General features: G+C 68.3%; 57 protein-coding genes, 1 tRNA gene and 1 pseudogene (1 of these 59 running past the window's edge). 17 read left to right on the top strand and 42 right to left on the bottom strand.

The window, feature by feature from the left end; all coding sequences use genetic code 11:
* A protein-coding gene (locus ACWCO2_RS10200) for a 3-hydroxybutyrate dehydrogenase (protein ID WP_450127395.1) crosses the window boundary here: on the bottom strand, positions 1-539 show its 5' portion. The gene continues 226 nt to the left of window position 1, outside the view; the window shows 539 of its 765 coding nt (coding positions 1-539); it begins with the start codon at positions 537-539; the stop codon falls past the left edge of the window.
* 220 nt (positions 540-759) lie between these two features.
* Between ACWCO2_RS10200 and ACWCO2_RS10195 the strand changes: the two genes are divergently transcribed.
* Positions 760-1,206 carry a GNAT family N-acetyltransferase gene (locus ACWCO2_RS10195; protein WP_450127430.1) on the top strand — a complete coding sequence of 149 codons (447 nt, stop codon included), beginning with the start codon at positions 760-762 and terminating at the stop codon, positions 1,204-1,206.
* A 50-nt stretch (positions 1,207-1,256) separates the two neighbouring features.
* The gene (locus ACWCO2_RS10190) at positions 1,257-1,772 is read left to right on the top strand and encodes a GNAT family N-acetyltransferase (protein ID WP_450127394.1); all 516 of its coding nucleotides are present in this window, start codon (positions 1,257-1,259) and stop codon (positions 1,770-1,772) included.
* On the opposite strand, the gene ACWCO2_RS10185 is transcribed toward ACWCO2_RS10190, so the two are convergent.
* From ACWCO2_RS10185 to ACWCO2_RS10140, 10 genes are all read right to left on the bottom strand, one after another.
* Positions 1,762-2,511 (bottom strand): alpha/beta hydrolase, encoded by a 750-nt coding sequence (locus ACWCO2_RS10185; protein ID WP_450127393.1) that lies wholly within the window; start codon positions 2,509-2,511, stop codon positions 1,762-1,764. The genes ACWCO2_RS10190 and ACWCO2_RS10185 overlap by 11 nt on opposite strands.
* A 62-nt stretch (positions 2,512-2,573) precedes the next feature.
* A complete protein-coding gene (locus ACWCO2_RS10180) occupies positions 2,574-2,882 on the bottom strand; it encodes a hypothetical protein (protein WP_450127392.1) in 309 nt (102 codons plus the stop codon).
* A gap of 21 nt (positions 2,883-2,903) precedes the next feature.
* The gene (locus ACWCO2_RS10175; RefSeq protein ID WP_450127391.1) at positions 2,904-3,875 is read right to left on the bottom strand and encodes a DUF3558 family protein; all 972 of its coding nucleotides are present in this window, start codon (positions 3,873-3,875) and stop codon (positions 2,904-2,906) included.
* Positions 3,876-3,907: 32 nt separating this feature from the next.
* On the bottom strand, positions 3,908-4,582 hold the full coding sequence (gene dhaM / locus ACWCO2_RS10170) for a dihydroxyacetone kinase phosphoryl donor subunit DhaM (RefSeq protein WP_450127390.1): 675 nt from the start codon (positions 4,580-4,582) through the stop codon (positions 3,908-3,910).
* On the bottom strand, positions 4,579-5,217 hold the full coding sequence (gene dhaL / locus ACWCO2_RS10165) for a dihydroxyacetone kinase subunit DhaL (RefSeq protein WP_450127389.1): 639 nt from the start codon (positions 5,215-5,217) through the stop codon (positions 4,579-4,581). The genes dhaM and dhaL overlap by 4 nt, the downstream gene beginning before the upstream one ends.
* Positions 5,218-5,230: 13 nt before the next feature.
* Positions 5,231-6,226, bottom strand: coding sequence for a dihydroxyacetone kinase subunit DhaK (gene dhaK / locus ACWCO2_RS10160; protein ID WP_450127388.1), 996 nt, complete (start codon positions 6,224-6,226; stop codon positions 5,231-5,233).
* A 174-nt stretch (positions 6,227-6,400) separates the two neighbouring features.
* Complete coding sequence (locus tag ACWCO2_RS10155) at positions 6,401-7,915, bottom strand: aldehyde dehydrogenase family protein (RefSeq protein WP_450127387.1); 1,515 nt, start codon at positions 7,913-7,915, stop codon at positions 6,401-6,403.
* A gap of 72 nt (positions 7,916-7,987) precedes the next feature.
* Positions 7,988-8,974 carry a hypothetical protein gene (locus ACWCO2_RS10150; RefSeq protein ID WP_450127386.1) on the bottom strand — a complete coding sequence of 329 codons (987 nt, stop codon included), beginning with the start codon at positions 8,972-8,974 and terminating at the stop codon, positions 7,988-7,990.
* A 119-nt stretch (positions 8,975-9,093) separates the two neighbouring features.
* On the bottom strand, positions 9,094-9,345 hold the full coding sequence (locus ACWCO2_RS10145) for a hypothetical protein (RefSeq protein ID WP_450127385.1): 252 nt from the start codon (positions 9,343-9,345) through the stop codon (positions 9,094-9,096).
* 16 nt (positions 9,346-9,361) lie between these two features.
* Positions 9,362-11,053, bottom strand: coding sequence for a sodium:solute symporter family protein (locus ACWCO2_RS10140; RefSeq protein ID WP_450127384.1), 1,692 nt, complete (start codon positions 11,051-11,053; stop codon positions 9,362-9,364).
* A 244-nt stretch (positions 11,054-11,297) separates the two neighbouring features.
* On the opposite strand from ACWCO2_RS10140, the gene ACWCO2_RS10135 reads away from it, so the two are divergent.
* On the top strand, positions 11,298-11,486 hold the full coding sequence (locus tag ACWCO2_RS10135) for a hypothetical protein (RefSeq protein ID WP_450127383.1): 189 nt from the start codon (positions 11,298-11,300) through the stop codon (positions 11,484-11,486).
* 84 nt (positions 11,487-11,570) lie between these two features.
* On the opposite strand, the gene nucS is transcribed toward ACWCO2_RS10135, so the two are convergent.
* Positions 11,571-12,230, bottom strand: coding sequence for an endonuclease NucS (gene nucS, locus ACWCO2_RS10130; protein WP_270950724.1), 660 nt, complete (start codon positions 12,228-12,230; stop codon positions 11,571-11,573).
* A 110-nt stretch (positions 12,231-12,340) separates the two neighbouring features.
* On the opposite strand from nucS, the gene ACWCO2_RS10125 reads away from it, so the two are divergent.
* Entirely contained in the window at positions 12,341-13,741 is a 1,401-nt protein-coding gene (locus tag ACWCO2_RS10125) for an amino acid permease (RefSeq protein WP_450127382.1), read from the top strand.
* 50 nt (positions 13,742-13,791) lie between these two features.
* Here the strand turns inward: ACWCO2_RS10125 and ACWCO2_RS10120 are convergent, their stop codons facing one another.
* The gene (locus ACWCO2_RS10120) at positions 13,792-15,393 is read right to left on the bottom strand and encodes a glycoside hydrolase family 13 protein (RefSeq protein ID WP_450127381.1); all 1,602 of its coding nucleotides are present in this window, start codon (positions 15,391-15,393) and stop codon (positions 13,792-13,794) included.
* 388 nt (positions 15,394-15,781) lie between these two features.
* Between ACWCO2_RS10120 and ACWCO2_RS10115 the strand changes: the two genes are divergently transcribed.
* Both ACWCO2_RS10115 and ACWCO2_RS10110 read left to right on the top strand, forming a co-directional pair.
* Entirely contained in the window at positions 15,782-16,360 is a 579-nt protein-coding gene (locus tag ACWCO2_RS10115; RefSeq protein ID WP_450127380.1) for an HNH endonuclease signature motif containing protein, read from the top strand.
* Between the two features lie 47 nt (positions 16,361-16,407).
* Entirely contained in the window at positions 16,408-16,947 is a 540-nt protein-coding gene (locus ACWCO2_RS10110) for an NUDIX domain-containing protein (RefSeq protein ID WP_450127379.1), read from the top strand.
* A gap of 10 nt (positions 16,948-16,957) precedes the next feature.
* On the opposite strand, the gene murA is transcribed toward ACWCO2_RS10110, so the two are convergent.
* A complete protein-coding gene (murA, locus tag ACWCO2_RS10105; RefSeq protein ID WP_450127378.1) occupies positions 16,958-18,214 on the bottom strand; it encodes a UDP-N-acetylglucosamine 1-carboxyvinyltransferase in 1,257 nt (418 codons plus the stop codon).
* Positions 18,215-18,316: 102 nt separating this feature from the next.
* On the opposite strand from murA, the gene ACWCO2_RS10100 reads away from it, so the two are divergent.
* Positions 18,317-18,889 carry a cob(I)yrinic acid a,c-diamide adenosyltransferase gene (locus ACWCO2_RS10100; RefSeq protein WP_270950719.1) on the top strand — a complete coding sequence of 191 codons (573 nt, stop codon included), beginning with the start codon at positions 18,317-18,319 and terminating at the stop codon, positions 18,887-18,889.
* Here ACWCO2_RS10100 and ACWCO2_RS10095 read toward each other — a convergent pair whose 3' ends face one another.
* From ACWCO2_RS10095 to ACWCO2_RS10035, 13 genes are all read right to left on the bottom strand, one after another.
* The gene (locus tag ACWCO2_RS10095; protein ID WP_450127377.1) at positions 18,890-19,015 is read right to left on the bottom strand and encodes a hypothetical protein; all 126 of its coding nucleotides are present in this window, start codon (positions 19,013-19,015) and stop codon (positions 18,890-18,892) included. It lies immediately after the preceding gene.
* 198 nt (positions 19,016-19,213) lie between these two features.
* On the bottom strand, positions 19,214-19,651 hold the full coding sequence (locus ACWCO2_RS10090; RefSeq protein WP_450127376.1) for a DUF2550 domain-containing protein: 438 nt from the start codon (positions 19,649-19,651) through the stop codon (positions 19,214-19,216).
* A gap of 12 nt (positions 19,652-19,663) precedes the next feature.
* Positions 19,664-20,029, bottom strand: coding sequence for a F0F1 ATP synthase subunit epsilon (locus ACWCO2_RS10085; protein ID WP_450127375.1), 366 nt, complete (start codon positions 20,027-20,029; stop codon positions 19,664-19,666).
* A 161-nt stretch (positions 20,030-20,190) separates the two neighbouring features.
* Positions 20,191-21,621, bottom strand: a complete 1,431-nt coding sequence (gene atpD, locus ACWCO2_RS10080; RefSeq protein WP_450127374.1) for a F0F1 ATP synthase subunit beta — start codon at positions 21,619-21,621, stop codon at positions 20,191-20,193.
* Position 21,622: 1 nt separating this feature from the next.
* Entirely contained in the window at positions 21,623-22,558 is a 936-nt protein-coding gene (locus ACWCO2_RS10075) for a F0F1 ATP synthase subunit gamma (protein ID WP_450127373.1), read from the bottom strand.
* 4 nt (positions 22,559-22,562) lie between these two features.
* Positions 22,563-24,209 carry a F0F1 ATP synthase subunit alpha gene (gene atpA, locus ACWCO2_RS10070; protein ID WP_450127372.1) on the bottom strand — a complete coding sequence of 549 codons (1,647 nt, stop codon included), beginning with the start codon at positions 24,207-24,209 and terminating at the stop codon, positions 22,563-22,565.
* Positions 24,210-24,280: 71 nt separating this feature from the next.
* Complete coding sequence (locus tag ACWCO2_RS10065) at positions 24,281-25,111, bottom strand: F0F1 ATP synthase subunit delta (protein WP_351045694.1); 831 nt, start codon at positions 25,109-25,111, stop codon at positions 24,281-24,283.
* Positions 25,112-25,132: 21 nt separating this feature from the next.
* Complete coding sequence (locus tag ACWCO2_RS10060) at positions 25,133-25,690, bottom strand: F0F1 ATP synthase subunit B (protein ID WP_450127371.1); 558 nt, start codon at positions 25,688-25,690, stop codon at positions 25,133-25,135.
* A gap of 32 nt (positions 25,691-25,722) precedes the next feature.
* The gene (locus ACWCO2_RS10055) at positions 25,723-25,980 is read right to left on the bottom strand and encodes an ATP synthase subunit c family protein (RefSeq protein WP_150067739.1); all 258 of its coding nucleotides are present in this window, start codon (positions 25,978-25,980) and stop codon (positions 25,723-25,725) included.
* 94 nt (positions 25,981-26,074) lie between these two features.
* Positions 26,075-26,854 carry a F0F1 ATP synthase subunit A gene (gene atpB, locus ACWCO2_RS10050; protein ID WP_450127370.1) on the bottom strand — a complete coding sequence of 260 codons (780 nt, stop codon included), beginning with the start codon at positions 26,852-26,854 and terminating at the stop codon, positions 26,075-26,077.
* A 243-nt stretch (positions 26,855-27,097) separates the two neighbouring features.
* Positions 27,098-27,544, bottom strand: a complete 447-nt coding sequence (locus ACWCO2_RS10045) for a hypothetical protein (protein WP_450127369.1) — start codon at positions 27,542-27,544, stop codon at positions 27,098-27,100.
* Complete coding sequence (locus ACWCO2_RS10040; RefSeq protein ID WP_450127368.1) at positions 27,544-28,710, bottom strand: glycosyltransferase family 4 protein; 1,167 nt, start codon at positions 28,708-28,710, stop codon at positions 27,544-27,546. Before ACWCO2_RS10040 ends, ACWCO2_RS10045 begins: the two co-directional genes overlap by 1 nt.
* A gap of 153 nt (positions 28,711-28,863) precedes the next feature.
* Positions 28,864-29,514, bottom strand: coding sequence for an L-threonylcarbamoyladenylate synthase (locus ACWCO2_RS10035; protein WP_450127367.1), 651 nt, complete (start codon positions 29,512-29,514; stop codon positions 28,864-28,866).
* A gap of 197 nt (positions 29,515-29,711) precedes the next feature.
* Between ACWCO2_RS10035 and ACWCO2_RS10030 the strand changes: the two genes are divergently transcribed.
* Positions 29,712-30,581 (top strand): alpha/beta fold hydrolase, encoded by an 870-nt coding sequence (locus ACWCO2_RS10030; protein ID WP_450127366.1) that lies wholly within the window; start codon positions 29,712-29,714, stop codon positions 30,579-30,581.
* A gap of 6 nt (positions 30,582-30,587) precedes the next feature.
* Here the strand turns inward: ACWCO2_RS10030 and prmC are convergent, their stop codons facing one another.
* The 3 genes from prmC to rpmE all read right to left on the bottom strand — a co-directional run bounded on the left by prmC (position 30,588) and on the right by rpmE (position 32,863).
* Positions 30,588-31,460, bottom strand: coding sequence for a peptide chain release factor N(5)-glutamine methyltransferase (gene prmC / locus ACWCO2_RS10025; RefSeq protein ID WP_450127365.1), 873 nt, complete (start codon positions 31,458-31,460; stop codon positions 30,588-30,590).
* 9 nt (positions 31,461-31,469) lie between these two features.
* Positions 31,470-32,537 carry a peptide chain release factor 1 gene (gene prfA, locus ACWCO2_RS10020; RefSeq protein WP_450127364.1) on the bottom strand — a complete coding sequence of 356 codons (1,068 nt, stop codon included), beginning with the start codon at positions 32,535-32,537 and terminating at the stop codon, positions 31,470-31,472.
* A 113-nt stretch (positions 32,538-32,650) separates the two neighbouring features.
* Positions 32,651-32,863 (bottom strand): 50S ribosomal protein L31, encoded by a 213-nt coding sequence (rpmE, locus tag ACWCO2_RS10015; RefSeq protein WP_450127363.1) that lies wholly within the window; start codon positions 32,861-32,863, stop codon positions 32,651-32,653.
* Positions 32,864-33,133: 270 nt separating this feature from the next.
* On the opposite strand from rpmE, the gene ACWCO2_RS10010 reads away from it, so the two are divergent.
* Positions 33,134-33,535, top strand: a complete 402-nt coding sequence (locus tag ACWCO2_RS10010; protein WP_450127362.1) for a hypothetical protein — start codon at positions 33,134-33,136, stop codon at positions 33,533-33,535.
* A 56-nt stretch (positions 33,536-33,591) separates the two neighbouring features.
* Here the strand turns inward: ACWCO2_RS10010 and rho are convergent, their stop codons facing one another.
* The 6 genes from rho to argS all read right to left on the bottom strand — a co-directional run bounded on the left by rho (position 33,592) and on the right by argS (position 42,672).
* The gene (gene rho, locus ACWCO2_RS10005) at positions 33,592-35,499 is read right to left on the bottom strand and encodes a transcription termination factor Rho (RefSeq protein WP_450127361.1); all 1,908 of its coding nucleotides are present in this window, start codon (positions 35,497-35,499) and stop codon (positions 33,592-33,594) included.
* A gap of 733 nt (positions 35,500-36,232) precedes the next feature.
* Positions 36,233-37,147: a homoserine kinase gene (thrB, locus tag ACWCO2_RS10000; RefSeq protein ID WP_450127360.1), complete on the bottom strand. Its 915-nt coding sequence runs from the start codon at positions 37,145-37,147 to the stop codon at positions 36,233-36,235.
* Entirely contained in the window at positions 37,144-38,223 is a 1,080-nt protein-coding gene (thrC, locus tag ACWCO2_RS09995) for a threonine synthase (RefSeq protein WP_450127359.1), read from the bottom strand. Before thrC ends, thrB begins: the two co-directional genes overlap by 4 nt.
* Positions 38,220-39,524 carry a homoserine dehydrogenase gene (locus ACWCO2_RS09990; RefSeq protein WP_450127358.1) on the bottom strand — a complete coding sequence of 435 codons (1,305 nt, stop codon included), beginning with the start codon at positions 39,522-39,524 and terminating at the stop codon, positions 38,220-38,222. Before ACWCO2_RS09990 ends, thrC begins: the two co-directional genes overlap by 4 nt.
* On the bottom strand, positions 39,525-40,943 hold the full coding sequence (gene lysA / locus ACWCO2_RS09985) for a diaminopimelate decarboxylase (RefSeq protein WP_450127357.1): 1,419 nt from the start codon (positions 40,941-40,943) through the stop codon (positions 39,525-39,527). It abuts the gene before it with no gap.
* A gap of 67 nt (positions 40,944-41,010) precedes the next feature.
* Complete coding sequence (gene argS / locus ACWCO2_RS09980; protein ID WP_450127356.1) at positions 41,011-42,672, bottom strand: arginine--tRNA ligase; 1,662 nt, start codon at positions 42,670-42,672, stop codon at positions 41,011-41,013.
* Positions 42,673-42,884: 212 nt separating this feature from the next.
* Between argS and ACWCO2_RS09975 the strand changes: the two genes are divergently transcribed.
* Together ACWCO2_RS09975 and ACWCO2_RS09970 are read left to right on the top strand one after the other, a co-directional pair.
* Positions 42,885-43,676 (top strand): DUF3105 domain-containing protein, encoded by a 792-nt coding sequence (locus ACWCO2_RS09975; protein ID WP_450127355.1) that lies wholly within the window; start codon positions 42,885-42,887, stop codon positions 43,674-43,676.
* 3 nt (positions 43,677-43,679) lie between these two features.
* Entirely contained in the window at positions 43,680-44,333 is a 654-nt protein-coding gene (locus ACWCO2_RS09970; protein WP_450127354.1) for a DUF305 domain-containing protein, read from the top strand.
* Between the two features lie 35 nt (positions 44,334-44,368).
* On the opposite strand, the gene ACWCO2_RS09965 is transcribed toward ACWCO2_RS09970, so the two are convergent.
* A complete protein-coding gene (locus tag ACWCO2_RS09965) occupies positions 44,369-45,286 on the bottom strand; it encodes a cation diffusion facilitator family transporter (RefSeq protein ID WP_450127353.1) in 918 nt (305 codons plus the stop codon).
* A 170-nt stretch (positions 45,287-45,456) separates the two neighbouring features.
* Here ACWCO2_RS09965 and ACWCO2_RS09960 point away from each other — a divergent pair.
* Positions 45,457-45,529, top strand: a tRNA-Arg gene (locus ACWCO2_RS09960).
* A gap of 33 nt (positions 45,530-45,562) precedes the next feature.
* Here the strand turns inward: ACWCO2_RS09960 and ACWCO2_RS09955 are convergent.
* The 3 genes from ACWCO2_RS09955 to ACWCO2_RS09945 are packed head-to-tail and all read right to left on the bottom strand — an operon-like array spanning position 45,563 to position 48,634.
* Positions 45,563-46,687 (bottom strand): tyrosine-type recombinase/integrase, encoded by a 1,125-nt coding sequence (locus ACWCO2_RS09955; RefSeq protein ID WP_450127352.1) that lies wholly within the window; start codon positions 46,685-46,687, stop codon positions 45,563-45,565.
* Positions 46,680-48,212 (bottom strand): replication initiator, encoded by a 1,533-nt coding sequence (locus ACWCO2_RS09950; protein ID WP_450127351.1) that lies wholly within the window; start codon positions 48,210-48,212, stop codon positions 46,680-46,682. The genes ACWCO2_RS09955 and ACWCO2_RS09950 overlap by 8 nt, the downstream gene beginning before the upstream one ends.
* Positions 48,209-48,634, bottom strand: a complete 426-nt coding sequence (locus tag ACWCO2_RS09945; RefSeq protein WP_450127350.1) for a hypothetical protein — start codon at positions 48,632-48,634, stop codon at positions 48,209-48,211. Before ACWCO2_RS09945 ends, ACWCO2_RS09950 begins: the two co-directional genes overlap by 4 nt.
* Positions 48,635-48,779: 145 nt before the next feature.
* Here ACWCO2_RS09945 and ACWCO2_RS09940 point away from each other — a divergent pair, with 145 nt between their 5' ends.
* The 5 genes and pseudogenes from ACWCO2_RS09940 (at position 48,780) to ACWCO2_RS09920 (ending at position 54,061) form a co-directional block, all read left to right on the top strand.
* The gene (locus ACWCO2_RS09940; RefSeq protein ID WP_450127349.1) at positions 48,780-49,565 is read left to right on the top strand and encodes a GntR family transcriptional regulator; all 786 of its coding nucleotides are present in this window, start codon (positions 48,780-48,782) and stop codon (positions 49,563-49,565) included.
* Positions 49,565-50,119: a GNAT family N-acetyltransferase gene (locus tag ACWCO2_RS09935; RefSeq protein WP_450127348.1), complete on the top strand. Its 555-nt coding sequence runs from the start codon at positions 49,565-49,567 to the stop codon at positions 50,117-50,119. The genes ACWCO2_RS09940 and ACWCO2_RS09935 overlap by 1 nt, the downstream gene beginning before the upstream one ends.
* A 1,427-nt stretch (positions 50,120-51,546) precedes the next feature.
* Positions 51,547-52,560: a DUF2278 family protein gene (locus ACWCO2_RS09930; RefSeq protein WP_450127347.1), complete on the top strand. Its 1,014-nt coding sequence runs from the start codon at positions 51,547-51,549 to the stop codon at positions 52,558-52,560.
* A gap of 108 nt (positions 52,561-52,668) precedes the next feature.
* Positions 52,669-52,776, top strand: a pseudogene (locus ACWCO2_RS09925) (IS3 family transposase); the annotation flags it as partial.
* A 115-nt stretch (positions 52,777-52,891) separates the two neighbouring features.
* Entirely contained in the window at positions 52,892-54,061 is a 1,170-nt protein-coding gene (locus ACWCO2_RS09920) for an endonuclease/exonuclease/phosphatase family protein (RefSeq protein ID WP_450127346.1), read from the top strand.
* 229 nt (positions 54,062-54,290) lie between these two features.
* On the opposite strand, the gene ACWCO2_RS09915 is transcribed toward ACWCO2_RS09920, so the two are convergent.
* On the bottom strand, positions 54,291-55,859 hold the full coding sequence (locus ACWCO2_RS09915; protein WP_450127345.1) for a solute symporter family protein: 1,569 nt from the start codon (positions 55,857-55,859) through the stop codon (positions 54,291-54,293).
* Positions 55,856-56,257, bottom strand: a complete 402-nt coding sequence (locus tag ACWCO2_RS09910; protein WP_450127344.1) for a DUF485 domain-containing protein — start codon at positions 56,255-56,257, stop codon at positions 55,856-55,858. Before ACWCO2_RS09910 ends, ACWCO2_RS09915 begins: the two co-directional genes overlap by 4 nt.
* Positions 56,258-56,669 lie beyond the last annotated feature (412 nt).

Below are 56,669 nucleotides of genomic sequence, written 5' to 3'. Positions count from 1 at the left end.
CCGGGGTTGACGCAGTTGCTCGTCACGCCATGCTCCGCACCTTCCAGTGCGACCACTTTGGACAGGCCTTCGAGCGCGTGCTTCGCGGTCACGTAACCGGCTTTGAACGGACTGGCGCGCAGCCCGTGCACGCTGGAGACGTGCACGACGCGCCCCCAACCCCGGCCGTACATGTGCGGCAAAGCGTTGCGCACCAACTGGAACGGGGCGGTCACCATCACCTGCTGCATGCGGGTGAAGGTGTCCAGCGGGAACTCCGGCAGCGCGGCGACGTGCTGAAAACCGGCGTTGTTGACCAGGACGTCGACCTCCGCGGGCAGCGCGTCCACCGCCGCCGGATCGACGAGGTCCGCCACGTGCGCCCGGCCACCGACCTCCTCGGCGACCTGCTCGGCGGAGGCCCGATCGAGGTCGACGACGTGCACCTCCGCACCGTCCGCCGCGAGCGCCCGGGCGCACGCCCGCCCGATCCCGCTGCCTGCACCGGTCACCAGGGCCACCCGCCCGCCCAGCGCCCCGACGTGCGCGTTGTCACTCATGCCGTAGGACGTTAAGCCGCATCCCACCGCTGGGATATGTGTTCCTCCCCCACAAGATCGCGCAGAACTGTGGCTCCACTCGCCACTCCCCGTCGTCCGCGCCGAAAATCAGCTGCTCTACGACGGGTAGGGCGGTTACCGTTCGCGACGTGGCCGAGCCAGAAGAGATCCGCACCCGGCGGCTAGTACTGCGCCGCCCCGAGCCCGCCGACGCCGAGGCATTCATCGCCCTGCACGGCACCCCGAGGCCTACCCCCACGACAGCAGGCTGCGACGATCCCCGGAGCAGGCACGCCAGCAGCTCGCCTGGTTCCGCGAGAAGTGGGACGAGAACGGCATCGGCAACTGGACGATCCGGCTCGCCACGTCCAGCGAGGTGATCGGCTTCGGCGGGATCCAGCTCTCGTCAGAAGACGGCGACCAGGTGTTCAACCTCTACTACCGGCTCTTCCCGGCCGCGTGGGGCCACGGCTACGCACCGGAGATGGCCGAGGCCGCGCTGAGCTGGGCGCGACGCCACCGATCGGACCTGCCAGTGGTGATCGTGACGGATGCCGACAACACGGCCTCGATCCGCGTCGCCGAGAAGCTCGGCTTCACGCTGCACCAACGGCGCGAACGCGACGGCCGCCCCGAGGTCGTGTTCCAACTGACGCACCCGCGCTGAGCCCGAAAACCAGCTGCTCGACAGCAGGTTGGGCGGCTACCGTTCGCAGCGTGGTCGAGCCCGAGGAAATCCGCACCCGGCGGCTGGTGCTGAGCCGCGTCCAGCCCGCCGACGCCGAAGCCTTCATCGCGGTGCACACCGCTCCGGAGGCCTACCCCTACGACGACTGGTCGCGCCGATCACCCGAGCAGGCCCGCGAACTGTTCGACCGCTTCCAGCAGAACTGGACCTCGGACGGCATCGGGTACTGGACGGTCCGCCGCACCGGATCCAGCGAGGTGCTCGGCTTCGGCGGTGTCCGGCACTCGTTGGAGGGCGACAAGCCGGTGCTGAACCTCGCCTACCGGTTCTGGCCGAGCGCGTGGGGTCACGGTTACGCGCCGGAGATGGCCGAGGCAGCAGTGTGCTGGGCGCACCAGCACCGCCCCGGCCGGCCTGTGGTGATCGTGACCGACACCGACAACGCCCCGTCGATCCGCGTCGCCGAGAAGCTCGGCTTCGCGCTGCACCAACGGCGCGAACGCGACGGCCGGCCGGAGGTGGTGTTCCGGCTGGTCAGGAGTTGACGATGGTGACCTGGCGGGTTTCCGACGGGCCGTCCCAGGTGCGCGGGAGCGGGGTCGGGACGTCCGGGGCGATCGTCCGCACGATGGCGTCCAGCGCTTCTTCCGCCTTGCCGACCCAGAGGTGCTTGGTGTCCGGGAAGCCGGTCACCTCGGCCTGCGGGATCGAGGCGAAGCGCTTGGTCGCTTCTTCGGGGCGCAGGTAGTCGTCGAACTCCGGGATCAGCGCGTGCACCGGCTTGCCCGATTCCGCCCAGGCGCTCAGGTTCTCCTCCGTGCTCCAGCGCAGCGGCGGGGAGATCAGCACCGCGCCCTCCACCAGCGGGTCCAGGCCGTGCACCAGGGTCAGGTCGGTGCCGAACGACCAGCCGACCAGCCACACGTTCGGCAGGTCGTGGAAATCGGCGAACTCCAGGGCCGCCGCCACGTCGAACCGCTCGGAGTTGCCGCTGTCGAAGCTGCCCTGGCTGCGCCCCGCTTCGCTGGCGGTGCCGCGCGTGTTGAACCGCAGCACCGCGAAGTCGGCGAGCGCGGGCAGGCGGAACGCCGCCTTGCGGAAGATGTGCGAGTCCATCATCCCGCCGTGGGTGGGCAGCGGGTGCAGGCAGATCATCGTGGCGCGCGGCTGCCCGGACTCCGGCAGCGCGAGCTCGCCGATCAGTTCCAGCCCGTCGGCGGTGTGCAGGGTGATCTGCTCCCGACGGGCGGGCAGCACGGTGTTGGCGCGGATCTCGGTGCTCATCGCCCCCGATCCTCGCACGAACGGGTGGCGGGCATGGTGTGACGTGCTACGACCCGCGTCCTCTAAGACCAACGCCGGGTCGGGCCGCGGCGGGTGCGCGCGTTCCAGCAGCCGTTGTGCCAGTGGCGTCGTTCCTCGACGCCGCCGTTCGCTGCGCTCGGCCACGCCACGACGTGTGCGACGCGTGGCTGGATCTCGTGGTCGCAGCCGGGGCACCGGTAGACCTTGGTGGCCTGCGCTGCGGGGACGGTGCGCACCATCCACTCGCCGTCGGGGCCGTGCTCGACGCGGGACGCGCCGAAAGCAGTGCCCATCGCGCGGTGGCTGGTGTCAGCTGTCGGGCGGCGCTGCTGGCGATTGCGTCGAGGCACCTGACAACGGTAACCGTCCGGCTACGGGGCGGGCGGTGGCAGGTGCGGCCAAGCCTTCCCCGCCAGACCGCGGGCGTACTCGCAGGCGTCGATGCCGGTCATGCCGGGCACGGCCACCACCAGCTGCGCGACCTCGACCTGCCCGTCGGGGCCGAACGGCAGGTTCCCGGTCTCGGCCGAGCACAGCGGCAGCTGCGGATCACCGCCGACGACGCTGACGACGGTGCGCCGCCCGGCGATCGTCTCCTCGGTGGCCGCACCGTGCAGCACCTTCGGCGGATCGCCGGCGGTGTTGCTGAGCTGCACGCGTGGCGAATCGGCGGACTGCTCGCCCCAGGAGCACTGGTGCCCGCTGGGGTTCGGTTGGCCTTGGGCCTCTTCCAGGCCCGGGATCTGCTGCACCTCGGCGGAGTCCAGCACCTGGCACGGATCGACCCGGGCCAGCGAGTTCGCCGGGAACTCCCGGTGTCCGACGCGGTGCTGCTCCAGCGCAGCGGCCGCGGTGTCCGCACCGGCCTCGGCGATGCCGCACAGCCCGGACGCCGGGTCGCCCACCAACAGGTCCGCGCTGACCCGCAGCGCCAGGTCGTCGGCGAACAGGATCTGCCTGCTGCAGTGGCCGGGCAGCGGCGCGTTCTGCACGATCCGCAGCGGACCGCGTGGCACGATCGGATCGCCCGGCTGGTCCGGCCCGCGGCCCAGCTCACCGACGGCGAGCTGGACCAGCGAACCGTTGGTCAGCTTCACGTGCAGCAGGCAGTAGTCCAGCGAAACCGTGCCCGCGTTCTCCGCCGAACCGAACTCCCGCAGCGCGGCGGGATCGGTCATCGTGCACGGGTCCACTGTGCGCAGATCACCGAGCATGGCCTGCGAGGTGCCGGAATCCTGCTGCGGCGCAGCGGGCGCCTGCGGCGATCCGCCCGGCGTGCATCCCGCCACCAACAACAGGAACAGCAGCAGCGGCAGGCCTCGGTGGCGGAGACACGGCGACATCAATCCACCCTAACCCGAGCGCCGAACCCGCTTTACTCGTCGAAGTTCCGCTTGGCCAGGTCGAGGATCCGCTCCACGGCTTGACCCGCGTCAGGACCGTTGGCGTGCAAGACGATTCGGTCGCCCTGACGAGCGCCCAAGCCCATCACGCCCAGGACGCTGGCCGCATCGGCTTCGTTGTCGCCGAGGGAGATCTTGACGCTGGCCTGCAGCCCCGCGAGGCTCCGCGCCAGCAGCGCCGCCGGACGCGCGTGCAGACCAACTTCGTTGGTCAGCTCCAGCTCCTCGCGGACTTCGTCCGCTGCGGGCGCCGCTCCCGGCTCCGCCAGATCGCCTGCGGCCGCCGCTTCCGCGGCGCGGCCTACGGCTGCCATCGGCTCGCCGCCCTGCGCGGCTACCGCCGCGGCGACTGCGCCTTCGACCAGTGGTGCGTCCACGACCAGCGCGGTGCTCGGGTCGCCGAGTGATTCCACCGCGAGTTCGGCGATCATCTGCGCGCTGCCCAGGTCGTAGAGCACCACCGCGCCCGCGCCGGTGTTGGCGTCGGACAGGGCCGCCGAGACCTTCTCAAAGTCCGTACCGATGTTGCCGTCCGGCAGTCCACCGGCGGCGATCACCCGGACGTCCGGCGCCATCTGCAGGGCGAGTTCCGCCACGCCTTCGGCCAGCCGGGTGCTGTGCGAGACGATGACCAGTCCGACGTTCATGAGCGAGCCCCCGCGGCTTCGGCGAATGCGGTCAACAGCAGTGCGGTCGAGCGCGCACCCGGGTCGACGTGCCCGGCGCTGCGCTCCCCGAGGTAGGACGCGCGGCCCTTGCGGGCCACCAGCGGTTCGGTGGCCTGCGCGCCCTGGTGAGCGGCATCAGCCGCCGCGGCCAACACCTTCGCCGGGCCTTCACCGGATTCCGCGGCGCTCTTGGCCGCTTCCACCGCCGGGATCAGCGCGTCGACCATCGTCTTGTCCTCGGCCACCGCCTTGCCGCGAGCGACCACGCCTTCCAGCCCCGCCTTGATCGCCTTCGCGACCGCCGCACCGTCCAGGTCGGTCTCATCGCCGACGGCGGCCGCAGCGCGCAGGAACGCCGTGCCGTACAGCGGGCCGGAAGCGCCGCCGACGGTGGAGATCAGGACGGTGGCGCACAACTTCAGCACCGCGCCGGGCGTTTCCGGCGCGGCGGTGTCCACCTTGGCCACGACCGCGCGGAAACCGCGGTCCATGTTCTCCCCGTGGTCGGCGTCGCCGATCGCGCGGTCCAGTTCGATCAGTTCATCCCGGTGCTCAGCGACCGTGGCCGCCCCTGCCCGCAGCACCGCGATCACGTCCTGTGCAGTGCAACCCATCCGGCGTTCTCCCTCACCAGTGCAGCGCGGCGGTGTGCACCGGCGCGTCCCAGAGCTCGGTGAGCTCATCGTCCAGCTTCAGCAGGGTCAAGCTCATGCCCTGCATCTCCAGGCTCGTGATGTACGGACCGACCAGGCGCCGGTGCACGCGGATGCCGCGCTCGGCCAGCAGCCGCTCGGCGATGCCGTGCGCCAGGTAGAGCTCCAGCAGCGGGGTGCCGCCCATCGAGTTGGTGAACAGCAGCACCTCGTCGCCGGACTCGAACGGCAGGTCCTCCAGGATCGGCTCCAGCAGCTGCCGCACGACGTCGTCCGCCGAGGTCAGCGGCACCCGAGCCCGGCCGGGCTCGCCGTGGATGCCGATGCCGATCTCCATCTCGTCGTCGGGGAGGTCGAAGCTGGGCTGCCCGGCGTGCGGCACGGTCGGCGCGGTCAGGGCCATGCCCATCGAGCGCACCTGCGCCACGACCCGCTTCGCCAGCTCCTCGCAGCGGTCCAGGTCAGCGCCCTGCTCAGCCGCCGCGCCGACGATCTTCTCCAGCAGCACCGTGCCGCCGACACCGCGTCGACCCGCAGTGTGGGTGGAGTCCTTCACCGCGACGTCGTCGTCCACGATCACGCTGCGCACGTCGACGCCGTCCAGCCCGGCCAGCTCGGCGGCGGTCTCGAAGTTGAGCACGTCACCGGTGTAGTTCTTGACCACCAGCAGCACGCCCGCGCCGCCGTTGGTCTCGTCGATCGCGGCCTGCACCGCGTCCGGGGTCGGCGAGGTGAACACCGCGCCCGGCACCGCCGCGGACAACATCCCGGCGCCCACGAAACCGCCGTGCAGCGGCTCGTGCCCGGAACCACCGCCGGACACCACCGCGACCTTGCCCGACACCGGCGCGTCCGCGCGCACCACCACCGCCGGATCGGTGCGGACCCGCAGCAGGTCCGGGTGCGCCGCGGCCATGCCCTGCAGCGACTGCGCGACCACCGCTGCCGGATCGTTGATGATCTTCTTCACCCGCTGGCCTCCTTGCCTGCGCCACTATCCGCATGCGCCGTGTGCTTCTCGCCCGGGCGTGCCCGCCCGCACCCCTGCGCCCGGCCGGGGGTGCGAGAGCTAGAGAACCTTCCTGCCCCCCCGCGCAAGCCTGACGGAAGAAGCAGCGCAAGCCCAGCGGAAACGGCGAGTCGATCAGCGCCCGCGAACCAACTTGATCAGCCGCACCAAGCGCCGGACGGTGCCCTTCGACCGACCGAAGTTCATCGGGTTCAGCGGGATCTTGTACCGGAGGCGGGTGACCGACTGCGGGCGGGTGAACTCGCGCAGGCCGTCGGCACCGTGGATCCGGCCGAACCCGGAGTCGCCGACCCCGCCGAACGGCAGCGAGGGCACGCTGGCGAAGGCGACGACCGAGTTCACCGAGACCATGCCACTGCGCAGCCGCCGCGCCAACTCCGCTCCCCGGGCACGGGAGAACACCGACGCGCCCAGGCCGTAGCGGGTGCTGTTGGTGCGGGTCACGGCCTCGTCGACGTCGCGAACCCGCTGGACGACGATGGTCGGTCCGAAGGTCTCCTCGTTGGCAGCGAGGGCGTCGTCCGGCACGTCGGTGAGCACCACCGGCTCCACGAACGGCGGGCGAACCGAGTGCTCGCCGCCGACCAGCGCCCGGCCGCCACGCTCCAGCGCGTCGTCGATGTGCCGGCGGATGATGTCCACCTGCGAAGGCATCGTGATCGGCCCGAAGTTCGCGCCCGGCTCACCGCCCGGTCGCAGCTTCTCGGCGCGCTCGGCGATCATGTCCGTGAAGCGGTCGGCGACCGCGTCCACCACGAAAACCCGCTCCACGCCGATGCAGGTCTGACCGGCGTTGGACATCGCGCCCCACACCGCGGCGTCAGCGGCCGCGGCCAGGTCCGCGTCGGCGTCCACGATCAGCGCGTCCTTGCCACCGCACTCGACCAGCACCGGGACCAGGTTCTCGGCGCAGGAAGCCATCACGCGCTTGCCGGTGGCGGTGGAACCGGTGAAGGCGACCTTGTTCACCCCGGACGCGCACAACGCCGCGCCGGTCTCGCCGAAACCCGTCACCAGCCGGAACACCGGGTGCTCCGGGACCGCCTCGGCGAAGCTGTCAGCCAGCCACTGCCCGACGCCGGGGGTGAGCTCGCTGGGCTTGAACACCACCGCGTTGCCCGCGGACAGCGCGTAGGCGATGGAGCCCATCGGCGTGAACGCCGGGTAGTTCCACGGCCCGATCACGCCGATCACGCCGAACGGCAGGTACTCGACGGTGGCGGTCTGGTTGGCCATCAGCACGCCCGAGGAGACCTTGCGGCGTTTCAACACCTTCTCGGCGTTGCTCGCCGCCCAGTGCAGGTGGTCGATCACCAGGACCAGTTCGATCCGGGCGTCGTCGAGCGGTTTGCCGGTCTCCGCGCAGATCACCCCGGCCAGCTCGTCCACCCGCTTGGCCAGCACCTTGCGCCACTTGTCGAGGTGCTGCTTGCGGCCGGAGAAACCGAGTTCGCCCCAGGCCTCCTGCGCCTCGCGGGCTGCCGCGACGCTGGCGTCGACCTCGGCCGCTGAATGGATCGGATGGCACCCCACGACCTCGCCGGTGCGGGGGTCGATCGATTCGAACGTCGGGGACTCCGCGCTGGTCGCGGACGGAATCTCGACGTCGCCTCGGGCGGTCTGGGTCATGGCCGGCCTCCCACCTTTACATCGGTCGTTGTCATCGTGAAGCCTACGGAATTCAGGAGCCGACCGGGACCGTCAAGCCCCGGGCAACTTCGACCGCACCTGTCGGGCCAGATCCCCCGCGCTGACGCAGGGATCCAGCGCAACCTTGTCCGGGTTCGAGATCTCGACCTGCACGAACTCGCTGCCGGCCGCGGCCTTGCGGTGCTCCCACTCGATCACGCAGGCCGGCGGGTCGACGCGGACCTCCACGGCAGTCGGGGCGCCCAGGTCCAGCGGCGGAGGCGGCGGCGTGCCCGGCGGCACGTTGTTCTCCCGCATGCTGCCGAGCCCGAAGTTCACCTGCGCCACGACGCTGTTGTCGCCGAACCACTTGCAGTCGTACAGACCGCGACTGCCGCTGTTGTCCGGGGTGGCGCCCGCCATGGCGCGGCGGAGCACCTCGGGGTCGGCGACCTCGCAAGGGTCGAAACCGGCCAGACCGCCCGAAGTCCGCGCGTTCACCGGCGGCTTGGTCCGCACCACGTCGATCACGTCGGTCAGCATCTGCACCGCCGACGAGCAGGGGTCGTTCTGCTCACTGGAGAGCTGGATCCCCACGCCGCGGGCGGTTTCGAACAGCTTCAGGTCGGCACCTGCGTAGGCCGCGCTGACGAAGCAGGTTCCCGTGCCATTGTCGCTCATCTCGGCGGGCAGCCCGCCGATCTGGTGCTTGCTCGGCTCCTGCACCGCGTAGTCGAAGTACAGCGTCGCGCCGAAGTTCCTGCCGTTGTGGTCTTTCATGTAGTTCGAGCAGGTCCCGAACCCGTTCGTGGTGAACTCCGGCGCGGGCGTGCCGTACTTCTCCAGACCAGCGGCCCGCAGCGTCTCGCACACGTCGATCCCGCGCAGCCGCTCCGGCGCGAACGCCGGATCCAGCATCTCCCCCGGTTTGTCCACCCGGAGATCGGGCACCTCGACGGTTCGCCGCTCGGAAACGGTCGGCTCGACCCCGGGGGCGGCGCAGCCGGCCACGGCCAGCGCGCTGAGCAGGGTGACGATCAGGGGCACGGGACGGAACACGCCGCTCACATTAGCGAGCGGCCCGCGCCTCCGAGACGGGAACCGGTTGTTCTGCCGCAACGACAACGGCGCCCGCACCGAGAAGTGCGGACGCCGTCGGCATGAGTTCGAAGACGGATTTACTGCTCGCCGGCCTCGTCCGGGACTGCGATCGGGCGCAGCCGCGCCCAGGCGATGAAGACCGCCGCGAAGACGAGCATGCCGACGCCCGCCCAGAGGTTGATGTTCACGCCCGCCGACTTGTCGATCTCGGAGTGCGGCTGCACCACACCGACGACGGTGATCACTGCGCCGTAGATGGCGAACAGCAGCGCGATGATGGTGCGGATGTCGAAGGCACCCGCGGAGTGGCCGGAACCTCGTCCTGGCATGGGAAGACCTCCTCGGTCAGGCGAAGATGATGTTGAGGGCGATGACCAGGATCAGCGCGATACCGGCCAGCAGACCCGGACGGCGGTACCACCCGGAGTCCTCGCCGCTGGTGGCCGCCTGGCGGCTCGACCGCGGCGTCAGCGAGTACACCAGCCCGGCCAGCTCGGCCTCCGGCTTCGGCTTGGTCACCAACGACACCACGACGCTGACGATGATGTCGACCACGAACGCCACACCGGCGCCCACGAAGCTAGCGCCCTGCCCCGGCAGGTCCAGCACGCCGGTCTGCGACATCGTGAACACCGCCACCGCGGACACCGTGCCCAGCACCAGACCGGCCCAACCGGCGTGCGGGGTCATCCGCTTCCAGAACATGCCCAGGATGAACGTGGCGAACAGCGGCGCGTTGAAGAACGAGAACAGCTGCTGCAGGTAGTCCATCAGGTTCGAGTAACCCGAGGCGATGAACGCCGTGCCCACTGCCGCCAGCGTCGCACCGACGGTCACCCAGCGGCCCATGTTCAGGTAGTAGTGGTCCGCCCGGTCCCGCACCACGTAGGTCTGCCAGATGTCATAGGTGAACACCGTGTTGAACGACGACAGGTTCGCCGCCATGCCCGCCATGAACGACGCCAGCAAACCGGCAAGCGCGATGCCCAGGATTCCGTTGGGCAGCAGATCCCGCATCAGCAGCAGGATCGCGTCGTTGTAGCTGAACGGAGCGCCTTCCGGAGCACCGGCCGCCTTGTAGGCGCCCAGTTCCGGGATCACGACTGCGGCGATCATGCCCGGAATGATCACGATGAACGGGATGAACATCTTCGGGAACGCACCGATGATCGGCGTGCGCTGCGCCGCCGACATGCTCTTCGAGGCCATCGCCCGCTGCACCTCGACGAAGTTCGTCGTCCAGTAGCCGAACGAGAGCACGAATCCCAGACCGAACACCAGCCCGACCACGCTCCACACCGGGTTGGAGAAGCCGGTCAGCTCGGTGCCCGGCCAGGCCGAGAGCTGTCCCGCACCGCCCGGACCAGCGCTGACCTTGTCGATCAGGCCCTGAACGCCGCCGACCTTGACCAGGCCCACGATCGTCAGCGGCAACAGCGCCGCCACGATCACGAAGAACTGCAGCACCTCGTTGTAGATCGCCGCCGACAAACCGCCGAGCGCCGTGTACGACAGCACGATCGCCGCCGCGATCAACACCGAAACCCACAACGGCCAACCCAACAACGCATTCACGATGCTGGCCAACAGGTACAGGTTCACACCGGCGATCAGAACCTGCGCGACCGCGAAAGAAATACCATTCACCAAATGCGCGGAACGACCAAAACGCCGCAGCATGAACTCGGGAACGCTGCGCACCTTCGAGCCGTAGTAGAACGGCATCATCACCACGCCCAAAAAGAGCATGGCGGGCACCGCACCGACCCAGAAATAATGCATAGTCGGCATTCCGTATTGAGCACCATTGGCCGACATGCCGATGATCTCAATAGCGCCCAGGTTCGCCGAGATGAACGCCAACCCGGTCACCCATGCCGGCAACGCCCGACCCGACAGGAAGAAATCCAGACTCGTCGATACCGCGCGCCGAGCCAAATACCCGATACCCAGCACGAACACGAAGTACAGCGCCAACAACAAGTAATCGACGGCATTCGCATCCAGCAACCGCCCCTGGGCTAGCAGCACCGGCACCCCACCTCCAGACCCAACAAAGTCCAACGACAACCACCACTCGGCAACCGCAGCCGGACAGTACCGCACAGTGCACCAGCTCACACCGACCCGATATCAATTCGTTGGATCCCGCAACTGAATCGATCACCGGCTCCGAGAAGCGGGGCCAAGCGAGTGATATGCGAAGCGCAACCAACCTGCGACGGATTGTGACCGGTACCGTCACATCAGGCACACGCGCAGCGGTCCAGGGGGAGGTGCCGTGAACGCCCGAATCGACTTGGCCATCATCGCCGGACTCGCCGAGGCCCCGATCGACTCCGCCGGAAAAGCCAGCGCCGGACAAGACCGATCAACGGCATTCCTGCGACACCTCGCCGACCTCATCGCGCCATGGTCCGCACTGCACCTGAACACCTGCCACCCCGGCGGCGAACCAGACGGCACCTGACCGCGGCACGACCAAGACCGCCGGACGGGAAAAGAAGAACCTCCCGGCACCGATGGCCAGGAGGTTTCCCGTCTCACTCGAAGATCAGAACAGCCGGTACTCGTCCGGCTCGATGCCGCGCAGCTTCTCGTAGTCCAGGACCACGCAGCGGATGCCGCGGTCCTCAGCCAACGTGCGGGCCTGCGGCTTGATCTGTTGCGCCGCGAAGATGCCGGTCACCGGGGACAGCAGCGGGTCGCGGTTGAGCAGCTCCAGGTAGCGGGTCAGCTGCTCGACGCCGTCGATCTCGCCGCGCCGCTTGATCTCCACCGCCACGCTCGCGCCGTTGGCGTCCCGGCACATCAGGTCCACCGGGCCGATCGCGGTCGGGTACTCGCGGCGCACCAGGGACCACCCCTCGCCCAGCGTCGTCACGTGCTCGGCCAGCAGCTCCTGGAGGTGCGCCTCGACGCCGTCCTTGACCAGGCCCGGCTCGACGCCCAGCTCGTGCTTGGAATCGTGCAGCACCTCTTCGACGGTGATCACCAGCTTCTCGCCGGCCTTGTTCTGCACCGTCCACACGCCCGGGTCCTCGATCAGCCAGCACGGCGGGCTCATCCAGTTCAACGGCTTGTAAGCCCGGTCGTCGGAGTGCACCGAAACCGAACCGTCGGACTTCACCAGCAGCAAGCGCTGCGCCATGGGCAGATGCGCGGTGAGTCGGCCGATGTAGTCCACCTGGCAGCGAGCAATGACGAGTCGCACCCGGCACAGCGTACGGGCGCCGATCGAGAAGCCGCGCACCCCCGTGTCCCCGGCGGGTTGAGCCAGGTCGGACCTCGATGTTCTCGCTGGGCGAGATAACGTTATCGCTCGTGTCATTCGCCCGAACCCTGATGCGCGTCAAACCCGCTGAGCAACTCGCCGACGAGGGCTCGCACACCCAGCTGCGCCGCACCCTCGGTCTGATTCCCCTGGTGGCGCTCTCGGTCGGCGCGACGCTCGGGACCGGGATCTTCGTGGTGCTGGCCGAAGCCGCCCCGGCCGCCGGGCCCGCGGTGGTCGTGTCCTTCGTGCTGGCCGGCTTGGCCGCGCTGTGCTCGGCCCTGGCCTACGCCGAACTCGCCGGCAGCGTCCCGGTGTCCGGTTCCGCCTACTCCTACACCTACGCCACGCTCGGCGAACTCGTCGCCTGGATCTGCGGGTGGTGCCTGCTGCTGGAGTACGGCGTGTCGGTCGCGGCGGTCGCCGTCGGCTGGGGCGGCTACCTGAACGAATTCCTGCAGGGCACCGTCGGCGTCACCATCCCGGACATGCTGTCCGCACCACCCGGCGAAGGCGGCATGATCAACATCCCTGCCGCGCTGATCGTGCTGCTGGCCATGTCCGTGCTGCTGCGCGGCGTGCGGGAGAGCGCGCGGGTCACCACCATCACCACGCTGCTCAAGATCGCGGTGCTGGTGTTCTTCGTCGCGGTGGCCATCACCGCGTTCAACTCGGACAACATGACGCCGTTCGCCCCGTCCGGCTTCACCGGCATCTCGGTGGGCGCCTCGGCCGTCTTCTTCTCCTTCATCGGTTTCGACGCGGCCTCCACCGCAGGTGAGGAAGCCCGCAACCCGAAGCGGGACCTGCCGCGCGCGATCATCCTGTCGCTGGCCATCGTCACCGCGATCTACGTGCTGGTCGCCTTCGCCGCGGTGGGCGCGGTCGGCGTCGACGTGCTGTCCAACTCCGACGCCTCGCTGGCCACCGCCCTGCGCATCGTGACCGGGCAGGACTGGGCGTCGGTGGTGCTCGCGTTCGGCGCGGTGGTCGCCATCGCCTCGGTGGTCCTGACCGTGCTGTACGGCCAGACCCGGATCCTGGTCTCGATGTCCCGAGACGGCCTTATGCCGGGCATGCTGTCGCGGGTCAACAAGCGCGCGGTGCCGGCGCGCAACACGCTCCTGGTCGGCGTCGTGGTGGCGCTGCTGGCCGCGGTCGTGCCGCTCAACCAGCTCGCCGAGGCGACCAGCATCGGCACCCTGGTCGCGTTCAGCCTGGTCAACATCGGTGTCCTGGTCCTGCGCCGGACCCGGCCGGAGCTGCCGCGCAGTTTCCGGACACCGCTGATGCCGTGGATCCCGCTGCTGGGCCTGGGGCTGTGCGTGTACCTGATCTTCGGCCTGGACAGCGTCACCTGGCTGACCTTCGGGGTGTGGACGGCGATCGGGCTGGCGGTGTACTTCGGGTACGGGCGTCGGAAGTCCAAGCTGAACGGCGCGAGCAGCTGAGAGCAGTGCACGGGGACCTTCTGACCTGGGTGGTCGGGAGGTCCCCGTTTCTATTCGCAGCGCAGCCAGACCGCGGTGTCAGCGGGGAGGCCGTCGTCGAGTGGGGAACTGGCCAGCAGGACCGAACCGGTCGGAAGCGGCGTGGCGGTGCTGCCGGTGTTCACCAGGACCAGGACCTCGCCTCGCCGGAAGGCCAGGACGTCACCGACGTTTCGGTCGTCATCCCAGCTGAACGACACGTCGCTGCTGAACTCCCGGCGTAGTCGCAGCGCTGAGCGGTAGAGCTCCAGCATCGAGTTGGGGTCTCCGCGTTGCGCTTCGACCGAGTAGTCGCCCCAGTCGCGGGGTTGCGGCAGCCACGGCCGGGGGCCGCCGAAGCCGAACGACGCTCCTCCCCTGGTCCAAGGCAGCGGAACTCGGCAGCCGTCGCGTCCCTTGTCCTTGCCACTGCGCTTCGGATCCTTCAGCGCTCGCTCCGGCAGGTCCGCGACCTCCGGCAGGCCCAGCTCCTCGCCCTGGTACAGGTAGGCGGATCCGGGTAGCGCCAGCACGAGCATGATCGCCGCTCTTGCCCGGCGAGTGCCGAGCTCCAGGTCAGCGGGTGGGTTGGTGCCGTTCGTCGTCAGCCACACGCGCGGGTCGACGTCGCGGGGTAGGCCGAGGACAGACACCTGGCGCACCACGTCGTGGTTGTTCAGAGCCCATGTCGCCGTCCGTCCCACCGAGTTCGCCGCCGCGATCGACTCCGTGACGACCCGGCGGTAGTCCGCGGCTCGCCAGCGCACTCGCAGGAACTCGAAGTTGAACGCCTGCTGGAGCTCGCCCGGGCGGATGTAGCGGACACGGCGGTCGCCTTGGACCCACGCCTCGGCCACTCCGATCAGCGGTGGGTCGAACTCGTGGAAGATCTGGTTCCACTCTCGGTAGATCTCGTGGACCTCGGGGCGGTCCAGGAACGGGTGGTCCGGGTTGGCCGCGAAGTCGTCGAGTCCCGCGCTGCCCTCGCCGCCCACCACGTCTCGGAGGGGTTCTCGCAGGTCCTTGACCAAGGCTGCGGCTACGTCGATGCGGAATCCGTCCACGCCTCGGTCGCCCCAGAAGCGGAGGGTGTCGGCGAACTCCTCGCGGACTCGGGGGTCGTGCCAGTTCAGGTCCGGTTGTTCCGGGGCGAACAAGTGCAGGTACCACTGGCCGTCGGGGGTCTGGGTCCAGGCCGGGCCGCCGAAGCGGGACTCCCAGTTGCTCGGTGGGGTTCTGCCGTCTTTGAAGACGTAGCGATTGCGCTCCGGGGACCCTGGGGCGGCTGCTAGTGCTTGGCGGAACCAATCGTGCTGGTTCGAGGTGTGGTTCGGGACCACGTCGAGGAGGACTCGGAGGCCTCTGGCGTGGGCTTCGCCGAGCATTCGGTCGAAGTCGGCGAGGGTGCCGAGGGTTGGGTCTACTTCGCGGTGGTTGGTTATGTCGTAGCCCGCGTCTATCCACGGGGATCGGTAGCACGGGGTTAGCCAGAGGGCGTCTACGCCCAGGTCGGTGAGGTGGTCCAGTTTGGACGCCAGGCCTGGGAGGTCACCTATTCCGTCTTCGTTGGCGTCGGCGAAGCTGCGTGGGAGGACCTGGTAGACGACCGCGTTTCGCCACCAGGGTGTTGGCACTGGGCTGACTCCTCGCCTTGGATTGCCTGTTCGGCCTGGGTTGGGGTTTTCGGCTTTGGGACGGCTGTTCGGCTGGGCTCGTGGTTGGGACTGTTGGAAGTTCCGTCGTCCTTGGCCATCCCCGCTTTGGCTGGATTTTTGGGGCTGCAGTCCGGATGTCAGACCCGGCCGGGCGGCCGCCCCTGCGGGGTTTCAGGCTTGACATCCGGCCCGCATCCCCAGGATGACTTCGGGTCGCGGGGATGGCTCGTTGTGGGATCGCTGCGCTTCGCTCGCGGGCCCCGCCCGCGAGGGGTCGTGGGGCACCTGCCGACCGTTTGACCATGCCTCATAACGGTTTTCGCGTTCACACCTGGAGTTTTCACCTGATCAAGCGACCGAAAAAAACATGTACGAACTCCTGTTCGATTCGGGAGAATCGAAGCATGACACCGCTGCCCTCAAGCGAGGCCTCGACCGGGCCGACGAAGACGGCATGCCCGGCGTCCTGGATGCCACCTCCCGGCCGATCACTGCCGAGAACATCCGTCGAATCGCCTGCGACTGCGAGGTGCTGCCGATGGTGCTCGACGGCGACGGGCTCTCGCTCGACGTGGGCCGGGCCAAGCGCACCGCGCCCACCCACATCCGCGCCGCGCTGCTCCAGCGCGACGGCGCCTGCGCCTTCCCCGGCTGCGATCGACCGCCCGGGGCGCCCGACGCGCACCACATCGTGCCCTGGATCGACGGCGGTCCGACCGACCTGTCGAACCTGGTCATGCTGTGCGGGCATCACCACCGCACGGTGCACGGCCAGCGGTGGGAGATCGCCGTGCACGACGGGCAACCCACCTTCACCCCACCATCCACAGTGGACTTTTCGCGAACACCGCGACCAGGTGGCCGGGCAACACCGGCCCAGCACCGCGCGCTCATCGAACGGCACCTGCCAAGACCGCGCGGCCCCGCGCACGCGCTTGCCAGCTGAGCAGGCGTGTCGTCCCAGCGCGCCTGCGTTTCCGGCACCATGACGACATGGAGCAGACGAGCAGTCGCGAGGTGTACGCGAATCCGTGGATGTCGGTGCGCGAGGACGGGGTGCGCCGGGGCGACGGTTCCGAAGGGATCTACGGGGTCGTCGACAAACCCGACTACGCGCTGGTGATCCCGCTCGACGGGGATCGGCTCCACCTCGTCGAGCAGTACCGCTACCCGCTAGGCCTGCGCCGCTGGGAATTCCCGCAGGGCACCGCACCCGACCGGCTCGACGTCGACACCGCCGAACTCGCCGCCCGGGAACTCCGGGAGGAAACCGGGCTGCGAGCAGCGAACATGGTCGACCTCGGCACCCTGGACGTCGCACCGGGCATGTCCAGCCAGCGCGGACGCGTGTACCTCGCGACCGATCTGACCACCGGTCAGCACGAACGGGAGCACGAGGAGCAGGACATGCGCACCGCGTGGTTCAGCCGCACCGAATTCGAGAAGATGATCGCCGCGAACGAGATCACCGACGCGCAGTCGATCGCCGCCTACACCCTGCTCCTGCTGCACGAACGCCGGAACCCCGCGTGACCGCACGAGATCAGTCGGTCACGCGCTCGATGTCCGCGCCCAGGCTGCGCAGGTTCTCCACGAAGTTCGGGTAACCGCGGTCGATGTGGAAGACGTCCCACACCTCGGTCACGCCGTCAGCGCACAGACCCGCCAGCACCAGGCCCACACCGGCGCGGATGTCCGTCGCCCACACCGGGGCGCTGGAAAGCCGGTCCAGCCCGCGCACGACCGCGTGGTGGCCGTCGGTGCGCCCGTCGGCGCCCATCCGCACCAGCTCCTCGATGAACCGGAACCGGGACTCGAACAGGTTCTCGGTGATCATCGAAGTGCCATCGGCCACCGCGGACAACGCCAGCGCCATCGGCTGCAGGTCCGTCGGGAAGCCCGGGTAGGGCAGGGTGACGAAGTCCACCGCGTGCGGGCGGTCGTGCATCACCACGCGGAAGCTCTCCTCGCCGGTGGTCACCTCCGCACCAGCGCTGCGCAGCTTCTCCAGCACCAGGTTCACGTACCCCGGGTCGACCCCGCGCACCGTGATGTCACCGCGAGTTGCCGCAGCGGCGAAAGCCCAGGTCGCACCAACGATCCGGTCGCCGATCACGCGGTGCTCGACCGCCTTGAGCGAGGTCACACCGTGCACCGTCAGCGTGGACGTGCCAGCGCCCTCGATCTTGGCGCCCATCTGCTGGAGCATCACGCACAGGTCGATGATCTCCGGCTCGCGGGCCGCGTTGTCGATCACCGTGGTGCCCTCGGCCAGCACCGCGGCCATCAGGATGTTCTCCGTCGCGCCCACGCTCGGGAAGTCCAGCCAGATCTGGGCGCCTCGCAGGTTCTCCGCCTCGGCGACCACCGCGCCGTGCTCGATGTGGCTGGTCGCTCCCAGCTGCCGCAAACCGTTCTGGTGCATGTCCAGCGGCCGGGAACCGATCGCGTCGCCACCCGGCAGCGTCACGACCGCGCGACGGCAGCGGGCCACCAGCGGCCCCAGCACGCACACCGAGGCGCGCAGCTTGCCCATCGACGGCGAGACCGCCTCGTGGCTAATCTCCGCCGGCGTCGTGATGTGCACCGTGCCGCCGTCGATCGACACCTCGCAGCCGAGGCTGCGCAGCACGTCGGCCATCAGCGGAACGTCGAGGATTTCCGGGCAGTTGACGATCGTCGTCGTGCCCTCCGCCAACAGCGCGGCCGCCATCAGCTTCAACACGCTGTTCTTCGCACCGACCACGTCGACCTCGCCGACGAGACGCGCTCCGCCGTGTACCCGGAAGTGCTCACTCACGAGCATCGAGGTTACGGCCCACCCACCACCGCCATCGGGGCGGGTACGCCGCGAGCCCGACAATCCGGGAACCTCCCCGGCCAACCCGCCTAGGATGTCGGCATGGCTGTCCACCTCACGAAGATCTACACGCGGGCCGGGGATTCCGGCACGACCCGGCTGTCGGACAACTCCAAGGTGCACAAGACCGATCCGCGGCTGGTCGCCTACGCCGACGTGGACGAGACCAACTCGGTGCTCGGTGTGGCACTGGCCACCGCTGACCTCGGCGAAGACGTCGTCGCGGTGCTGCGCGCGGTGCAGAATGACCTGTTCGACGTGGGCGCGGACCTGTCCACCCCGATCGCGGAGAACCCGAAGTACCCGCCGCTGCGGATCACCCAGAACTACGTCGACCGGCTCGAGGGCTGGTGCGACGAGTTCAACGAGCGGCTCGGCAAGCTGGACTCGTTCATCCTGCCCGGCGGCACTCCCGGCGGCGCACTGCTGCACCAGGCGCGCTGCGTGGCCCGTCGGGCCGAGCGCTCGGCGTGGGCGCTGCAGGAAGCCGACGAGGAGCGCACCTCGCCCCTGCCGGCGAAATACTTGAACCGGCTGTCGGACCTGCTGTTCATCCTGGCGCGCGTGGCCAACCCGGACGGCGACGTGCTCTGGAAGCCGGGCGGGAACGCCTAGCTACAGCTCCTTGGCGTAGCAGCGGGTCAGCGAATCCTCCCGGTACGCGCCGAACGGCTGGATCTCGTGGTATCCCGCGGAGTCGTAGAGGGTGCGCGCCTCGCAGAGCTCAGCTGCGGTGTCCAACCGGACCCGGTCGCAACCGAGCCGCCGGGCCTGCTGCTCCAGCTCGGCGACGTACCGCGGCGCTGCACGACGCGACCAGCGACGCCCAGCGCTTCCACGACGAGCACCGCAACCGGCACTGCCTCGGGTTGAAAAAGCAGGGCATGAAAAAGCGGGGCCCGGAAAGCGGACCCCGCTGAAAAGCTCTTCGATCGGCGCTCAGGACGCCCACGGGACCGAACGGCCGGGCGGCGCTGACTCGAGCCAGGACAGGAAGCCGGTCAGCGCATCGCGCCCCATCGCCAGCTCCAGATCCGGACCGGTCAGGTCCAGCACGGTCGAACCGGTGGGCATCGCGTACGCCTCCGCCATCGTCGGCTCGCGGCGCTGGGCGATCTCCACGTTGCGGCGGTTGATCACCCAGTTCGGCCCCGACCGCAGGCTCAGCACGCGGTACCAGGCGAACTCCTCGCCCCGGTAGTGCGCCACACCCAGGTGCCAGCCCCGACCAGCGCCGTCCTTGCTGACGCGCAGCGCCACGTCGATGCCCCCGGCGCGCAGTTCCCGCAGTCGCCGCCAGGCGAGCCCGGCAACGACCAGGACTGCCACCAGCAGCAGCCCTAACGCCACCACGAACCACACGACCGGGGAGCCCATGCCAGGCCCGGATCAGGCCGCGTGGCCGGCTGCTCGCAATCGGCTCGCCGCCCGTGCTCGGGCCTGTTCGTCCTCGCTCTTGACGTCCTGGCGGGCCTGCGCGACGTCGATCTCGTCGGCCAGCTCCGCGGACTCGGCCAGCACGCTCACACCGTTCGCGGTGACCGACAGGAACCCGCCGTGGACCGCAGCGGTCACGGTCTCCTTGTCGGCGGTGGTGATGCGCACCACACCGCCCTCGATCAGCTCACCGAGCAGCGGCTCGTGCCCCGGCAGGACACCGATCTCTCCCTCGGTGGTCTGCGCGACAACAGCGGTCGCTTCCCCGGACCACAGGCGGCGCTCGACGGCGACCAGTTGGACGGACATGTTGGCCACGCGCGTCTCCTTTGTCGGGTGTTTGCCCAGCAGTCTATCCGGTGCCACCAGGGCGATCGTGACTGGCCGGGCGGGAAGGCCTTGCTTGACGAACGGGGTCGAGGCCCGTCGGACCTCGACCCCGTTGCCGGTTCGTGCCGACCCCTACCGGGGTCGTTCGCTCACTTCTCGGTGAGCTTCTTGTAAGCCGCCTCGAGGTCGTCCAGACCACCGATGGACAGGAACGCCTGCTCCGGGTAGTGGTCGAAGTCGCCCTTGCACAGCTTGTCGAACGCCTCGATGGTCTCCTTCAGCGGAACGAAGGAGCCCTCCTGGCCGGTGAACTGCTTGGCCACGAAGAAGTTCTGCGACAGGTAGCGCTCGATGCGACGCGCCCGCTGCACCGTCACCTTGTCCTCTTCGGACAGCTCGTCCATACCGAGGATGGCGATGATGTCCTGCAGCTCCTTGTACTTCTGCAGGATCCGCTTGACCTCCTGCGCCACCCGGTAGTGCTCCTCGCCGACGATCGCCGGGTCGAGGATGGTGGAGGTGGAGGCCAGCGGGTCCACCGCCGGGTAGATGCCCTTCTGCGAGATCGCACGGGAGAGCTCCGTGGTCGCGTCCAGGTGGGCGAAGGTGGTGGCCGGCGCCGGGTCGGTGTAGTCGTCCGCCGGCACGTAAATCGCCTGCATCGAGGTGATCGAGCGGCCTCGGGTCGAGGTGATGCGCTCCTGCAGCTCACCCATCTCGTCGGCCAGCGTCGGCTGGTAACCCACCGCGGAAGGCATGCGGCCCAGCAGGGTCGACACCTCCTGGCCCGCCTGGGTGAACCGGAAGATGTTGTCGATGAACAGCAGCACGTCCTGGTTCTGCACGTCGCGGAAGTACTCCGCCATCGTCAGAGCGGACAGCGCCACCCGCATACGGGTGCCCGGCGGCTCGTCCATCTGACCGAACACCAGCGCGGTGTCGGCCAGCACGCCCGACTCGTCCATCTCGACCCAGAGGTCGTTGCCCTCACGGGTTCGCTCACCGACACCGGCGAACACCGAGGTACCACCGAAGTTCTTGGCGACTCGGCGGATCATCTCCTGGATGAGCACCGTCTTGCCCACACCGGCGCCACCGAACAGACCGATCTTGCCACCCTGCACGTACGGGGTGAGCAGGTCGATCACCTTGATGCCGGTCTCCAGCATCTCGGTCTTGCCCTCGAGCTGGTCGAAGCTCGGCGCCTTGCGGTGGATCGTCCACTTCTCGGCGTCGGCCGCGTAGCCCGGCTCGTCCAGGCAGTGGCCCAGCGCGTTGAACACGTGGCCCTTGACCACGTCACCGACCGGCACCGAGATGCCCACGCCGGAGTCGGTCACGGCAACGCCGCGGACCAGGCCCTGGGTCGGCTGCATCGAGATCGTCCGCACGACGCTGTCGCCCAGGTGCTGGGCGACCTCGAGCGTCAGCGTCTTGGCCATGCCCTCGGCGGTGATGTCCACCGTGAGGGCGTTGAGCAGGTCCGGCACCTGGTCGCGCGGGAACTCGACGTCCACGACCGGGCCGAGAACCCGGACGACGCGGCCGGTGCCAGTGCTGGTGGCAGTAGCAGCAGTCATGTCACTCACTTCCTGCGGACGAGAGCGCCTCGACACCGCCGACGATCTCGCTGATTTCCTGGGTGATCTGGGCCTGGCGGGCCGCATTGGCCTCACGGCTGAGGTTGCGGATCAACTCGTCCGCGTTGTCCGTCGCCGACTTCATCGCCGTCCGCCGGGCCGCGTGCTCCGCAGCCGCCGAGTCCAGCAGACCCGCGTACAGCCGGGTCTTGATGTACTTCGGCAGCAGCGCGGCGAACAACGTCTCGGCGTCCGGCTCGAACTCGTAAGCGGACTTGAGCGTCTTCTTCACCGGCTCGTCGGAGTACTCGACCTCTATCGAGAGCGGAGCGATCCGCCGGACCTCAGGCCGCTGGGTGAGCATCGAGACGAACTCGGTGTGCACCAGGTGCAGCTCATCCACGCCCAGCTTACCGTCCGGACCACTGTCGTCGACGTAGTCGTCAGCACCCGCCAGGAAGGCCTTGACCAGCGTCTCGCCGATCTCGGCCGCATCGGAGTAATCGGGGCGGTCGCTGAACCCGGTCCAGCTCGCCTCGATCTCGCGCTGCCGGAACCGGTAGTACGACTCGCCCTTGCGGCCGATGACGTACAGCACCGGGTCCTTGCCCTGCTCGCGCAGCAGGGACTGCAGCTCTTCGGCCGCCTTGATCACGTTGGCGTTGTAACCACCGCAGAAACCCCGGTCGCTGGTCACGACCAGCACGCCGGCGCGCTTCGGGTTCGAGCGCTCGGTCAGCAGCGGGTGGTCCAACGTGCTCACGTCGGCCAGCGCGGACAGGACGTTGGTGATCTCCGCAGCGTAAGGCCGCGAAGCCTCCACCCTGGCCTGCGCCTTCATGATGCGCGAGGTAGCGATCAGCTCCTGCGCCTTGGTGATCTTCCGGGTCGACTTGACCGACCGGATGCGGTTCCGGAGTTCCCGAAGTTGAGCCATTACGTCACTTCTTCGGTGCGGGTCGGTTGACCTTCACGGTCTCCTGGCCCACCTCGTCCGCGGCCAGCGCCTCGGCGTCCGGCTCGCTCGGCGCCACGGAGACACCCTCGGAGGAGGTGAACTGCTTCTTGAAGTCCTCGACCGCGTCCACGATCGACTTCTCGCCGTCCGCGGAGAGCTTGCCGGTCTCGACGATGTCCTTGAGCGTCGTCTCGTGGCTCCGCCGCATGTGCGCCAGGAACTCGGTCTCGAAGCGGCGCACGTCGGCGACCGGCACCGTGTCCAGGTGACCCTTGGTGGAGATGAAGAGGGAGACGACCTCGTCCTCGACCGGCAGCGGCTCGCCCTGGCCCTGCTTCAGGACCTCCATCAGGCGGGCACCGCGGTCCAGCTGGGCCTTCGACGCGGCGTCCAGGTCGGAGGCGAAGGCCGAGAAGGCCTCCAGCTCGCGGTACTGGGCCAGGTCCAGACGCAGCGAACCGGTGACGCCCTTCATCGCCTTGATCTGCGCCGAGCCACCAACACGCGACACCGAGATACCGACGTCGATGGCCGGGCGCTGACCCGCGTTGAACAGGTCGGACTGCAGGAAGCACTGACCGTCGGTGATCGAGATGACGTTGGTCGGGATGTAGGCCGACACGTCGTTCGCCTTGGTCTCGATGATCGGCAGACCCGTCATCGAACCGGCGCCCATCTCGTCCGACAGCTTCGCGCAGCGCTCCAGCAGACGCGAGTGCAGGTAGAAGACGTCACCCGGGTAGGCCTCGCGGCCCGGCGGACGACGCAGCAGCAGCGAGATCGCGCGGTACGCCTCGGCCTGCTTGGTCAGGTCGTCGAAGATGATCAGGACGTGCTTGCCCTGGTACATCCAGTGCTGACCGATGGCCGAACCGGCGTACGGCGCCAGCCACTTCAGACCCGGCGAGTCGGAGGCGGGCGCGGCGACGATGGTGGTGTAGTCCATCGCACCGGCGTCCTCGAGGGACCGCTTCACGCCGGCGATCGTGGAGCCCTTCTGGCCGATCGCGACGTAGATGCAGCGGACCTGCTTGTCCGGGTCGCCGGTGGCCCAGGCCTTCTTCTGGTTGATGATCGTGTCGACCGCGACCGTGGTCTTGCCGGTCTTGCGGTCACCGATGATCAACTGGCGCTGGCCGCGACCGATGGGGGTCATCGAGTCGATGGCCTTGATGCCGGTCTGCATCGGCTCGTGCACGCCCTTGCGCTCCACGACCGTCGCGGCCTGCAGCTCCAGCGGGCGCTGCTCCTCGGCCGTGATCTCGCCGAGCCCGTCGATCGGGTCACCCAGCGGGTTGACCACGCGGCCCAGGAAGCCGTCGCCGACCGGGATCGAGAGGACCTTGCCGGTCCGCTTGACCTCCTGGCCCTCCTCGATCTTCTCGGACTCACCCAGGATGACCGCACCGATTTCCTGGGCTTCCAGGTTCATCGCGACACCGTAGATGCCGCCGGGGAACTCCAGCAGTTCCTCGGTCATCACCGAAGGCAGGCCCTCGACATGGGCGATGCCGTCACCAGTATCGGTGACGACCCCGACCTCCTCGCGGCTGACCTCCGGGGAGTAGCTGGAGACGTACTTCTCGATCGCACTGCGGATCTCGTCCGACGAGATCGTCAGCTCCGCCATGTCTCGTTCCTGCCCTCGGTTCGTTCTTGGAAGGGAGTGGGTGTTCGACGCCTGGTCGCCACGAGCCTCAGCTAGTTGGCGAGGTCGCGTCGAAGGGACTGCAGGCGTCCCGTGATGCTGCCGTCGATGACCTCGTCGCCGACCTGGATCAGCAGCCCGCCCTCTACCCCGGGATCAACCTCGAGGTGCAGGGCGATCGGGCGTGCGTAGATCCGCTGCAGGGTGCGCGCCAGCCGCTGCTGCTGCTCCTCGCTGAGCGGGATCGCAGAGCGGACGTGGGCCACCGAGCGTTCGCGACGCTTCGCCGACAACTCGGCCAGCTCTTCCAGACCCTCGCTGACCCGTCGGCCGCGCGGCCGGGCCACCAGCTGGCGGACCAGGTTCAAGGTGACCGGTTCGACCTTGCCCGCGACGAGCTGGTCGACGACCGCGTCCTTGCCCGCCGGGTCCCCGGTCGGAGCCGACAGCAACCGCTCCAGGTCGACCTGCGAGCCGACGATGCGGCCCAGTCGGAACAGCTCGTCCTCGACGGCGTCGAGGCGACCGGCGCGCTCGGCCTGCACCAGCAGTGCGGTGCGGGCCAACCGCTCCAGACCGTCGACCAGGTCGTTCGCCCCGGACCAGCGGGCCCGGACGGCTTCGACGACAACCGGCAGCGACCGCGCGCCGAGCTTGTCCGCCAGCAGCCCGCGGGCCAGGTCTTCCCTGGACCGCGGGTCGATGGAGGCGTCGGCGAGCGCCCGCCGCAGCGTGGACTCCCCGCCCAGCAGAGCGGCCACGCCGAACAGCTCGTCGGCGAGCCCGGTGATCTCCGCGGCCGAGGCCCCGTCAGTGGCCTGCAGCAGCTGCAGCTCGGTGGCTGCCAGTGCCTCGCGGCTCGCGGCGTTCACGAGGGTGCTCAACTCTCAGCGCCTTTCACTCGGTTAGGCCTTGGAAGATTCAGCCGGGGCCGAAGCGGCTTCCAGCTCGTCCAGGAACCGGTCGACGGTGCCCCGCCGACGGGCCTCGTCCTCCAGGGACTCGCCGACGACCCGGCCGGCCAGCTCGACCGCCTGGCGGCCGAGGTCCGACCGCAGCTCGGCGACGATCTGCGCCCGCTGGTGCGCCAGCGCGGTCTGACCCTGGTTGACGATCCGCTCGGACTCGGTCTGAGCCTGGGCGCGCATCTCTTCCAGGATCTGCTGGCCTTCGGCACGGGCGTCGTCGCGGATCCGGGCCGCTTCTGCGCGAGCCTCAGCCAGCTGAGCCTTGTACTGCTCCAGCGTCCGCTGGGCCTCGGCCTGCGCGGCCTCGGCCTTGGCGATACCGCCCTCGATCCGTTCGCTGCGCTCCGCGTAGATCTTCTCGAAGCGCGGAACCGCGAACTTCCAGAGCACGAACAGCAGCAGCAAGAACGCGATCAGACCGACCACGATCTCCGCCGGCTCGGGGATGATCGGGTTGTGCTCGCCTTCCGCGGCCAGCAGCATCTGCGTCTTCACCACAACGTCTCCCAACGCGTTGAGCCGTTAACTCAGGCAGCGGAAGCGATGAAGTAAACGACCAGACCGATCAGCGCCAGCACCTCGACCAGAACGAAGGAGATCCAGGCGATGCCCTGCAGCTGGCCCTGGGCCTCCGGCTGGCGGGCGGTGCCGTTGATGACCGCGGCCCAGATCAGGCCGACGCCGACACCCGGGCCGATGGCGCCAAGGCCGTAGCCGATCGCGGCCAGACCGGGGTTGATGGAGCCCGCGGCCTCAGCTGCCTGCGCGAGAACGATGTTGCTCACTGTCACTACCTTTCACTCGGTCCGCTTCTCGGCGCGGATCGACAGGTCCTGTTATCGGAACGAAGTCTTTTGGTCTGTGGCCGTCGGACAGTCGTCAGTGGCCTTCGGAAAGCGCTGCACCGATGAAGCTCGCGGTCAGCAGCGCGAAGATGTACGCCTGCAGCACCTGGATCAGTGCCTCGACGAAGGTCATCGCGATCGCGAAGCCGAAACCGACGATCGAGAGCGGCTTGAAAATGGCGCTGGCCTCGGTCAGCAGGAACTCACCACCAAGGATGAACACCAGCAGGATCAGGTGGCCGGCGAACATCGCGGCGAACACTCGGATCGCCAGAGCAGCGGGCTGCGCGATGAACTTCTGGAAGAGCTCGATCGGCGACAGCAGCAGGTAGATCGGCTTCGGCACCCCGGGCGGGAACATGATGTGCTTGAAGTAGCCCAGGAAACCGTGTCGGGCGAAACCGACTCCGTGCATCACCAGGTACACCATGAGCGCCAGCGCGATCGGGAAACCGATCCGGGACATCGTGGGGAACTGGATCATCGGGATGATGCCGAAGATGTTGTTCACCAGGACGAAGGTGAACAGCCCGAAGATCAGCGGCACGAACGGGCGGAAGTCCTTGGCCCCGATGTGCTCCCGCGCGATCTTGTTGCGGCTGAACTCGTAGATGAACTCCGCGACGAACTGCCCCTTGCCCGGAACCAGCTTCAGCTTCCGGGTGGCGATCACGAAGTAGGCGCCCACGATGATCGCCGAGAGCACGACGAGGAGCATCGGCTTGGTGACTCCGCCGAAGATCGGCGGAAGGACAAAGCTATCGGCACCTGGCGGTGTGAAAGTTCCGCCCTCAGCCAGCATCAGCGCGCCCAACTGGGCTCCTTCCGGTTCTCCCAGCGGAACTTCACTCCACCGGGGGAATCGTCACGTTTTGCACTTAACGTACCTGATACGCGATCGGGCACGAGGAGGGGCCCTCCTCGCCGCCTACGGCCGCATGAACTCCGAAGAGTCGAGGCCCGGCGCTGCGCGGGGAAGGAATCTGGTGCGAGACGATACCAGCGGGTAGGTAGGCATCCGACATGTGGTCCGAAATGCCCAAGCCCCGCGTAACCGTCAGGCCCCTGGCACGATCGTGGGAATCTTGGTGCGCTTGAACGCGACCACCTCGGCACCCGCCCACACCATCACGGTGGCCAGCATGGTGAACGCCAGCGACTCCCGGTGGAACGCTTCGACACCGCCTAGCAGCGTCATCACCACCAGCAGCACGAGCATCTTCCCGACGTAGCCGCCGAGCGCGGCGACCATCACGAAGTGCGGGTTCATGCCGCCGGTGAAGCGCATCAGCCAGATCGTCAGCAGCGACGAGCCGAACGCCACAACACCGCCGACCAGCGCGCCGAGCAGTCCGGGGGTACCGACCAGAACGGTCGCCACGATCGCCGCGACCACCACCGTCGCGACACCCGGCCACACCGCGGTCCGCAGCATCGCCGATGCGAGCCTGCGCACCGTTTCGGCGTGCGGGTTCACGGTCGACTCATCGGTGGTTTCGTTCATCAGGGCTCTCGTTCAGCTCGGGCTCGCATACGCGGAATCACCGAAATGATAGCCGCCAGCAGCACCCCGAGGCCTACGACCCACGCCACAACCACGGTGTTGAACAGCGTCAACGACACCGCGCCGAACGAGATGACCGCCGCCCACAGGTAGATGAGCAGCACCGCGCGGCGCTGCGAATGCCCGATTTCCAGCAACCGGTGGTGCAGGTGCATCTTGTCGGCGTGGAACGGGCTCTTGCCCGCCTTCGTGCGCCGCACCACCGCCATGATCAGGTCCAGCAGCGGCACGAACAGCACCGCCGCGACCACCAGCAGCGGGGACAGCAGCGCGATGGTGTCGCTCGGGTCGACGTCGGTGGTGAGCATCCGCCCGGACGCCGAGGTGCTGGCGGTGGCCAGCATCAACCCGATCAGCATGGAGCCGGAGTCACCCATGAACAGCTTCGCGGGCTGGAAGTTGTACGGCAGGAAACCCAGGCAAGCACCGGCGATGGCGGCCGCGATCAGTGCCGGCGGGTAGGCGTTGACGTCGCCGTTCTGCCGGTCCAGCACGCCCAGGCAGAACACGAACGTCGCCGTCGCCGAGATCAGCCCGATCCCGGAGGCCAGCCCGTCGAGCCCGTCGACGAAGTTCATCGCGTTGATCATCGCGACGGTGAGCAGCACGGTCAGCAACTGGCCCTGGTTGCTGCTGAGCACCATCAGCTGGCCGACCGAGTCCTCGGAACCGCCCCACGGCACCCACAGCACGAACCACTGCACACCGGCTATGACCAGGATCCCGGCGGCGGTGATCTGCCCGGCCAGCTTCGTCAGCGAATCCAGCTCGAAGCGGTCGTCCAGCGCGCCGACCAGCACGATCAGCCCGCCGGCCGCGAGCGCGGCCCAGGCGTCGTTGGAGTAGGCGAAGCCGCGGGAGAGCGCGGGCAGGTTCGAGGCGAGGAACGTCGCCGCCAGCACCCCGCCGTACATCGCGACGCCGCCCATCCGCGGCATCGGTTCGACGTGCACGTCGCGCTGCCGCGGGTAGGCCACTGCGCCGACCCGGAGCGCCAGCAGGCGCACCAATCCGGTCAGCAGGAACGTGGTCGCCGCCGCGGTGAGCAGGACCAGCAGGTACTCACGGGCGGGAAGCCCGGTTGGAGCCCAGGATTCGCTGTCCATGCCGGTGGCTCACTCACCCAGTCGCGGGTGGTCGACGTCCAGCCAGAACGGAATCTTCAAGCCCAGCGCTCCTCATCGCATTCCACGTGGCGGATCCGAGGTATTACGCTATCGGCCCTCGCCGAGACCCCGACCACCGGTCCTCGCCGAGCGTCAGCTCTCCGCGGTCAGATCCGTCCCGAGCACGTCGGACAGGTCCGCCAGGCTCACCGCGCCCTCGCGCAGCACGCGCGGCGTGCCCTGGGTGAGGTCGACGATGGTGGAGGGCACCGGATCCCCCGACGGCCCGCCGTCGAGGTAAACCTGGACGGAGTCGCCGAGCTGCTCGCGCGCCTCGGCGGCGTTGGAGGCCGGCGGCCGGCCGGTGTGGTTCGCGCTGGACACCGCCATCGGGCCGACCTCGCGCAGCAGGTCCAGGGCCACAGGGTGCAGCGGCATCCGCAGGTTCACCGTGCCGCGGGTCTCGCCGAGGTCCCAGCTCAGCGACGGCGCCTGCGGCAGCACCAGCGACAGTCCGCCCGGCCAGAACGCCTCGATCAGCGCCCGCGCCTGCTGCGGAACCGACATCACCAGGCCATCCACAGTGGACCAGGAGCCGACCAGCACCGGGACGGGCATGTCCGGGCCGCGGCCCTTCGCGGCCAGCAGCGCGCGGACCGCGTTGGCGTCGAACGCGTCCGCGCCGATGCCGTAAACCGTGTCGGTGGGCAGCACGACGAGCCCACCGGCGCGAACGATGTTGGCCGCAGCGGCCAGACCCTGCTCGCGGCTGTCCGGAGTAGTGCAGTCATAGACAGTGCTCACGCCCCCGATCCTGGCACGCCCGCTAGCGGCCCGTTCGAGTGGTGCAGGAGATCGGGGTCAGAGACGATTCGCAGCGAGTAACGCCGCGACCCCGGACCGAGATCCGTTCAGTGTGCTCGCGAACACAGCAACGCCAAGGGTGTTCGCGCGTCTGTCTGGGCGGGCACCGAGAAGAACGAGCGCGAGGAGAGCAGAAGATGACCGCCCCACCCCAGGGTGTTGAGGTCGACCACATCGAGTTCCCGGCCGGCCGGATCCGGTTCTTCCGGGCCGGGACCAGCGGACCGGCGATCGTCCTGCTGCACGGCGGCGGGCCGGACAACGCGCTGATCAGCTGGCGCCACGCCATCGGGGTGCTCGCGGCCGACCACCGGGTCTTCGTGCCCGACCTGCCTGGTCAGGGCGGCAGCATGCCGTGGCGCGGCAGCGCCAACCAGCGCACCTTCGAAGAGGTGCTGCGCTGGCTGCTGGACGCCTGGCAGGTGCCGCAGGCGACGCTGGTGGGCCTGTCGATGGGCGGCAGCATCGCGGCCGGGTTCGCACTGCGCCACCCGCAGCGGGTGCGCGGATTGGTGCTTGTGGACAGCACCGGGATGCAGCACCGCATGCACCGGCACCTGCTCGCCCACCTCGCGCTGCGGTCCAAGTTCGCTGGGCCGTTCGCGGCGAAGTTGTTGCGGCTCAACCGATCCCTGGTCCGCTACGCGCTGACCAAGCTGTTCTTCACCGGTGGGCAACCGGTGTCCGACCTGGAGTCCATTGTCGACGAAGTGAGCGCCGAAGCCGCCGCACGCGGTTCGGTGTTCGCCGACTGGCACCACGACGCGGTCGGCCGGAAGTCGATGAGCATCAACCACCTGCCCAACCTCGGGCAGCTGCAGTGCCCGGTGATGGTGATCCACGGCGAGCGCGACGCCATCGTGCCGGTCCAGACCGCCCGCGACGCAGCGAGCGCGATCCCCGGCGCGATGCTGCGGGTGCTTCCCGAGACGGGCCACTGGCCGAACCGCGAACGGCCGACGGAGTTCAACGCCCTGCTCCGCGAGTTCGTCAACACCCACCGCTAGCGTCGATTACTCAGGCAAAGTGCGGCGGGCTGTGGCGAAGCGAGGACGACCGGCCAGGTCGGCGTGCTCCTGGACGTCGGTGAGGACGCGGCGGGCGCGCAGCAAGGCGGGCACGGAGCCGCCGTGGGTGTCGTCGTGCTCGATCGCCACCCCGCCGCCCGGGCGGAGCAGGCGGGCCGCGCAGCTGACCACGTGGCGCACCACGTCCAGCCCGTCGCGCCCGCCGAACACCGCGTCGTACGGGTCGTGGTCGCGGACCTCCGGTGGCACCGGGGTGCCCTCCGGGACGTACGGCGGGTTGCACAGGACCAGGTCGACCAGGCCCTCCAGCTCCATGAACAGCATCGGGTCGGTGACGTCCCCGGAGTAGAGCTGGATCGGGGTGTCACCGGCCTCCGCCTGCTGGTCGGCGTTGCGGCGGGCCCAGGACAGCGCGGCCAGATCCTTCTCCACCGCGTGCACGGCGGCGTCCGGGCGCGCGTTGGCAATTGCCAGCGCCAGCGCGCCGGAACCCGTGCACAGGTCCACCACGACCGGCTTGTCGATGCCTTCGAGGATGCTTTCGCCCCACTCCAGCAGCAGCTCGGTCTCCGGGCGGGGCACGAACACACCCGGCCCCACGGACAACGTCACGGTGCCGAGCGAGGCGTTGCCGGTCAGGTGTTGCAGCGGAACGCGGGTCGCCCGACGGCGCACGAGGTCGTGCAGCGCCTGGACTACCGGCGGATCCACCAGCGGCACCATCATCAGCTTGGTCCGCTCGACGCCGAGCAGGTGCGCGGCAAGCAGCTCGGCATCGGTGCGCGGACTCGCCACGCCCGAAGCGGCGAGCATTCGCTCCGCCTCGAGGATGGCCAGGCGCAAGGGCTGTCGGGTCACGTCGTCAGCTTAAAGCGCCAGGCGTTCCTGCCGGTCGGCGGCGAGCAGCGCACCGATCACGGCGTCCAGGTCACCGTCGAGCACGTGGTCCAGGTTGTAGGCCTTGTAGTTGACCCGGTGGTCGGAGATCCGGTTCTCCGGGAAGTTGTAGGTGCGGACCCGCTCCGAGCGGTCCACCGTGCGCACCTGGCTGCGCCGCGCCTCGGACGCCTCCCGCTCGGCCTCCTCCTCCGCGAGGGCCTGCAGGCGGGCCTTGAGCACCAGGATGGCGCGCTGCTTGTTCTGCAGCTGCGACTTCTCGTTCTGGCAGGACACCACGATGCCGGTCGGGAGGTGGGTGACGCGCACCGCCGAGTCGGTGGTGTTCACGCTCTGCCCGCCCGGCCCGGAGGACCGGTAGACGTCGATGCGCAGGTCCTTCTCGTCGAGCTCGACCTCGACCTCCTCCGGCTCGGGGTAGACCAGCACCCCGGCCGCCGAGGTGTGCACCCGGCCCTGCGACTCGGTGACCGGCACCCGCTGCACGCGGTGCACGCCGCCCTCGAACTTCAGCTGCGACCACACCCCGTCGGGGCTGGTGTCGCCGGCCTTGGCCTTGATGGCGACCGTGGCGTCCTTGTAGCCGCCGAGGTCGGATTCGGTGGCGTCGAGCACCTCGGCCCGCCAGCCGCGGCGCTCGGCGAAGCGCAGGTACATGCGCAGCAGGTCACCTGCGAACAGCGCGGACTCCTCGCCGCCCTCACCGGACTTGACCTCCAGCAGCACGTCGGAACCGTCGTGCGGGTCGCGCGGCAGCAGCAGCTCGGTGAGCTTGGCCTCCAGTCCGGGCAGCGACTCGGCCAGCCGGTCGGCCTCCTCGGCGAACCCGGCGTCCTCCGCGGCGAACTCGCGGGCGGCCTCCAGGTCGGATCGAGCCTGGTCCAGCTCGCGGGAGGTGCGCACGATCGGGGTCAGCTCCGCGTACCGGCGGCCGAGCTTGCGGGCCCGCGCCTGGTCGGCGTGCACGCCGGGATCGGCAAGTCGCTGCTCCAGCTCCTGGTACTCGGTGAGCAGCGATTCGAGCTTCGACGTCTCCACTGGCGGACCCTCTTCACTTGCTGGCGGACAAGAACGGCACAGAACAAGAGACGGCGCACAACAAGGGACGGCGCCCGCCCCACGAGTTCGCGGGGCGGGCGCCGTCGTTACAGCTACTTCTGGCGCTTGCCGTAGCGAGCCTCGAAGCGCGCCACACGACCGCCGGTGTCCAGGATCTTCTGCTTGCCCGTGTAGAACGGGTGGCAGTTGGAGCAGACCTCAACGGTGATCTGGCCGCTCTTGCGGGTGCTGTGGGTGGTGAAGCTGTTGCCGCAGCCGCAGTTGACCTGCGTCTCCACGTACTCGGGGTGAATGCCACTCTTCAACGGCTCGTCCTCTCTCGTTGGCCGCCGGGTCCACGCAACCATTGCCGCGCGGTGAACCGGAGCCGGAATCAGCCTTGCATTCTGCCAGACCGCAGCACATGACCTGCACCGCAGGGGCGGTCCGCCACCTGCAACGCAGGCCTCCCGTCGGGTATTCCGAGCCCCGCTCTCGACGGGTCCGCAACCGCCCAACGCACCAAATGCACCGTCCGGCGCGCCGCCCACCGCGAAGGGTGCCGGCGGCGAGGCCAGGCGTTCATCCTTCTACGCGTGCTGCTGTGTTCGGTGTTGGGGAGACTCGCGGTCCGGTCGTGGGTGCTGCTCCCCCTGCTCTTCCTCGGCAGCGCCACCTGGGCGGCCGGACTGCTGCAGCTGGCCCTGCAGCCGCACTCGTCGCTGGCCCAGGACCTGGACCTGTCCGCGCCGCTGCTGTTCGGCTTCGCCGCCGCGCTGACCGCGATCAGCGCCGGCCACGTGCGCTGGAGCTCCCGGTGGCAGCGCAACGTCCTGCGGTTCGCCTACCCGCTGCTGCTGGTGGCGTGCGCGCTGGCCGTGGACGGGCTGGAGGTGCCGGTCATGGCCGCGCTCGTCGCGGGCCCGGTGTCCGTCGCGCTGCTGATCATCACGCTGGTCCGCGCCTACCAGGACCACGCCGAGTGCTTGCACGCTTGAAAACGACAGGGCCCGCACCGGGTGGGTGCGGGCCCTGTCGTTCGGGAGAGCGACGATCAGTCGTCGTCCTTGCCCGGGGTGGTCTTGGCGACCTGCATCAGGAACTCGATGTTGGTGCGCGACTTGCGCAGCCGGTCCTGCAGGAGTTCCAGCGCCTGCTGCGCGTCGAGCGCGGCGAGCACTCGGCGCAGCTTGTGGGTGACCGCCAGCTCGTCGGGCGAGAGCAGGATCTCGTCCTTGCGAGTGCTGGAGGAGTCCACGTCGACCGCCGGGAACAGGCGCTTGTCGGCCAGCTTGCGGTCCAGCTTGAGCTCGGCGTTGCCGGTGCCCTTGAACTCCTCGAAGATCACGGTGTCCATCGTGGAACCGGTCTCCACCAGCGCGGTGGCGAAGATGGTCAGCGAGCCGCCGTTCTCGATGTTTCGGGCTGCACCCAGGAAGCGCTTCGGCGGGTACAGCGCGGTCGAGTCGACACCACCGGACAGGATGCGCCCGGACGCCGGAGCGGCCAGGTTGTAGGCGCGACCCAGTCGGGTGATCGAGTCCAGCAGGACGACCACGTCGTGGCCCATCTCGACGAGCCGCTTGGCCCGCTCGATGGACAGCTCGGCGACCGTGGTGTGGTCCGACGGCGGACGGTCGAAGGTCGAGGCGATGACCTCGCCCTTCACCGAGCGCTGCATGTCGGTGACCTCTTCCGGACGCTCGTCGGCGAGGACGACCATCAGGTGGCACTCGGGGTTGTTGGTGGTGATCGCGTTGGCGATTGCCTGCAGCACCATCGTCTTACCGGCCTTCGGCGGGGAGACGATCAGCGCGCGCTGCCCCTTGCCCACCGGCATCACCAGGTCGATGATCCGGCCGGTCAGGTTCTGCGGCTCGGTCTCGAGGCGCAGCCGCTCGTTCGGGTAGAGCGGGGTCAGCTTGTGGAACTCGGCGCGGTTCTTCGACGCCTCCGGCTCCAGGCCGTTGATCGAGTCCACCCGCACCAGCGGGTTGAACTTCTGGCGCTGCTGCTCGCCGTCGCGCGGCTGCCGGATGACGCCCTTGATCGCGTCACCGCGGCGCAGGCCGTACTTGCGGACCAGCGACAGCGACACGTAGACGTCGTCCGGGCCGGCCAGGTAGCCGGAGGTACGCACGAACGCGTAGTTCTCCAGCACGTCCAGGATGCCCGCGACGGGCAGCAGGACGTCGTCCTCGCGGACCTCGGGCTCGCCGCCCTCGCCGCGGCCGCGGTTGCGGCGGCGGTCCCGGAACCGGCGGCCACGACCCCGACGACCACCCTCGTCATCGTCGTCGTCCTGCTGCCGGTTGTCGCGGTCCCGGTCCTGCCGGTTGCCGCGCTCCGGCCGGTTGCCGTCCCGGTCCTGGCGCTCTTGCCGGTCAGGGCGGTTGTCCTGCCGGTCGGGCCGGTTGTTGTCGCGCTCCTGGCGGGTCTCCTGCTTGCGCTCGCCGCGCTGCTCGTCGGCACCACCCGACTGGCTGGACGAACGGCGCCGGCGGTTGCCGCCGCGACGGTTGTCCTCGCCCTCGCCGCCGGTCTCGGCGGACTGCTGCCGCCGGGAGCGGGTGCGGGCCGGAGCGGCACCGCTGGTGCTCTGCTCGGCGGAAGCCTCGCGGGTCTCGCGAGCCGCGGGCGCGCTGTCAACCTCGTCGAGGGCCGGCTGGTGCGCCTTGGCCGCGGGGGCCTCTTCGGCGTCGCGGGCCGACGACTTCTTGGTGGAGCGCGTGCGCGGAGCGGTCGTGCCGCCCTGCTTCTCCTTGATGGCGGCGATCAGGTCGCCCTTGCGCAGACCGCCGGTCTCGATCCCCAGTTCCCCCGCGAGTTGGCGCAGTTCGGCGAGAACCATGCCGGAAAGCCCACCCCGTCGACGCGGGGTGCCGTTGGCCTCGGAATCCTGCTGGCCAGCGGGAGAGGCGCCGTTGGCCGCCTCGCTGCTCAACAGTTCGGTGTTGCTCACGAATGTCCTTCCTGACCGGACCGCGCCTCCTACGCGACCCAGCGGATTGCCCGCCCGCTCTGAAGTGCGGACGGCCGGTGTGTGCTACCAGCTCTGACGCCGATCGGCTTCCCTCCGCGCGTTGCGCGACCGAATTCGGCATTGGCTCGGGAACCAGCAGCACCGGGCAGTGGGAGGCACCCGGCTCGCGTGGTCCATGTGCGACGTATCCACTCCGATCCACACGTGCCGATGCACGCCCTGCCGCCACATTCAGGAATCCCCGACTCAGATTGACGCCCCGGATGCTTGTTCGAGGGCCTTTCCTGGAACTTGAGGCCCCACCGCGACAACGGCAACGACGTGCACCGTCGATCGCCCGAAGCGAAACTCAATTGAGTTGACAACTCCTGCCTCGGTCACCGCGATTAGCCGAACCCACCTAAGTTGATCTTCACCCCGTGAGGGGCGGAGTTCAATTCACGGCGGGAGATGCGCTCCGGAAAACGATGTCCCGGATGCGGCACCGGCACGCTGGGCGCGGTGACTGATTGACCTTGAGGGTAGACGCCCCGCAGTTCGGGTGCAACAACCCCCTTGGGCGTGTGGCCCGCCCTTACAGATCTCGCCATCGGCGGCCACCCAGCGAATCCGCTGCTCGCCACCTGCGACACCTCCTTTGTACCACCTCGGGCGGAGGCGGCTGCTGCGGGGCGGCGAACTGGGCTTTCGCACCCGGTTCACCACCCCGGAGTCAGGACTGCTCGACGATCCGCACGCCGGTGTCGTCGACCGGAAGGCGCAGCGACTGGAAGCCGTTCAGCGCAATGTCGGCGGGAAGCTCCCCACCGACGGGTAAGGCGAGTACGGTCGGCCCCGCACCGGAAACCGCGGCCGCCACGCCGGCGTCGCGCAGGCGGCGGACCAGCGCGATGGTTTCCGGCCACGCCGCTTCGCGGTAGTCCTGGTGCAACCGGTCGTCGGTGGCGTCCAACAGCAGTTCGGGCGCGCTGGTCATCGCGTGCACCGCCAATGCCGCACGACCGGCCGCGAACGCAGCATCGGCGTGCGGAACCCGTTCCGGCAGCAGGCCTCGGGTGGCGTCGGTGGAGGACTCCTCCTGGGGGACTAGGACGATCGGCGACACGTCCGCGTGCGGTCGCATCCGGACCGCGCGGAAGCGGCCGTTTTCCTGCCAGGCGACCACGAATCCGCCCAGCAGGCTCGCCGCCGCGTTGTCCCCGTGCCCCTCGCGTGCCGCGGCCAAATGCAGCGCACGATCAGCGTTCTCGTTGTCCTGCAAGTCGATTCCGGCGAGACCGAAGCCCGCGGCGACCCCGGCGACGATGGCCGCCGCCGAGGATCCCAGGCCGCGCGAGTGCGGAATGCTGTTCTCGCAGTGCAACCGCAGCGCCGGGGCGGGAAAACCCAGTTCCGCCAACGTGTCGTGGATGACTCGCACCACCAGGTGACGCTCGTCGGTGGGAACCGAACCGGCGCCCTGCCCCTCGACGTGGACGCTGGCCGAACCGGCGGGGCCGTCGACGACCTGGGCGGAAACGTTGTCGTACAAGGACAACGCCATGCCCAGGGCGTCGAATCCGGAGCCGAGGTTCGCGGTCGAAGCCGGAACCTTCACCCGGACGGCCGAAACCGGCAACGCGGTCATGTGAGTTCCAGCGCGGTGGCGACCGCGCCCGGGTCCACCGGCAGCGGCTCGACCTCGACCATGCCGGACAGCGCGGTGTCCGGGTCCTTCAGGCCGTGCCCGGTGACCGTGCAGACCACGACCGAACCGGCGGGCAGGCGCCCGTCGGCGGCGGCCAGCAGCCCGGCGACGCTGGACGCCGACGCCGGTTCGACGAACACGCCCTCGCGGGAGGCCAGCAGCCGGTAAGCCGTCAGGATCTCCTCGTCGGTCACCGCGTCGAACAGACCGCCGGAGGCGTCCCTGGCGTTGACCGCACCGTTCCAGGAGGCGGGGCTGCCGATGCGGATCGCGGTGGCGATGGTCTCCGGGTTGCCGACCGGCTGGCCGTGCACCAGCGGCGCGGCACCGGCGGCCTGGAAGCCGAACATCCGCGGGGTCGACTCGACGACGCCGTCGCCCGCGTACTCGGTGTAGCCCTTCCAGTAGGCGGTGATGTTGCCGGCGTTGCCGACCGGCAGGCAGTGCACGTCCGGAGCGCGGCCTAGCACGTCGCAGATCTCGAACGCCGCGGTCTTCTGCCCCTCGATGCGCACCGGGTTGACCGAGTTGACCAGGCTCACCGGGTGTTCGGCGGCGGTCTTGCGAGCCAGCTCCAGGCAGTCGTCGAAGTTGCCCTGGACCTGGAGGATCTTCGCGCCGTGCACCACCGCCTGGGCGAGCTTGCCCAGCGCGATCTTGCCCTGCGGCACCAGCACCGCCGAGGTCAGCCCGGCGCGCGCCGCGTAGGCGGCGGCCGAGGCGGAGGTGTTGCCGGTGGAGGCGCAGATGACGGCCTTGCTGCCCTCGGCCAGCGCGTGCGTGATGGCCACGGTCATGCCGCGGTCCTTGAACGAGCCAGTCGGGTTGGCGCCCTCGACCTTGAGGTAGACGGTGCTGCCGGTCAGCTCGGAGAGGTGGTGGGCTGGCACCAGCGGGGTGTTGCCCTCCTGCAGGGTCACGATGCGAGCCCCGTCCGGAACCGGAACCCGGTCCCGGTAGGCCTCGATCAGGCCGGGCCAGCCGGCCCGCACCGGAGTGCCCTGGATGTTCGTCACGACGGTTCACCTTCCACGCGCATCACGCTGACCACCTCGCGCACCACCGGTAGTTGCGCGATCTTGTCCACTGTGGACCTAAGTGCCGCGTCGGCAGCGGTGTGGGTGACCACCACGAGGCTGGCCTCCGCTCCCCTGCCCTGCTGACGCACCACCGAAATGCTCACATCGTGCTCGTTGAACATGGCCGCGACCTGCGAGAGCACGCCCGGCTTGTCGGCCACGTCGAGGCTGATGTGGTAGCGGGTCGGGGTCTGCCCCATGTCGCGCACCGGCAGCTGCGCGTGCGCCGACTCCCGGGGCCCCTTGCCCGCCACGACCAGGTTGCGGGCGACCGCGACGAGGTCGCCCAGCACGGCGCTGGCGGTGGGCGCGCCGCCGGCGCCCTGGCCGTAGAACATCAGCTGCCCGGCCGCCTCGGCCTCCACGAACACCGCGTTGAAGGCGTCGCCGACACCGGCCAGCGGGTGGCTGCGCGGGATCATCGCCGGGTGCACGCGGGCCGACACCGACTCGCTGCCGTCCTCGTCGACGACCCGCTCGCAGATCGCCAGCAGCTTCACCGTGCGGTCCAGGGTGCGCGCCGCGGCGAGGTCGCCGGGCGTGACCGCCGAGATGCCCTCGCGGTGCACGTCGCTGGCGGTGACCCGGGTGTGGAACGCCAGCGAGGCCAGGATCGCGGCCTTCGCGGCGGCGTCGAACCCGTCCACGTCGGCGGTCGGGTCCGCCTCGGCGTAACCCAGGCGACCGGCCTCGTCCAGCGTCTCGGCGTAGCCGGCGCCGGTGGAGTCCATCGCGGACAGGATGAAGTTCGTCGTGCCGTTGACGATGCCCATGACCCGGTTGATCCGGTCACCGGCCAACGACTCGCGCAGCGGTCGCAGCAGCGGGATGGCCCCGGCGACCGCCGCCTCGAAGTAGATGTCGGCGCCGGAGGCGTCCGCGGCCGCGTACAGCTCCGAGCCGTGCTCGGCCAGCAGCGCCTTGTTCGCGGTCACCACCGATTTGCCGGACCGCAGCGCGGTCAGCAGCAGGGAGCGGGCCGGCTCGATGCCGCCGATCAGCTCCACCACGACGTCGACGTCGCCCTCCACCAGCGCCTGGGCGTCGGTGGTGAGCAGGTGTTCGGGCACTTCGGGGTGCTTGTGCGGGCGGCGCACCGCGACCCCGGTGACCAGCACCGGAGCCCCCGTTCGAGCGGCGAACTCGTCGGGTTGGTCGCTCAGCAGGCGCAGCACCTCGGTACCGACCGTGCCGCACCCCAACAGCGCGACCCGGATCGGTTCACGGTCCTGGTTCACTCACACCTCCAGCCGGAGCAGGTCGTCCTCGGTCTCCCTGCGCAGCAGCAACCGCGCCTGACCATCGCGCACCGCCACCACGGGCGGCTTGGGCAGGCGGTTGTAGTTGCTGGCCATCACGTAGCAGTAGGCGCCGGTGGCGGCCACTGCGAGCAGGTCTCCTGGAGCAATGTCCTCCGGGAGCCAGCAGTCGCGCACCACTACGTCACCGGATTCACAGTGCTTGCCCACGATGCGGGACAGCACGGCCGGTGCTTCGGCGCTGCGCGACACCAGTCGGCAGTCGTAGACCGCGTCGTAGAGCGAGGTCCGGATGTTGTCGCTCATGCCGCCGTCGACACTCACGTACCTGCGCTGCACCTCGGCGCCGAGCGCGACGTCCTTGATGGTGCCGACCTCGTAGACGGTGACCATGCCGGGGCCGACGATGGCGCGGCCGGGCTCGACGGCGATCTTGGGCACGGGGATGCCGGCGTTGTCGGCCTCCTTGCCCACGATCTCGCGCAGCCGGGTGGCCAGCTGGTCCGGTGGCAGCGGGTCGTCGTCGCCGGTGTAAGCGATGCCCAGCCCGCCACCGAGGTCCACAGTGGACGCGCTGGCCATCGCCTCATCGCCGTGCTCGGCGCGCAGCTCGGCCAGCAGCCGCACCACCCGGTGCGCGGCCAGCTCGAAGCCGTCCACGTCGAAGATCTGCGAACCGATGTGGCTGTGCAGCCCGGCCAGCACCAGCGAACCGGACTTCAGCACCCGGTGCACGGCCTCGGCGGCCTGGCCACCGGCCAACGAGAAGCCGAACTTCTGGTCCTCGTGCGCGGTCGCGATGAACTCGTGGGTGTGGGCCTCCACGCCGACGGTGACGCGCACCAGCACGTGCTGCTGGACGTCGCGCTCGGCGGCGATGTGCGCCAGCCGGGCGATCTCGTGGTACGAGTCCAGCACCACCGATCCGACGCCAGCCTCCACCGCGGTGGTCAGCTCGGCGACGGACTTGTTGTTGCCGTGGAAGGTGATCCGCTCGGCCGGGAACCCGGCGCGCAGCGCCACGGCGAGCTCGCCGCCGCTGCACACGTCCAGGCTCAGGCCCTCCTCGGCGACCCAGCGCGCGACCTCGGTGCACAGGAACGCCTTCGAGGCGTAGTGCACCGCGGTCGGGTCGCCGAAGGCCTCGGCGTAGTCGCGGCAGCGGGACCGGAAGTCGTCCTCGTCCAGCACGAACAGCGGGGTGCCGAAGCGCTCCGCCAGTTCTCGGACGTCGATGCCGGCGATCCGGAGGGCACCGTCGGCGCCGCGCTCGCTGTTGCGCGGCCACACCTGCGGGTGCAGTTGATCGACGTCTTCCGCGGTGGCCGGAACCGGTCCCGCGGTGTTGCCGGGCAGCACGACATCGGCGTGCCGGGGCCCGGCGGGATGGGCGCGCATCTAGAGCTCCTTCGCGCAGCCTGCCGCTGGACAGGCAATTCGTCACGGCACAACTGGTGCCGCGTTGTCACATCTGCTCGGGTGCGCTGACGCCCAGCAGCCCCAAGCCGTTGGCGATGACCTGGCGGGTCGCCTCGCACAGCTGCAGTCGGGCGATGGTCAGCGCGCTGGCCTGGTCGTCACCGGGCTGCAGCACGCGGCAAGCGTCGTAGAACTTGTGGTACGCGCTGGCCACGTCCTCCAAGTAGCGGGCCACCCGGTGCGGTTCGCGCAGCTGGGCGGCCGAGTTCACCACGCGCGGGAACTCACCGAGGGTGCGGATCAGGTCGCCCTCGCGTTCGTGGGTGAGCAGCGACAGGTCGGCGTTGTCCACGGTGCCGCGCTCGATTCCCAGCGAGACCGCGTTGCGCTGCAACGACGAGAGGCGGGCGTGCGCGTACTGCACGTAGAACACCGGGTTCTCATTGGTGCGCTTGCTGATCAGGTCCAGGTCGATGTCGACCGCGGAGTCCGCCGAGGACCGGATCAGCGAGTAGCGGGCGGCGTCCACGCCGACTGCCTCCACCAGGTCCTCCAGGGTGACGACGGTGCCCGCGCGCTTGCTCATCCGCACTGGTTTGCCGTCGCGCACCAGGTTCACCATCTGCCCGATCAGCACCTCGACCACCGACGGGTCGTCGCCCAGCGCCGCGGCAGCGGCCTTGAGCCGGGCGATGTAGCCGTGGTGGTCGGCGCCCAGCATGTAGATGCACAGTTCGAAGCCGCGGTTGCGCTTGTCCAGCAGGTAGGCGACGTCACCGGCGATGTAGGCGGGCGCACCGTCGCTCTTGATGACCACCCGGTCCTTGTCGTCGCCGAACTCGGTGGAGCGCAGCCACCAGGCGCCGTCAGCGAAGTACACGTGACCGGACTTTTTCAGCGTCTCCAGCGACTCGGCCACCGCACCAGAGGTGTGCAGCGAGTCCTCGTGGAAGTACACGTCGAAGTCGGTGCCGAACTCGTGCAGGCTCTGCTTGATCTCGTCGAACATCAGCCCGACGCCGATCCGGCGGAACGTCTCGTGCTGCTCCTCGGCGGGCTGCCCCATCACCGCGGGCTCAGCCTTGATCACCTCACCGGCGATGTCGCCGATGTAGTCGCCGCCGTAGCCGTCCTCCGGGGCGGGCTCGCCCTTGGCCGCGGCGATCAGCGACCGCACGAACCGGTCGATCTGCGCACCGGCGTCGTTGAAGTAGTACTCGCGGGTCACCACGGCGCCCTGCGCGCTCAGCACGCGGCCGAGCGCGTCGCCGACCGCGGCCCAACGGGTGCCGCCCAGGTGGATCGGGCCGGTCGGGTTGGCCGAGACGAACTCCAGGTTCACCTTCAGGCCGTCGTAGCGGTCGTCGTTGCCGTACTCGGCGGCGCGGGTGATGACCTCGCGCACGATCTGGCCCTGCGCGTCCGCGGCCAGCCGCAGGTTCAGGAAGCCGGGACCGGCGACGTCGACCGCGTCGATGCCGTCCTTGCCGGTCAGCGCCTCGGCCAGCCAGGTCGCCAGTTCGCGCGGGTTCACGCCGGCCTTCTTGGCCACCTGCATCGCGAGGTTGGTCGCGTAGTCGCCGTGCTCCGGGTTGCGGGGGCGCTCGACGGTCACCACCTCGGGCAGGATGGAGGTGTCCAGCTGCTTGGCGGAAAGCACCTCGACGGCGGTGTTGCGGACCAGCTCTGCGAGCGCGGCGGGAGTCACCTTATGGAGTCTAAGGAAGAGTCGGCGCTGCTCAGCCAACGGGTTGGCCAGTTCCCAGCAGGCAAGACCACGGTGCGTGATCGACCCGTCACAGACGTGTGAGAACGTGTGTGGCGAGCATTGGTCGAGAGGGCTCTCGTGACGTCGGCAATCTCTACACTGGCGGGCCGGATCCCCCGGTGGTACTTGGTGAGACGAGGTTTTCGAACAGCATGGCGAACAAGAAGAGCAAAGCGGTGCGCAACACCGTGGTGCACCAGCGGCAAATCCCCTGGATGCTGATCTCGGGCGTGACCGCCGTGGCGGTGTTCGCAGCCGTGGTCTTCGGTTTCACGTTCATGAGGTACTCCGAAACCTCGGACATCCGGGAAGCCCAGGCCGAAGCCGAGAAGGCCGCCGAGCCGTTCAAGCCGTCGCCGGAGAACCCCGACCCGTCCAAGAAGATCCCCGGGGTCAAGACCGTCGAATACCAGGGCCAGATCCACACCACCCCGACGCAGCGGGTGGCCTACGACCAGTCCCCGCCGTTCGGCGGCCCGCACGACGGCATCTGGGCCGACTGCACCGGCGTGATCTACCCGGAGGCGGTGCGCACCGAGAACATGGTCCACTCGCTCGAGCACGGCGCGGTGTGGATCGCCTACAACCCGGACAAGGTCGACGAGGCCGGCGTGGACCGGCTCAAGGCCCGCGCCGACGGCAAGCCCTACACGATGATGTCGCCGTACCCGGGTCTGGACACCCCGATCTCGCTGCAGTCCTGGGGCCACCAGCTCAAGGTCGACAACGCCGACGACCCGCGCATCGACCAGTTCATCACCGCGCTGCGGCTGAACAACAACGGCGTCTACCCGGAGATCGGCGGCTCCTGCCAGGCCTACCCGGGCGCGTTCGACACCAACAACCCGCCGAAGTTCGACCCGACCCAGCCCGGCCCGGACGCGGTCACCATGGACGGCCGCGGCGCGAACCAGGCAGTCGGCGATATGGGCCAGGGGCAGTAAGCCGTGTCGACCGGACGTCCACTGGCCGCACGGATCTTCGTTGCCGTCGCAGCAGCCCTGGCGCTGCTGCTGCTCGGGGCGGCGCTCGGACTGCTGATCCGGGTGCCGTCCCTCGACCGCGCTGAACCCGGGCCGACCCCGGTCGACATCGGGTTCGCGCAGGACATGAGCGTGCACCACCAGCAAGCGGTGACCATGGCCACGCTGGCCCGCGAGCGCGCCGACGACGTCGCGGTGCGGCAGCTGGCCTTCGACATCGAGACCAACCAGCGCGACCAGATCGGCCGCATGCAGGGCTGGCTGAGCCTGTGGCACCAGTCCTCGCAGGCCGTCGGCCCGCTGATGGAGTGGATGAAGTCCGAAGGCCACGACCACAGCGGGGCGGGGACGCCCACCGGCGGCGGGCTGATGCCGGGCATGGCCAGCAGTGCGGAGATGGCGCACCTGCAGGACCTGCGCGGCCCGGACTTCGACGTCTACTTCCTGCAGCTGATGCTGCGCCACCACGAGGGCGGCGCCCCGATGGCCGACTACGGCGCACGCCACGCGGCCGTCCCAGCGGTGCGCGAGCTGGCGAAGAACATGCTCGGCTCGCAGGGCAGCGAAAGCCAGCTCATGCGCACCATGCTGTCGCAGCGCGGCGCTCGGCCGATTTAACGCACGCGACTCGCCAGGTCAGAGCTTGGCAGCGCTCACCAGGTCAGTTCCCGACAGCGCTTTGCGCACTCGGCGGGCTCGACCTGGAGAGTCGCGTGGTCGATGCGGTAGCGCTCGGACAGCAGGCGCTGCGCCGCGATCAGCACCCCACCGTGGTCAGCGTCGGAACCGGTGGTCAGGTGCGCCGAGGCGACCTCCATGCCGGAGGTGAGGGTCCACACGTGCAGGTCGTGGACCTCGGTGACCGACGGCAGCGCGGCCAGGTCCGCGCGCAGCTCGCTCACGTCGACGCCTTCCGGGGCCTGCTGGACGAGGATCCGCAGCGCCTGGCGGGCGAGCTTCCAGGTCCGCGGCAGCACGAACACGCCGACTGCGACGGCGACGATCGGGTCCGCCAGGTACCAGCCGAACAGCCAGGTGAGCAGACCGCCGATCAGCACCCCGCCCGAACCGATGGTGTCGGCGAGGACTTCCAGGTAGGCGCCGCGCACGTTCAGGCTCTCGTTGGCGCCCTGGCGCAGCAGCGCGAACACCACGAGGTTGGCGCCCAGCCCGGCCGCTGCGGTCAGCATCATCGGCAGCCCGGCGACCTCCGGCGGATCCTGGAACCGGGAGATCGACTCGTAGAGGATGTAGGCGGCGACGCCGAACAGCAGGACGGCGTTGGCGAGCGCGGCCAGGACTTCCATGCGGTAGAGCCCGAAGGTCCGCTTATCCCCCACCGGCCGACGCGCCGCGGTGATCGCGGCGAGCGCCATGCCCACGCCGAGCACGTCGGTGAGCATGTGCCCGGCGTCGGAGAGCAGCGCCAGCGAGGACGTCATGAATCCGACGACGGCTTCGAGCACGAGGAACGCGAGCAGGATCGCGAACGACATGCCGAGCCGCCGCACGTAGCGCCCGGAGGCGCTGACCGCGTCGGCTGCGGAACCGTGCCCGTGGCCCTGACCCATCGACCCTCCTACTTCCACCCAACCTCAATACATAGTGAAGTATGCATGAGTTCACGGGTCAAGGCGATAGGGGCCAGCATCTGAGACGTCGCGGCCAGCGCCGCCCGACGCACCCCCCGGCGAAACCAGCGCAGCGAGTGCGATAGGCTAACGATCGTCCGCAGCGACAAGCCCTCGTAGCTCAGCGGATAGAGCACTGCCCTCCGGAGGCAGGTGTCGCAGGTTCGAGTCCTGCCGAGGGCGCCCAGTTCATAGCGTTGTTGCCCGACCCCAAGGTCACCCTTGGGGCACATCTGGGGCACGCACCGCAAGGTCCATCCGGTCTGCAATGTCGTTCAGCCGGTCCGGGAACAGATGCCCGTAAAGGTCCAAGGTCATCGTTGCCGTCTTGTGCCCCAACATCTGCTGAACGATCTTCACGTCTGCTCCTGATGCGATCGCCAGGGATGCAGCAGTGTGACGGAGCTCGTGCGGGTGGAAGCCGCGTGGACCGGCGTCCCGCACGGCAGGATCAAAAACGCCCCGGCGGAAGTTCCGCACCCTCAGCACCCCGCCGCGCGGAGAAGTGAACACGAGGGCATCAGCCGTCCTACCGCTGACCCTTTGCCTCAGCTCCTCCGCCAAGAACCGAGGCAGAGGGACCGCACGTCGCTCATGCGTCTTAGGGGAACCCCAGACCAGTTGACCGTTCACCTCTGTGACGGACTCCGCCACCAGGACACGCCGACGATCCAGGTCCACGCGCCCAGCCTTCAGCGCCGCGAGTTCGCCCCACCGCAGGCCGGTATAGGCCAGAAACCGGACTACGACGCCATATTCTCCGCATCGATCAGCCAGCTTGGCGACTTCCGAGTGATCAAGGTAGCGATGATCGGGCAAGGCTGGACGCGGAAGCCGGATGCCCTCCGCAGGATTGCGCGCGATCCGTCCATCATGGACAGCCCATGCAAGTACCTGGGAGAAGACGCGATGCACCTTGACGACAGACGCGGCTGACCAGCTCTTTGTAAGCCCCGAAGCCCAGATCTGCACGTCAGCGTGCTTAACCGCAGACAACTGGACGTTGCCCCACCTTGGAAGGATGTGAGTGTTGATCGCGATCTCGTACCTGACGAACGTTGATCGCGCGAGATGCCCCTGAGCGTCCAGCCAACGATTTGCCCAGTCCCCTACGGAGATCTTGCCTGCATCGGGGGCGATATAGGTACCAGAGAGAAGCCCGTGACCGACGGTCGTGGCGTACTGTTCGGCGTCAGCCTTACGGCGAAAGCTCTTCTTGCGCTGACGCCCATCAGGATCACGCCAGCGGACCAGCCACCGAGCACCAGTGCCGTAACGGTCGGTGCGCTCGGGCTTTCCGTCCGGGCCGGTACGGTGCCAACGGTCATCGATGTCAGCCACTACTGACGCTCCATTCCTGCCTGTACTTGTGTTTTCGTGCTTCTCGCTGCCGTTCTGCGATCGCGGCGGCGAGTTCGCGTTCTTCGGGGGTGTGGTGGCCGACGCTGGTCATGGCCCAGTCGTTGACGACGGTGATTGAGTCTTCGTCGGTGATGCCGAGTTCGGCGAGGGTGTTTTCGTGCTGGTAGCGGCGTCGGTCGTCGCGGATCTGCCGGAACGGCACCGAGTAGCGCTGACTCTTGGTGAGGAAGTGCCCCCGGAAGGCGAGCATGTGCGCCCAGTGCCGCAGCTTGAGAGCGTCGAGCGGGTCGAGCTTGTCGCCGAGCGTGGGGTGCAGGAACTGCCGGCGGGTCGTCCGGGTGACCTCGCCGCCGTTGGCGCAGGTGGTGCAGAACTGCGCGTGGGTGCGCTGCTGGCAACCGCAGTCCTCGGCCTGGTGGGGGCCGTTGGGGTGGCATTCCGGGCACGGCACCGGGGCGGCGAGGTCCCAGGCGGTTTGGATGATCCGGCGGTGGTGAGCGGTGACCTTGAGTCGGTCGATGTCGGCTTGCGAACGGATGCGGCGGTCGGTGGCTTCGCTGGTGCTGGTGCCCTTGGTAGCGTATTTGGCCACATAGGACGCCAAGCGGTCGTCGGTGATCGTGCCGTGCTCGTCTTCGACCTGGTCGGCATCTACTGGGCGGATCGGTCGGATGTCGATCTGCTCGCCGAAGGCGAGTTCCCAGGTGCGCCCGTCGGTCTCGGGGGAGGTGATCACGGTGTTGGCGTGCGCGGTGCGGATCGCCTCGGTGAGAGCGTCCGTGGTGCCCCATGCTGGGGTGGGGTCGTCGGGTCCGGCGGGTCCGTCGAGTCGGATCACGGCGTGGAAGTGGATGACGCCTCGGCGCTGGTACTCGGCGACCTTGGCGAACGCCAGCTCCGCGTGGTCGGCGAAGTCGCGTTGGCGCAGTCCTGCGGCCTCGGCGAGGTGGCGCTTGAGGTAGGTGGTGAAGCGGTGCCACAGCGCCCCGGCGTGGGCCTGCCACAGCACGTGACCGGTGTAGTCGTAGGCCTCCGGGTCGATCGGCTGCCCGAGGCGGGGGTCGTCGGGGTGGTGGAACTCGCCGCACCGGCAGGGGATCGCCTTCCCGCGGGGGGCGCGGCGGTTGTGCACCGGGCCGAAGCTCGGGGCGGTGAGGGTGACGAACAACCGGGGCTTGTCCGCGACGCTGGCGGGGATTCCCTTGGTGCCTCCGGCGAGCCCAGCGCGCAGGAGGTGGTAGGCGTCGGCGGCGTAGCGGTCAGAACAGGCCACGCAGACCGATTCGCGGCGGTTGCCGCACGGGACCATGACCTGGCCGTGCCGGGAGTCCAGGACGTTGCCGGTGGCGTTGTCCTGGACCGCCCACGAGCCGGACAGCCGGATGGGCTGTGTGCAGCCACCGAGGCGCTGCATGTCGGCGCGCCAGCGCTTGAAGTCGACCGCGCGTGCTCGGTGGCTCAATCCGTCCTTGGGGCGCAGGTCCGACAGTGCCGCCCTGCTCATGCAGCCGCCGCCATGCGCGTGCAGAAGCACCACGCCGGGGTGCCGGGCTCACCGGTGATCGAGCCGTCCCAGTCGATCTGAACGCAGGTGCCGTCGCAGTCCTCGCAGACGTTCCGGCGCGAGTTTCCCCGGCGGATCTGGCGCTGCACGCTCGCGATGCGGGACGGGATCTTGTGCGAGCCCGCGCCGGTGAACTCCAGGACGTCGCCCATCTTCACCAGCTCGTCCCACTCGCCAGCACACAGGTCGAACTTGTCCTCAACGATGTCCTGCACGAACTCCGGCAGGTCCCGGAACATCGACTGGCACAGCGACCGGTTCATCTGCGGGTTCAGGTCGGTGAACCGGAACGAGGTGATCTCCTCGATCTCGCCCTGCGACAACTCGGGCTGGATCTTCGGGGCATTCAGCACAGCAGTCACGACAACCTCCGACGGGTCCCAACTGGCTTAAGCCAGTACTGGCTTAAGCCAGTAGAGCACCTAAGTGGTGGGGTGTCAAGAAGTGGCTTGAGCCAGTAAAGTGGGGGGCGAGTCGCCTGCTGTTGGGCGCGGAATTGAGGAGACGTTGACCAGGGAAAATGACCATGAAAGCGGCCAACTGCCCAGCCGCCGAGTGGCGCACGAGCTTCGGCACGCGATCACTTCCGGCGCGTATGCCGCAGGCGACAAGCTGCCATCCGAACGGGCCTTGGCCGAAGAGCACGGCGTCGCGCGCAACACAGCGCGGGAGGCTGTTCGATTGCTGATCGAGGAGGGGCTAGCGACCGCGCAACACGGTCGAGGCGTGTTCGTCCGGGGTAAACGTCGGCTGCTCCGCTTCGGGAGTGAGCGGTACTCGCACCGACTGCGCAACGAGACCGGCCTGTCGCCATACCGCGCTGAAGTTGCAAAGCAGGGACGCACGGCGCGGGTCGACTGCACCTCAATCACCCGAGGCGCACCGCCGGCCGAAGTGGCCGAGCGCCTGGGGCTGGACACCGAAGCGGACACGGTGGTTCGCCGGGAAAACTGGTACTTCGCCGACGATGAGCCGGTCCAGATGGGCGTTACCTACATCCCGTGGGGTGTTGCAGACGGTTCGGTCCTTGCTGACTCCGCAAAGCTGGGCAAAGGGAGCCTGTACGCCAGGTTTGAAGAACAGGGCCACTCGATCAGCCGAGTTAGGGAAGAGATCAGCTCACGCATGCCAAGCCCAGACGAATTGCGCGGGCTGGCGATCCCTGACGGGGTGCCTGTAATCGAGGTGCTGCACACCGGAATCGACAACCGCGGAACCGCTTTCGAGGTGACCCGATTCGTCATGCGTGCCGACATCACTGGACTGGACTACAACATGCCCGTGGAGGATTGATGCGCCCAGAAGTCGTCATCAGGAAGCGCGCCGCAGCCGACATCACCCCTGCCGGACAGGTACTCGTCCGCGTTCATGAGAACGACGGCTACCCGGTCGAAGGCGCGGACGACCCTGGGGCATGGCTGTCGCCAGCCGGGCTCATTCAAGCGTGGGTGGGGGAGGTCAACAGCGGTGTAGTCGGCCACGTGGCTCTCACGCGCCCTGGAAGCGGCGACGACGCGGCCGAGCAGTGGGCCGCGCTGTCAGGCGAGACGGATTCCGAGATCGCCGTACTCGGACGTCTCTTTGTCCATCCCGATGCGCGGGGCCTTGCGGTCGGAGAACGCCTTGTCCGTGCCGTCATGGACCACGCGACCACCCACAGCTTGAGCCTGACGCTGGACGTCATGGAGAAGGACCGCGCGGCGATCCGGCTCTACGAACGACTCGGATGGGGCCGCATCGGCCAAGCCCGGCACTCGTTCGGCGACGGCGAATCAGTCCCGGCTCTATGCTTCGCGGCACCGCGACCCGAAGGCCTTGGCCCAGCACTCCACGCCGCCCGGGGTTGAACTGCACTCGACATGCCCCGGTGTTCAGAGTTTCTTTTCTTCATCAAGGGCGGCCCCTGCGGGGCCGCCAGCCTGCTGTATGCCAGCCCGGCCGAATCGACCACCGGACCGGGCGTGCGGCCTGGCGGCCGGTCCCGGCCGGCGGTCGACGGCCGGGCGCAGGCGGAAGGCAGGCGGCCCCGCGCCACCAGCGGGCCACGTTCACACGCAAAGAGATGTCCTCGCCGGACGGGCAGGCCAACAGGGTGAGGGGAAGTGCTCGAACGCTGCGGTTCGGTCGTGGCTGCTCCGTCCTCACCCCATCGACCTCCCACAGGGCTATCAGGCCGCGTCAAGGGGGCAAGCTTCCGCCGACGCGTACCGTTGGCCTCGGATGTTGCCCCCTTGACACAGCCTGATCGGTCTTCGACAGGTCGACGGGGTGAGGACAGAGGCCCTCCCTTGTAGGCGGAGAGAAGAGCGGCCGGGGCACATTCGGGGCACAGGACAACCAGTACTGACCAAAAACAACGGCAACTGACCGGTACTACGCGACACGCAGGCCCGCAGCTCACCGGCAATGACGCAGTTCTACGGCGCGCCTGAAACGCCCTCCGGAGGCAGGTGTCGCAGGTTCGAGTCCTGCCGAGGGCGCACCCAAGATCCGCCCCTGGTTCGGCAATCGCCGCCAGGGGCGGATCTGTTTGTACGTCACCGTCTGCCAGCGACAGGCATGATCTGTCGCCGTTCACATGCAGGTCGGCAGGGCGGGCGTCAGCCCTTCCATCCAGTCGCATGTCGGCCCTGTGTCTAGCCAGGCAGTGCCAGAGAAGCCGTACTGACCCTGCGTACCGCCATGGTGATGCCCACGAGTATTCCCTCCCAACCGTCAAATCGAGCCACTCCTGTTTCAGTGCTTCGCAATCATGCTGGGTCCCTGCGACCGGTGTTGCAAAATCAATAACGACGTTGATGCGTCCAGTTCACACCAAAAAGAGATCAGCTCGCCGAACGACCGTCGGAGCGCCGGGCAGGTGCGCCCTTGCGAGGACTTAGGGCAACGCCGGACACCAATTAGGTATCACTAGACATGCACATCTAGAGGCTTAAGTCCCAGCAGTACACTTGGACTGACTTTCAAGTCGCAAAAGATCAATTTCAGTTCTGAGAATCCTGCTGACCTGAGGACTTTCGACACATCCTTTTTGGACAAGTGACCACTATATTAAAGGCGTCGTACGCACCAAAGTTAGGACAGCAGCAAGGAGGCATGGCGCTTCAAGTGGAGTACTGATGCCTGCCGATTTCAGCATGTGGAAGTTGGATAGGACAGGTGTGCCCCTCGGACTAGTTCTGGCGCCGCCGCCGCAGACAGCAGGGTAGAAGCACGGCGGCGACAAGAAGGTCGTTACCGCACTAGTTGTTCTCCCGAGCGGGGGGTGAGGGAAATGGCGTTGCGTTCGTACGGAGTATTAAGCGGTCAGGTCGTGGAGAGCCATAGAGAGGGGTTTCCGGACGAGTCCCCGCACTACCAGATCCACGTTCTTGATGACACCGGCACGCATTATCAGGTGCCGGTGAACGTAAAATCAGCGGAAGCGCCATCGGATCTGTTGTATCTCGTGTCCGACGACTTCGTGCATCCGATCCTGGGAACGTTGCCCGCTCGCTTTTCCGGGTGGACTGCGTTGCCTCCCGGACCCGGACACGCGAACCTCGACTATATTCGTGGCAATTTATTCGAGCCGTCGGAGATGCGTACTCTTCCTCCTGATGCCAGGGGTCCGGACAACGACCTGGAGGATCTTCTTGACCATTACATCCGCCGTGCGCAGGCAGATTCTTCCGCTTGCGTGTACGCGTTCGGCGATCGCTTCGGACCGAAAAAGAAAAACGCGGACAAGGTGTCCGGTTCCGCTCCGAGCAACGGGGTCCATGACGTGCACATGAACCAGGGCAACAGCGCCGATTTCCGCCGCGACGACGGTGTGTGGCAAGACGGCGGCCTCCTGCTGCACTTCGCCACCGAACAGCGCTGGGTAGCGATTTTCCTTGCTTTTCAGAGCCAGGCTTGGCACACAGACGACCGCACTGGTCACGCGCTCGTCGGCGCAGCGCCTCGTCCGAAACGGGGCCGGGAGCAGGTGCGGATCGCCGCCGTGCTAGCAAATCCGGTTGGAGCGGCCTCAGAAACCGAGACAGTGACTTTAATCAACGCTTCTCCCGAATCGGTCGACCTCACAGGCTGGCAACTAGTGGACGGTGGAAAACACAAGAACAGGTCCACTCTCCCGGAAGGCCAGATCACGCCAGGAGCAACAGTCCAAGTCCCCGCTGCCGACCTCCAGCTCAGCAGCGGAGACGGCGTAATCAGCCTGATCAACGCGCACGGCGAAAAAGTCCACGGGGTCTCCTACAGCGCAGAGCAAGGCAGCCGTGAGGGCTGGACCCTTGTCTTCTGAGCCCTATAAGCGGAGTCGCCTCCACGGTGGAGAGTCAGGCCGCGCGAACCGGCTTCCTGGGAGCACCCACGACGAACCTGGCGTGAACCAGTGCGGTACACCTCGATCGAAGTGATCAAACACTGCGGCCCCTGGCACACCCTGGAACAGGTCGAGTTCGCCACCGCGGAATGGGTCGACTGGTACAACCACCGACGCCTCTCCCAGTACTGCGGCGGACCTAGTTCCCTGGTGTCATGAACAACGACTTGTCGCGCAAGTTGGAGAGGTTTCCGCAGATAGGGGTGAGTGTGCCGACCGTGTTGTCTACAGGATGAGAGGAGCGTTGGCGATGAGTATCAAGCTCGGAGCTTTCAACGTTGAGAATCTCTTTGACCGAGCCAAGGCGCTCGACACCACGACATGGGAGCAGGGCCAGCCCGTGCTCGCGGCGTTCGACCACTTCAACACCCTCGCCGCGCGCACCACCTACAGCGAGACGGACAAGGACGAAATGGTGCGCGCACTGCTCACCTTGGGAATCCTGCGCCGAGACAGCGGACACGTCACGCTGAATCGCGCCGACAGCTGGGCAGTCTTGCGCGAAAACCGCGGCGACTTCCTCAAGCAGCCCCGCAATGGCGATGCCAAGATCGTCGCCTCCGGCCGTGCTGACTGGATCGGCTGGGTCGAGCTGGCTACCGAAAGCGTCGACGAGACCGCCACGCAAATGACCGCCAAAGTCATCAAAGACGTAGCAGCCGACATACTCTGTGTCGTCGAAGCCGAAAGTCGACCTTCGCTCGTCCGCTTCAACCACGGCTTACTGGACGAATGCTACGGCCATGCCATGCTCGTGGACGGCAACGACCCCAGAGGCATCGACGTCGGACTGTTCACCACCTCGCCGATCGAGATCCACTCCGTGCGCAGCCACGTCGATCTCCCTGACCCCAAATCCCACACGGACGCCCCGTTGTTTAGCCGCGATTGCCCCATCTACCACCTCCGGCTGCCCGGAGGGAACGACCTGTTCCTCCTACTCAACCATCTGAAGAGTCAGTCGTTCACCAGCGGCGATCCCGACCCGCTACGCAGCCGCCAAAGCGCGCAGGTTCGCAAGATATACGACGGACTCGTCGCGGATGGTGCCGAGTTCGTCGCCGTCCTCGGCGACTTCAACAAGGGCCCCACCAACGACTCACCACCGCAACACCCAACTCTTGAACCCCTGCTCGGCCCTGACACTCCCCTCACGGACACTGCCGCACTATCAGACTTCAGCCCCGGCCCCAGACCCGGGACCTTTCAGTCCTGCACCCTCCGAAACAAGCTGGACTACATCCTCGTCTCCCCTGAGCTCGCCACCCGGGTCACCGGTGGCGGAATCTTCCGCAAAGGTCTGTGGGGCGATCCCCACAACATTCATCCACCACAAGCGTGGGAAATCTACGACAGCATCACCAACCCCGTGCACGCCGCATCCGACCACGCCGCAGTGTGGATCGACATCGACCTCTAAGCTCGCATTCAAAGGTTCAGCCGCAACGTCCACGACCGATGACCGAGCCGAAAACTCATCCGTGCAGGTCAAGCAGCATGTTGGTATTCGTTGATGTTCCCGCCAGGCGGTCGTTCGAGATCCGCCCCTGGTTCGGCAATCGCCGCCAGGGCGGATCTTTTTTGCCAGAAAGGAACCCACCACCCCGGTTGCGGCATCGGGGCGGTGGGCGGCCGAGCGGAGCTGCGGGTCAGGTCGAGCCGATTCCGGTGAGGGAGCGAACTTCCATTTCGGCGGTTCGGCGGGGGTTGTTCGGGGGGCCGCCGAGGAGGGTGCCGATCACTCCGCAGAGGAACGAGATCGGGATCGACACGATGCCCGGGTTGCTCAGCGGGAACCAGGCGAAGTCCGCGTGCGGGAGGATCGAGCCCGGGGCGCCCGAGACCACCGGCGAAAAGATCACCAGCACCAGGCAGGACGACAGGCCGCCGTAGATGCCCCACAGCGTGCCGCGGGTGTTGAAGCGCTTCCAGAACAGCGAGAGCAGCAGCGTCGACAGGTTCGCCGAGGCCGCGAAGGCGAACGCCAGGCCGACCAGGAACGCGATGTTCTGGCCGTTGACCAGGATTCCGCCGATGATCGACGCGCCGCCGATCACCAGCGCGGTCAACCGGGCCACCTTCACCACGTCGTCGGACTTGGCTTTGCCGTGGCGGATCACGTTGGCGTACACGTCGTGGGCGAACGACGCGGACGCCGTCAGCGTCAGTCCCGCCACCACGGCCAGGATCGTGGCGAACGCGACCGCTGCGACGATCCCGAGCAGCACCGTGCCGCCAACGCGGAAGGCCAGCAGCGGCGCTGCGGAGTTCTCGCCACCGGGGGCCGCGAGGATCGTCTCGGTGCCGTTGACCGCGCCTGCGCCGAAGCCGATCACCAGGGTGCACAGGTAGAAACCGGCCATCGTCACCGTCGCCCACACCACCGAGCGGCGCGCCTGCACCGCGTTCGGCACCGTGTAGAAGCGCATCAGCACGTGCGGCAGACCAGCGGTGCCTAGGACCAGCGCCAGCGACAGGGACACGAAGTCCAACTTGGACATCCCGCTCTCGCCGTACTTCGCGCCCGGCGCGAAGATCTTGTCCCCCAACGGGTTTCGCTGAGCGGCGTGCTGCATCAGCGACGTCATGCTGAAGCCGAACTTGCCCAGCAGGAACACGGTCAGCATCGACGCGCACAGGAACAGCATGCCCGCCTTGATGATCTGCACCCAGGTGGTGCCCTTCATCCCGCCGACCAGCACGTACACCATCATGACCAGACCGACGGCGGCGATCACCAGCGCTTGGCCGCTGGCGCTGTGCACGTCCAGCAGCAGCGCGACGAGACTTCCCGCACCGGCCATCTGGGCGATCATGTAGACGAACGAGATGACCAGCGTGGACACCGCCGCGGCGGCGCGCACCGGACGCTGCCGCGTCCGGAAGCTGAGCACGTCGCCCATCGTGAAACGGCCGGTGTTGCGCAGGAGTTCGGCGACCAGCAGCAGGTTCACCAGCCAGCCGACCAGGAAGCCGATCGAGTAAAGGAAACCGTCGTAGCCGTAGACCGCGATGGCGCCGGCGATGCCGAGGAACGACGCCGCCGACAGGTAGTCGCCGGACAGCGCGATGCCGTTCTGCGCACCGGTGAACCCGCCGCCAGCGGCGAAGTAGTCGGAAACGGTTCCGCTGCTGCTCACCCGGTACACCAGGTACAGCGTGAGGAGCACGAACACACCGAAGATGCTCATGTTGAGCACCGGGTTGGCGCCGGTCATCGCGGTTCCTCCCCGGTGACGTCCAGGTGCAGCTCGCGAACCCGCGGATCGACGTGCTGCGCGGCGTAGCGCAGGTACAGGGCGGTGATCACGATCGTGCTGACGAACTGGCCGATGCCCAGCACCAGTCCGACGTTGATCTCGCCGACCAGGCGGATGGCCATGAACTCCGGCAGGTAGGCGGCCAGCACCACGTAGCCGATGTACCAGATCAGGAACGCAGCGCTCATCGGGAAGACGAAGCGGTGTAGCCGGGATCGCAGCTCCTGGAACTCCGGGCGCTGCGCGATCTCGACGTAGTCGGGGGGCCCGGGACGCCGGGGCGCGGGGGCGGACTTGTCAATCTGGCCGAAGGTCGCCGCCGGCGGGGCGGGCGGCCGTTGGGTTGCGTTGGGCATTCGTCCTTCCAAAGCAGATTTGCGCGCGCGTGGATTTCAGCCGACGTGCGGATTTCCACCAACGTTTCGAAGTCCCCCCACGTTCATCGACCGAACCTCGGAATTCGCGAATTCCGCGACCGGGGCGCGGCGACCGCACTGCTGCCCGCGATGCCAACCGGGCCGGAAGTCTAATCAGCGAACGGGCGACCGCAGACCCCCTGAACGACACAGCACACACAATGATGAATTTGTCGATCACGGAATGTGCCCGAAGAACCGCCCGAAACTCCCTCTGAAGGGCTCGAATCCGACGGATCGGCTCCGGAAATTACTTCTCCAGGGCGGCATTTCAGCAGGATAACGGCGTCTTCCGGAGCTCATAGCGGAAAGTTGACGCGCCAGCGAGGAGCCACTCCGGAACATGGAGGGA

The sequence above is a fragment of the Saccharopolyspora sp. NPDC002376 genome (genome assembly GCF_053593195.1).
Note: the sequence above shows the minus strand (reverse complement) of the source record. Positions and strands in the feature narration are given on the sequence as shown.

What these genes read in the sequence shown, in the direction of transcription:
- ACWCO2_RS10185 (WP_450127393.1), bottom strand. Translation starts at nt 2,511, where the DNA reads ATGAGCACCGAGATCCGCGCCAACACCGTGCTGCCCGCCCGTCGGGAG.
- ACWCO2_RS10175 (WP_450127391.1), bottom strand. Translation starts at nt 3,875, where the DNA reads ATGTCGCCGTGTCTCCGCCACCGAGGCCTGCCGCTGCTGCTGTTCCTG.
- dhaM (WP_450127390.1), bottom strand. Translation starts at nt 4,582, where the DNA reads ATGAACGTCGGACTGGTCATCGTCTCGCACAGCACCCGGCTGGCCGAA.
- dhaL (WP_450127389.1), bottom strand. Translation starts at nt 5,217, where the DNA reads ATGGGTTGCACTGCACAGGACGTGATCGCGGTGCTGCGGGCAGGGGCG.
- ACWCO2_RS10155 (WP_450127387.1), bottom strand. Translation starts at nt 7,915, where the DNA reads ATGACCCAGACCGCCCGAGGCGACGTCGAGATTCCGTCCGCGACCAGC.
- ACWCO2_RS10145 (WP_450127385.1), bottom strand. Translation starts at nt 9,345, where the DNA reads ATGCCAGGACGAGGTTCCGGCCACTCCGCGGGTGCCTTCGACATCCGC.
- ACWCO2_RS10115 (WP_450127380.1), top strand. Translation starts at nt 15,782, where the DNA reads ATGTACGAACTCCTGTTCGATTCGGGAGAATCGAAGCATGACACCGCT.
- ACWCO2_RS10110 (WP_450127379.1), top strand. Translation starts at nt 16,408, where the DNA reads ATGGAGCAGACGAGCAGTCGCGAGGTGTACGCGAATCCGTGGATGTCG.
- ACWCO2_RS10100 (WP_270950719.1), top strand. Translation starts at nt 18,317, where the DNA reads ATGGCTGTCCACCTCACGAAGATCTACACGCGGGCCGGGGATTCCGGC.
- ACWCO2_RS10090 (WP_450127376.1), bottom strand. Translation starts at nt 19,651, where the DNA reads ATGGGCTCCCCGGTCGTGTGGTTCGTGGTGGCGTTAGGGCTGCTGCTG.
- atpD (WP_450127374.1), bottom strand. Translation starts at nt 21,621, where the DNA reads ATGACTGCTGCTACTGCCACCAGCACTGGCACCGGCCGCGTCGTCCGG.
- ACWCO2_RS10075 (WP_450127373.1), bottom strand. Translation starts at nt 22,558, where the DNA reads ATGGCTCAACTTCGGGAACTCCGGAACCGCATCCGGTCGGTCAAGTCG.
- atpA (WP_450127372.1), bottom strand. Translation starts at nt 24,209, where the DNA reads ATGGCGGAGCTGACGATCTCGTCGGACGAGATCCGCAGTGCGATCGAG.
- ACWCO2_RS10045 (WP_450127369.1), bottom strand. Translation starts at nt 27,544, where the DNA reads ATGAACGAAACCACCGATGAGTCGACCGTGAACCCGCACGCCGAAACG.
- ACWCO2_RS10040 (WP_450127368.1), bottom strand. Translation starts at nt 28,710, where the DNA reads ATGGACAGCGAATCCTGGGCTCCAACCGGGCTTCCCGCCCGTGAGTAC.
- ACWCO2_RS10030 (WP_450127366.1), top strand. Translation starts at nt 29,712, where the DNA reads ATGACCGCCCCACCCCAGGGTGTTGAGGTCGACCACATCGAGTTCCCG.
- thrB (WP_450127360.1), bottom strand. Translation starts at nt 37,147, where the DNA reads ATGACCGCGTTGCCGGTTTCGGCCGTCCGGGTGAAGGTTCCGGCTTCG.
- lysA (WP_450127357.1), bottom strand. Translation starts at nt 40,943, where the DNA reads ATGCGCGCCCATCCCGCCGGGCCCCGGCACGCCGATGTCGTGCTGCCC.
- ACWCO2_RS09975 (WP_450127355.1), top strand. Translation starts at nt 42,885, where the DNA reads ATGGCGAACAAGAAGAGCAAAGCGGTGCGCAACACCGTGGTGCACCAG.
- ACWCO2_RS09965 (WP_450127353.1), bottom strand. Translation starts at nt 45,286, where the DNA reads ATGGGTCAGGGCCACGGGCACGGTTCCGCAGCCGACGCGGTCAGCGCC.
- ACWCO2_RS09950 (WP_450127351.1), bottom strand. Translation starts at nt 48,212, where the DNA reads ATGAGCAGGGCGGCACTGTCGGACCTGCGCCCCAAGGACGGATTGAGC.
- ACWCO2_RS09935 (WP_450127348.1), top strand. Translation starts at nt 49,565, where the DNA reads ATGCGCCCAGAAGTCGTCATCAGGAAGCGCGCCGCAGCCGACATCACC.
- ACWCO2_RS09930 (WP_450127347.1), top strand. Translation starts at nt 51,547, where the DNA reads ATGGCGTTGCGTTCGTACGGAGTATTAAGCGGTCAGGTCGTGGAGAGC.
- ACWCO2_RS09920 (WP_450127346.1), top strand. Translation starts at nt 52,892, where the DNA reads ATGAGTATCAAGCTCGGAGCTTTCAACGTTGAGAATCTCTTTGACCGA.
- ACWCO2_RS09915 (WP_450127345.1), bottom strand. Translation starts at nt 55,859, where the DNA reads ATGACCGGCGCCAACCCGGTGCTCAACATGAGCATCTTCGGTGTGTTC.
- ACWCO2_RS09910 (WP_450127344.1), bottom strand. Translation starts at nt 56,257, where the DNA reads ATGCCCAACGCAACCCAACGGCCGCCCGCCCCGCCGGCGGCGACCTTC.